Annotated in this window: 53 protein-coding genes, 4 tRNA genes and 2 pseudogenes (2 of these 59 only partly in view); 14 read left to right on the top strand and 45 right to left on the bottom strand. The window is 69.7% G+C overall.

Annotated elements, in window-relative coordinates; translation table 11 throughout:
• From rplA to ACXN5W_RS03155, 11 genes are all read right to left on the bottom strand, one after another.
• A protein-coding gene (rplA, locus tag ACXN5W_RS03205) for a 50S ribosomal protein L1 (RefSeq protein ID WP_473156609.1) crosses the window boundary here: on the bottom strand, positions 1–532 show its 5' portion. The gene continues 179 nt to the left of window position 1, outside the view; only the first 532 of its 711 coding nucleotides appear in the window; the start codon lies at positions 530–532; the stop codon falls past the left edge of the window.
• 68 nt (positions 533–600) lie between these two features.
• On the bottom strand, positions 601–1,032 hold the full coding sequence (gene rplK, locus ACXN5W_RS03200; RefSeq protein ID WP_473156608.1) for a 50S ribosomal protein L11: 432 nt from the start codon (positions 1,030–1,032) through the stop codon (positions 601–603).
• A gap of 173 nt (positions 1,033–1,205) precedes the next feature.
• Positions 1,206–1,934: a transcription termination/antitermination protein NusG gene (gene nusG, locus ACXN5W_RS03195; protein WP_473156607.1), complete on the bottom strand. Its 729-nt coding sequence runs from the start codon at positions 1,932–1,934 to the stop codon at positions 1,206–1,208.
• 38 nt (positions 1,935–1,972) lie between these two features.
• Entirely contained in the window at positions 1,973–2,359 is a 387-nt protein-coding gene (gene secE, locus ACXN5W_RS03190) for a preprotein translocase subunit SecE (protein WP_473156686.1), read from the bottom strand.
• 119 nt (positions 2,360–2,478) lie between these two features.
• Positions 2,479–2,551: transfer RNA gene (locus tag ACXN5W_RS03185), tRNA-Trp, on the bottom strand.
• Positions 2,552–2,691: 140 nt separating this feature from the next.
• On the bottom strand, positions 2,692–3,084 hold the full coding sequence (locus ACXN5W_RS03180; RefSeq protein WP_473156606.1) for a MaoC/PaaZ C-terminal domain-containing protein: 393 nt from the start codon (positions 3,082–3,084) through the stop codon (positions 2,692–2,694).
• 1 nt (position 3,085) lies between these two features.
• Complete coding sequence (locus tag ACXN5W_RS03175) at positions 3,086–3,532, bottom strand: FAS1-like dehydratase domain-containing protein (protein ID WP_473156605.1); 447 nt, start codon at positions 3,530–3,532, stop codon at positions 3,086–3,088.
• Between the two features lie 356 nt (positions 3,533–3,888).
• Positions 3,889–4,056, bottom strand: a complete 168-nt coding sequence (gene rpmG / locus ACXN5W_RS03170; protein WP_095563668.1) for a 50S ribosomal protein L33 — start codon at positions 4,054–4,056, stop codon at positions 3,889–3,891.
• 167 nt (positions 4,057–4,223) lie between these two features.
• Positions 4,224–4,296 (bottom strand) — tRNA-Met (locus ACXN5W_RS03165).
• Positions 4,297–4,322: 26 nt separating this feature from the next.
• A tRNA-Thr gene (locus ACXN5W_RS03160) sits at positions 4,323–4,395 on the bottom strand.
• 147 nt (positions 4,396–4,542) lie between these two features.
• Positions 4,543–7,095, bottom strand: coding sequence for a putative bifunctional diguanylate cyclase/phosphodiesterase (locus ACXN5W_RS03155; RefSeq protein ID WP_473156604.1), 2,553 nt, complete (start codon positions 7,093–7,095; stop codon positions 4,543–4,545).
• Between the two features lie 767 nt (positions 7,096–7,862).
• On the opposite strand from ACXN5W_RS03155, the gene ACXN5W_RS03150 reads away from it, so the two are divergent.
• Positions 7,863–8,123, top strand: coding sequence for a hypothetical protein (locus ACXN5W_RS03150; protein ID WP_473156603.1), 261 nt, complete (start codon positions 7,863–7,865; stop codon positions 8,121–8,123).
• Positions 8,124–8,807: 684 nt separating this feature from the next.
• Here ACXN5W_RS03150 and ACXN5W_RS03145 read toward each other — a convergent pair.
• Together ACXN5W_RS03145 and ACXN5W_RS03140 are read right to left on the bottom strand one after the other, a co-directional pair.
• Positions 8,808–9,758, bottom strand: coding sequence for an NADP-dependent oxidoreductase (locus ACXN5W_RS03145; RefSeq protein WP_473156602.1), 951 nt, complete (start codon positions 9,756–9,758; stop codon positions 8,808–8,810).
• Positions 9,759–10,028: 270 nt separating this feature from the next.
• A complete protein-coding gene (locus tag ACXN5W_RS03140) occupies positions 10,029–10,520 on the bottom strand; it encodes a hypothetical protein (RefSeq protein ID WP_473156601.1) in 492 nt (163 codons plus the stop codon).
• A gap of 150 nt (positions 10,521–10,670) precedes the next feature.
• On the opposite strand from ACXN5W_RS03140, the gene ACXN5W_RS03135 reads away from it, so the two are divergent.
• On the top strand, positions 10,671–10,808 hold the full coding sequence (locus tag ACXN5W_RS03135; RefSeq protein ID WP_473156600.1) for a hypothetical protein: 138 nt from the start codon (positions 10,671–10,673) through the stop codon (positions 10,806–10,808).
• Positions 10,809–11,418: 610 nt separating this feature from the next.
• Here the strand turns inward: ACXN5W_RS03135 and ACXN5W_RS03130 are convergent.
• Genes ACXN5W_RS03130 through ACXN5W_RS03120 form a run of 3 tightly spaced genes read right to left on the bottom strand, consistent with a single transcriptional unit; the run spans position 11,419 to position 14,802 of the window.
• Positions 11,419–12,855, bottom strand: coding sequence for a tyrosine-type recombinase/integrase (locus ACXN5W_RS03130; RefSeq protein ID WP_473156599.1), 1,437 nt, complete (start codon positions 12,853–12,855; stop codon positions 11,419–11,421).
• A complete protein-coding gene (locus tag ACXN5W_RS03125) occupies positions 12,852–13,040 on the bottom strand; it encodes a helix-turn-helix transcriptional regulator (protein ID WP_473156598.1) in 189 nt (62 codons plus the stop codon). Before ACXN5W_RS03125 ends, ACXN5W_RS03130 begins: the two co-directional genes overlap by 4 nt.
• On the bottom strand, positions 13,033–14,802 hold the full coding sequence (locus tag ACXN5W_RS03120; protein WP_473156597.1) for a replication initiator: 1,770 nt from the start codon (positions 14,800–14,802) through the stop codon (positions 13,033–13,035). Before ACXN5W_RS03120 ends, ACXN5W_RS03125 begins: the two co-directional genes overlap by 8 nt.
• 107 nt (positions 14,803–14,909) lie before the next feature.
• On the opposite strand from ACXN5W_RS03120, the gene ACXN5W_RS03115 reads away from it, so the two are divergent.
• Positions 14,910–15,263 carry a hypothetical protein gene (locus tag ACXN5W_RS03115; protein ID WP_473156596.1) on the top strand — a complete coding sequence of 118 codons (354 nt, stop codon included), beginning with the start codon at positions 14,910–14,912 and terminating at the stop codon, positions 15,261–15,263.
• Positions 15,264–15,274: 11 nt separating this feature from the next.
• Here the strand turns inward: ACXN5W_RS03115 and ACXN5W_RS03110 are convergent, their stop codons facing one another.
• The 4 genes from ACXN5W_RS03110 to ACXN5W_RS03095 form a co-directional block, all read right to left on the bottom strand.
• Positions 15,275–15,847 (bottom strand): DUF2637 domain-containing protein, encoded by a 573-nt coding sequence (locus ACXN5W_RS03110; protein WP_473156595.1) that lies wholly within the window; start codon positions 15,845–15,847, stop codon positions 15,275–15,277.
• Positions 15,848–15,850: 3 nt separating this feature from the next.
• Positions 15,851–16,102: a hypothetical protein gene (locus tag ACXN5W_RS03105; protein ID WP_473156594.1), complete on the bottom strand. Its 252-nt coding sequence runs from the start codon at positions 16,100–16,102 to the stop codon at positions 15,851–15,853.
• Positions 16,099–17,733, bottom strand: coding sequence for an FtsK/SpoIIIE domain-containing protein (locus ACXN5W_RS03100; RefSeq protein WP_473156593.1), 1,635 nt, complete (start codon positions 17,731–17,733; stop codon positions 16,099–16,101). Before ACXN5W_RS03100 ends, ACXN5W_RS03105 begins: the two co-directional genes overlap by 4 nt.
• Positions 17,734–18,036: 303 nt before the next feature.
• Positions 18,037–18,441: a transcriptional regulator gene (locus ACXN5W_RS03095; RefSeq protein WP_473156592.1), complete on the bottom strand. Its 405-nt coding sequence runs from the start codon at positions 18,439–18,441 to the stop codon at positions 18,037–18,039.
• A gap of 588 nt (positions 18,442–19,029) precedes the next feature.
• On the opposite strand from ACXN5W_RS03095, the gene ACXN5W_RS03090 reads away from it, so the two are divergent.
• The gene (locus ACXN5W_RS03090; protein WP_473156591.1) at positions 19,030–19,932 is read left to right on the top strand and encodes a TIR domain-containing protein; all 903 of its coding nucleotides are present in this window, start codon (positions 19,030–19,032) and stop codon (positions 19,930–19,932) included.
• A 1,188-nt stretch (positions 19,933–21,120) separates the two neighbouring features.
• On the opposite strand, the gene ACXN5W_RS03085 is transcribed toward ACXN5W_RS03090, so the two are convergent.
• Genes ACXN5W_RS03085 through ACXN5W_RS03065 form a run of 5 tightly spaced genes read right to left on the bottom strand, consistent with a single transcriptional unit; the run spans position 21,121 to position 23,625 of the window.
• Positions 21,121–21,879 carry a glycosyltransferase family 2 protein gene (locus tag ACXN5W_RS03085; RefSeq protein WP_473156590.1) on the bottom strand — a complete coding sequence of 253 codons (759 nt, stop codon included), beginning with the start codon at positions 21,877–21,879 and terminating at the stop codon, positions 21,121–21,123.
• Positions 21,876–22,688, bottom strand: coding sequence for a GntR family transcriptional regulator (locus ACXN5W_RS03080; RefSeq protein WP_473156589.1), 813 nt, complete (start codon positions 22,686–22,688; stop codon positions 21,876–21,878). The genes ACXN5W_RS03085 and ACXN5W_RS03080 overlap by 4 nt, the downstream gene beginning before the upstream one ends.
• 49 nt (positions 22,689–22,737) lie before the next feature.
• Complete coding sequence (locus ACXN5W_RS03075) at positions 22,738–23,064, bottom strand: hypothetical protein (protein ID WP_473156588.1); 327 nt, start codon at positions 23,062–23,064, stop codon at positions 22,738–22,740.
• On the bottom strand, positions 23,051–23,404 hold the full coding sequence (locus ACXN5W_RS03070) for a hypothetical protein (RefSeq protein ID WP_473156587.1): 354 nt from the start codon (positions 23,402–23,404) through the stop codon (positions 23,051–23,053). Before ACXN5W_RS03070 ends, ACXN5W_RS03075 begins: the two co-directional genes overlap by 14 nt.
• On the bottom strand, positions 23,401–23,625 hold the full coding sequence (locus ACXN5W_RS03065) for a hypothetical protein (RefSeq protein ID WP_473156586.1): 225 nt from the start codon (positions 23,623–23,625) through the stop codon (positions 23,401–23,403). Before ACXN5W_RS03065 ends, ACXN5W_RS03070 begins: the two co-directional genes overlap by 4 nt.
• Before the next feature lie 347 nt (positions 23,626–23,972).
• Between ACXN5W_RS03065 and ACXN5W_RS03060 the strand changes: the two genes are divergently transcribed.
• Positions 23,973–24,725 (top strand): GntR family transcriptional regulator, encoded by a 753-nt coding sequence (locus tag ACXN5W_RS03060; protein ID WP_473156585.1) that lies wholly within the window; start codon positions 23,973–23,975, stop codon positions 24,723–24,725.
• Positions 24,726–24,838: 113 nt separating this feature from the next.
• Here the strand turns inward: ACXN5W_RS03060 and ACXN5W_RS03055 are convergent, their stop codons facing one another.
• The 3 genes from ACXN5W_RS03055 to ACXN5W_RS03045 all read right to left on the bottom strand — a co-directional run bounded on the left by ACXN5W_RS03055 (position 24,839) and on the right by ACXN5W_RS03045 (position 28,274).
• Positions 24,839–25,753 (bottom strand): DNA adenine methylase, encoded by a 915-nt coding sequence (locus ACXN5W_RS03055; RefSeq protein ID WP_473156685.1) that lies wholly within the window; start codon positions 25,751–25,753, stop codon positions 24,839–24,841.
• Between the two features lie 2 nt (positions 25,754–25,755).
• Positions 25,756–27,276 carry a hypothetical protein gene (locus ACXN5W_RS03050; RefSeq protein WP_473156584.1) on the bottom strand — a complete coding sequence of 507 codons (1,521 nt, stop codon included), beginning with the start codon at positions 27,274–27,276 and terminating at the stop codon, positions 25,756–25,758.
• A 914-nt stretch (positions 27,277–28,190) separates the two neighbouring features.
• Positions 28,191–28,274, bottom strand: a tRNA-Tyr gene (locus tag ACXN5W_RS03045).
• A gap of 185 nt (positions 28,275–28,459) precedes the next feature.
• Here ACXN5W_RS03045 and ACXN5W_RS03040 point away from each other — a divergent pair.
• The gene (locus ACXN5W_RS03040) at positions 28,460–28,954 is read left to right on the top strand and encodes a YajQ family cyclic di-GMP-binding protein (RefSeq protein ID WP_473156583.1); all 495 of its coding nucleotides are present in this window, start codon (positions 28,460–28,462) and stop codon (positions 28,952–28,954) included.
• 267 nt (positions 28,955–29,221) lie between these two features.
• On the opposite strand, the gene ACXN5W_RS03035 is transcribed toward ACXN5W_RS03040, so the two are convergent.
• The 8 genes and pseudogenes from ACXN5W_RS03035 to ACXN5W_RS03000 form a co-directional block, all read right to left on the bottom strand.
• Entirely contained in the window at positions 29,222–30,493 is a 1,272-nt protein-coding gene (locus ACXN5W_RS03035; RefSeq protein WP_473156582.1) for an MFS transporter, read from the bottom strand.
• Positions 30,494–30,668: 175 nt separating this feature from the next.
• Complete coding sequence (gene htpX / locus ACXN5W_RS03030) at positions 30,669–31,550, bottom strand: zinc metalloprotease HtpX (RefSeq protein WP_473156581.1); 882 nt, start codon at positions 31,548–31,550, stop codon at positions 30,669–30,671.
• A 243-nt stretch (positions 31,551–31,793) separates the two neighbouring features.
• The gene (locus ACXN5W_RS03025; protein WP_473156580.1) at positions 31,794–33,494 is read right to left on the bottom strand and encodes an NADH-quinone oxidoreductase subunit N; all 1,701 of its coding nucleotides are present in this window, start codon (positions 33,492–33,494) and stop codon (positions 31,794–31,796) included.
• Positions 33,491–35,206, bottom strand: a complete 1,716-nt coding sequence (locus ACXN5W_RS03020; RefSeq protein WP_473156579.1) for a complex I subunit 4 family protein — start codon at positions 35,204–35,206, stop codon at positions 33,491–33,493. Before ACXN5W_RS03020 ends, ACXN5W_RS03025 begins: the two co-directional genes overlap by 4 nt.
• Positions 35,207–35,279: 73 nt before the next feature.
• The gene (locus ACXN5W_RS03015; RefSeq protein WP_473156578.1) at positions 35,280–37,361 is read right to left on the bottom strand and encodes an NADH-quinone oxidoreductase subunit 5 family protein; all 2,082 of its coding nucleotides are present in this window, start codon (positions 37,359–37,361) and stop codon (positions 35,280–35,282) included.
• Between the two features lie 194 nt (positions 37,362–37,555).
• Positions 37,556–37,864, bottom strand: a pseudogene (gene nuoK, locus ACXN5W_RS03010) (NADH-quinone oxidoreductase subunit NuoK); the annotation flags it as partial.
• Entirely contained in the window at positions 37,861–38,364 is a 504-nt protein-coding gene (locus ACXN5W_RS03005) for an NADH-quinone oxidoreductase subunit J family protein (protein ID WP_473156577.1), read from the bottom strand. The gene ACXN5W_RS03005 and the pseudogene nuoK, both read right to left, overlap by 4 nt.
• On the bottom strand, positions 38,361–39,053 hold the full coding sequence (locus ACXN5W_RS03000; RefSeq protein WP_473156576.1) for a NuoI/complex I 23 kDa subunit family protein: 693 nt from the start codon (positions 39,051–39,053) through the stop codon (positions 38,361–38,363). Before ACXN5W_RS03000 ends, ACXN5W_RS03005 begins: the two co-directional genes overlap by 4 nt.
• Before the next feature lie 101 nt (positions 39,054–39,154).
• On the opposite strand from ACXN5W_RS03000, the gene ACXN5W_RS02995 reads away from it, so the two are divergent.
• Together ACXN5W_RS02995 and ACXN5W_RS02990 are read left to right on the top strand one after the other, a co-directional pair.
• On the top strand, positions 39,155–39,730 hold the full coding sequence (locus ACXN5W_RS02995; RefSeq protein WP_473156575.1) for a Uma2 family endonuclease: 576 nt from the start codon (positions 39,155–39,157) through the stop codon (positions 39,728–39,730).
• Between the two features lie 50 nt (positions 39,731–39,780).
• Entirely contained in the window at positions 39,781–40,503 is a 723-nt protein-coding gene (locus ACXN5W_RS02990; RefSeq protein ID WP_473156574.1) for a LysE family transporter, read from the top strand.
• 94 nt (positions 40,504–40,597) lie between these two features.
• On the opposite strand, the gene ACXN5W_RS02985 is transcribed toward ACXN5W_RS02990, so the two are convergent.
• From ACXN5W_RS02985 to ACXN5W_RS02975, 3 genes and pseudogenes are all read right to left on the bottom strand, one after another.
• Positions 40,598–41,560 (bottom strand): complex I subunit 1/NuoH family protein, encoded by a 963-nt coding sequence (locus ACXN5W_RS02985; RefSeq protein ID WP_473156573.1) that lies wholly within the window; start codon positions 41,558–41,560, stop codon positions 40,598–40,600.
• A 368-nt stretch (positions 41,561–41,928) separates the two neighbouring features.
• A pseudogene (locus ACXN5W_RS02980) lies at positions 41,929–42,462 on the bottom strand (NADH-quinone oxidoreductase subunit C); the annotation flags it as partial.
• A 544-nt stretch (positions 42,463–43,006) separates the two neighbouring features.
• Positions 43,007–43,693, bottom strand: a complete 687-nt coding sequence (locus ACXN5W_RS02975) for a hypothetical protein (RefSeq protein ID WP_473156572.1) — start codon at positions 43,691–43,693, stop codon at positions 43,007–43,009.
• A 131-nt stretch (positions 43,694–43,824) separates the two neighbouring features.
• Between ACXN5W_RS02975 and ACXN5W_RS02970 the strand changes: the two genes are divergently transcribed.
• Complete coding sequence (locus tag ACXN5W_RS02970; protein ID WP_473156571.1) at positions 43,825–44,871, top strand: glucose 1-dehydrogenase; 1,047 nt, start codon at positions 43,825–43,827, stop codon at positions 44,869–44,871.
• Positions 44,872–44,928: 57 nt separating this feature from the next.
• Here the strand turns inward: ACXN5W_RS02970 and ACXN5W_RS02965 are convergent, their stop codons facing one another.
• A complete protein-coding gene (locus tag ACXN5W_RS02965; protein WP_473156570.1) occupies positions 44,929–46,239 on the bottom strand; it encodes a DUF2252 domain-containing protein in 1,311 nt (436 codons plus the stop codon).
• Positions 46,240–46,378: 139 nt separating this feature from the next.
• Entirely contained in the window at positions 46,379–46,915 is a 537-nt protein-coding gene (locus ACXN5W_RS02960) for an NADH-quinone oxidoreductase subunit B (RefSeq protein WP_473156569.1), read from the bottom strand.
• Between the two features lie 257 nt (positions 46,916–47,172).
• Here ACXN5W_RS02960 and ACXN5W_RS02955 point away from each other — a divergent pair, with 257 nt between their 5' ends.
• The 4 genes from ACXN5W_RS02955 (at position 47,173) to ACXN5W_RS02940 (ending at position 50,536) form a co-directional block, all read left to right on the top strand.
• On the top strand, positions 47,173–47,727 hold the full coding sequence (locus ACXN5W_RS02955; protein WP_473156684.1) for a SigE family RNA polymerase sigma factor: 555 nt from the start codon (positions 47,173–47,175) through the stop codon (positions 47,725–47,727).
• Positions 47,720–48,943: a hypothetical protein gene (locus ACXN5W_RS02950; protein ID WP_473156568.1), complete on the top strand. Its 1,224-nt coding sequence runs from the start codon at positions 47,720–47,722 to the stop codon at positions 48,941–48,943. The genes ACXN5W_RS02955 and ACXN5W_RS02950 overlap by 8 nt, the downstream gene beginning before the upstream one ends.
• 145 nt (positions 48,944–49,088) lie before the next feature.
• The gene (locus ACXN5W_RS02945; protein ID WP_473156683.1) at positions 49,089–49,919 is read left to right on the top strand and encodes a TrmH family RNA methyltransferase; all 831 of its coding nucleotides are present in this window, start codon (positions 49,089–49,091) and stop codon (positions 49,917–49,919) included.
• Between the two features lie 155 nt (positions 49,920–50,074).
• A complete protein-coding gene (locus tag ACXN5W_RS02940; protein ID WP_473156567.1) occupies positions 50,075–50,536 on the top strand; it encodes a DoxX family protein in 462 nt (153 codons plus the stop codon).
• A gap of 108 nt (positions 50,537–50,644) precedes the next feature.
• Here ACXN5W_RS02940 and ACXN5W_RS02935 read toward each other — a convergent pair whose 3' ends face one another.
• Genes ACXN5W_RS02935 through ACXN5W_RS02925 form a run of 3 tightly spaced genes read right to left on the bottom strand, consistent with a single transcriptional unit; the run spans position 50,645 to position 53,990 of the window.
• On the bottom strand, positions 50,645–52,285 hold the full coding sequence (locus ACXN5W_RS02935) for a pyridoxal phosphate-dependent decarboxylase family protein (protein WP_473156566.1): 1,641 nt from the start codon (positions 52,283–52,285) through the stop codon (positions 50,645–50,647).
• Complete coding sequence (locus tag ACXN5W_RS02930) at positions 52,282–53,640, bottom strand: MFS transporter (RefSeq protein ID WP_473156565.1); 1,359 nt, start codon at positions 53,638–53,640, stop codon at positions 52,282–52,284. The genes ACXN5W_RS02935 and ACXN5W_RS02930 overlap by 4 nt, the downstream gene beginning before the upstream one ends.
• An 11-nt stretch (positions 53,641–53,651) precedes the next feature.
• Positions 53,652–53,990, bottom strand: a complete 339-nt coding sequence (locus ACXN5W_RS02925) for an MGMT family protein (RefSeq protein WP_473156564.1) — start codon at positions 53,988–53,990, stop codon at positions 53,652–53,654.
• A 13-nt stretch (positions 53,991–54,003) separates the two neighbouring features.
• On the opposite strand from ACXN5W_RS02925, the gene proB reads away from it, so the two are divergent.
• Entirely contained in the window at positions 54,004–55,161 is a 1,158-nt protein-coding gene (proB, locus tag ACXN5W_RS02920; RefSeq protein ID WP_473156563.1) for a glutamate 5-kinase, read from the top strand.
• Positions 55,162–55,276: 115 nt separating this feature from the next.
• Here proB and ACXN5W_RS02915 read toward each other — a convergent pair whose 3' ends face one another.
• Positions 55,277–56,704, bottom strand: the 3' portion of a protein-coding gene (locus tag ACXN5W_RS02915; RefSeq protein WP_473156562.1) for a Na+/H+ antiporter. It continues 138 nt past the right edge of the window; only the last 1,428 of its 1,566 coding nucleotides appear in the window; its start codon lies beyond the right edge, outside the window; the stop codon is at positions 55,277–55,279.

Below are 56,704 nucleotides of genomic sequence, written 5' to 3'. Positions count from 1 at the left end.
ACGCCTTGCCGATGATCAGGTGCAGGTTGGAGTGCTTGTCCACCCGGAAGGTGATCTTGCCACCCTTGATGTCCTGGACCGCCTTGGTGACGTCCATGGTCACCGTGCCGGTCTTCGGGTTCGGCATCAGGCCGCGCGGGCCCAGGATCCGCGCGATCCGACCGATCTTGGCCATCTGGTCCGGGGTGGCGATGGCGGCGTCGAAGTCCAGCCAGCCCTCCTGGATCCGCGCGACCAGTTCGTCAGTACCCACCTCGTCGGCACCGGCGGCCACGGCCTCCTCGGCCTTGGCGCCGGCCGCGAAGACGATGACGCGGGCGGTCTTGCCAGTGCCGTGCGGCAGGTTGACCGTGCCGCGGACCATCTGGTCCGCCTTGCGGGGGTCGACGCCGAGGCGCATGGCGACCTCGACCGTGGCGTCGAACTTGGTGCCGCTGGTGTCCTTGGCCAGTTTCACGGCCTCGGCCGGCGTGTAGAGGCGGTCCTTGTCGATCGCCTCGGCCGCCTTGCGGTAGCTCTTGCTGCGCTGCATTTCGAATTACTCCTGTGGTGTCTGTCGGGTCACGCCTCGGCGTGCCCTCCCACGTACCGGGGGAAAGTTCAGTCCTTGACCGTGATGCCCATCGACCGGGCGGTGCCGGCGATGATCTTCTCGGCCTGGTCCAGGTCGTTGGCGTTCAGGTCGGCCATCTTCTTCTCAGCGATCTCGCGCAGCTGCGCGCGGGTCACGGCGCCGACCTTGTCCGCCTGCGGCACGCCCGAGCCCTTGGCCACACCGGCGGCCTTGATCAGCAGGCGGGCGGCCGGCGGGGTCTTCAGGATGAACGTGAAGGTCCGGTCCTCGTACACGCTGATCTCGGCGGGGACGATGTCGCCCCGCTGCGACTCGGTCTGCGAGTTGTACGACTTGCAGAACTCCATGATGTTCACGCCGTGCTGGCCCAGCGCCGGGCCGACCGGCGGCGCCGGGGTGGCCTGGCCCGCCGGCAGCTGCAGCGTGAACGTCTTGACGAGCTTCTTCTTGGGAGGCATGTCTCTTCCTGGGGCTTGATCCGGTGAATATGCACCTGGCGCCAGCGGCGGGCACGGTCAAGCGCGTCGCGGGCGACGTTCTAGAGTAGCGCAGCCCGACGGCAGCCGATTCGCCGAGGGTCGCCAACCGCCTTCGCCGGGCGGGCGCGGTCACGCGCCCGGCCGGCGAAACGTCAGATCTTGGCGACCTGGTTGAAGTTCAGCTCGACCGGCGTCTCCCGGCCGAAGATCGACACCAGCACCTTGAGCTTCTGCTGGTCGGCGTTGATCTCGGAGATCGTGGCCGGCAGCGACGCGAACGCGCCGTCGGTGACGGTGACCGAGTCGCCGACCTCGAAGTCGAGGACCTTGATCTCGGGCTTGGCCTTCTTCTGCTCGGCCGTCTGCACCGCCGGCACCAGCCACTTGAGCACCTCGTCCAGCGACAGCGGCGCCGGCCGGTCGGCCCGGTCGGTGGCACCCACGAAGCCGGTGACACCGGGCGTGTTCCGCACGCAGGAGTAGGACTCCGGCGTCAGGTCCATCCGGACCAGGATGTAGCCCGGGAAGACCTTGTTCTGCACCTGGAGGCGCTTGCCGTTCTTGACCTCGACCTCTTCGCGGGTCGGCACCTCGACCTGGAAGATGAACTCCTCCATGTCGAGGCTCGTGATCCGGGTTTCGAGGTTGGTCTTCACCTTGTTCTCGTAGCCGGCGTACGAGTGCACGACGTACCAGTCACCGGGGGCGTACCGCAGCTTCTGCCGCAGCTCGGCGACCGGGTCGAAGTCCTCGTCGGGCTCCGGCTCGAGGCCGGTCTCGACGTCCGGTTCGCTGGCGGCCCCGACCGACTCGTCACCGGCCGCCGTCGCCACCGGGGACTGCTCGTCGGCCGGCTGGGCGGTCTCGTCGTATTCAGGCACGCTCGCTCACTTCCGTAACTATCAGCTGGATCGGCTCGTCAGTTGCCGAAGACCCACAGCACACCCTTGCCGAAGGCGAAGTCCAGGCCAGCCACGATCGTAAGGATCACGGTGACGAAGACGACCACCACGGCGGTGTAGGTCAACAACTCGTTGCGGGTCGGCCAGATGACCTTACGAAGCTCTGCGACGACCTCACGGAAGAACCGCGCGAAGCGACCGAAGATTCCTCCCCGGCCGGTCTCCGTCTTGGCCTTCGGCCGGCTGTCGGCCGAACCGGCCCGCTTTCGCGCCCGGGTGGCCGTGCCACCCCGCGAAACCGGCTCTTCCTCGTCGGCTTCCTCGACGTCCTCAACGACGTCGTCGGTCACCTGGTCGTCAAGCTCGTCCGCGGCGTCCTCGCCACGCCGATTGCTGTCGGCCACTTCGCCCTCCGTCGCGGGGTGAGAAATTCGAACGTCGGTGACGCACACTGTTGTAGGCACGCCGTCCCGACAACAGCCGGCGGAACTCCGACCCCTGCGGAACGGTCAGGCCCAAGGCGCAGGGGTGACAGGACTTGAACCTGCAGCCTGCGGTTTTGGAGACCGCTGCTCTGCCAATTGAGCTACACCCCTTTGCGGGTAGGTGTCCCCACCCGAGGCGCACGGGCCTGAGCGGGGGGCACTTGCCCCACGGCGGATCAGTGTACGGGTAGCGGCACCAGTTTCCCAACCGGTACCTCGCCCGACATCGCCGTGTCTTCCACATCGACCCGTCAACCGGGGGTACGGATGCTCGCCCGTGCCTGGGCCAGCACCTTCTCCCCCCGGCAGGTCGCCGTGAGATCGAGCACCGTCAAGCCCTCCGGTGTGACCTGACGCACATTCGCCCGTACCTCGATCTCGGCGCCCTCGTCGTCGTCGGGCACGACCACCGGCCGGGTGAACCGCACGCCGTACTCGACCACCGCGTCCGCCGCGCCCGCCCACTCGGCGACCGCCCGCCCGACCAGCGCCATCGTGAACATGCCGTGCGCGATCACGCCGGGCAGCCCGACCTTGGTGGCGACCCGGTCACTCCAGTGGATCGGGTTGAAGTCGCCCGAGGCGCCCGCGTAGCGGATCAGATCCGCCCGGGTCACCCGGTACGTCCGGACCGGCAGGTCCATCTCAGCCCTCCCCACGCACGACAAGCTTGGACCAGGTGGTGACGACCGGCTCGCCGGCCACCGTGCTGATCTCGGTCCGGGTGGTCAGGAAGTCATGCCCCCCGCGACTGACGATCTCCTCGACGGTGCTCACCGCGACCAGCTCGTCCCCGGCGACCACGGGACGGGTGTAGGAGAACCGCTGGTCACCGTGTACCACCCGGCTGTAGTCCACGCCGACCGCCGGATCCTCGACGACCTGCTGACTGGAGGCCATCGCGAGCACGAACGGGAAGGTCGGCGGCGCGAGCAGGTCGGGATGACCCAACGCCCGGGCGGCCTCGGGATCGTGGTGGGCCGGGTCGGTCGCGCCGATCGCCCGCGCGAACTCCCGGATCTTCTCCCGTCCCACCTGATACGGCGGGCTCGGCGGATAGCTTCGGCCGACAAAGGAAGGGTCCAACGGCATGACCGCGAACCTACACGTGGTCCGCCGGTCCGTGGCGATGGCTCGACCGCTGGTTTGGGATCCGTCCCGACCCGCCCACTCTGGGCGGTCAAGCTTGATCCCGACGTGGGCGAGTCGGGACGGATCCCAAACCCGACCCACCCACTCTGGGCGGTCAAGCTTGATCCCGACGTGGGCGAGTCGGGACGGATCCCAAACCCGACCCGCCCACTCTGGGCGGTCAAGCTTGATCCCGACGTGGGCGGGTCGGGACGGATCCGGAACCCGGCCCGCGCCGAACGCGAAACGCCGCCCCGGCGGGTTGCCCGGGGCGGCGTTCTCGGTTGCTGCGGGTCGGCCTCGGGGCCGACGGAACGTCAGCGGGTTTCGCGGTGCAGGGTGTGCTTGCCGTCCCGGGGGCAGAACTTCTTCAGCTCGATGCGGTCCGGGTCGTTCCGGCGGTTCTTGCGCGTGATGTAGTTGCGCTCCTTGCACTCCACGCACGCCAAAGTGATCTTTGGACGGATGTCGGTCGCCTTGGCCACGGCGGGGCGCCTTCCTCGCTAACGGTTTGATGCTACGGCGTATCAGCGTAGACGTTTCCCACGCGAACACGCAAAGCGGGCGCCTGTGGCGCCCGTCGCACCGGGCCCGCTCGGGCCTTGACAGCCCGAATGGGTGGATTCGCCGGGATCTGCCCGACGCCCGAGAGTAGCGGTGGCCGGACTTGAACCGGCGACACAGCGATTATGAGCCGCTTGCTCTGCCAACTGAGCTACACCGCCGTGGACGGGTCCAGCTGAACCCTCTGAGCCCCCTTACGGAATCGAACCGTAGACCTTCTCCTTACCATGGAGACGCTCTGCCGACTGAGCTAAGGGGGCCTGCGCGATCTCCCCGGAGACGCGCAGGGGTAAGAGTACACGGCGTCGCGCCGGAGGTGAAATCGGATCCCCCGGCACGCCCGGACACCCGGGACGGCGGCTCCGGAAGGCCCCGCCGGGGGCCGGACGGCGCATCCGGCGGACGCCTCAGGGGACCACCCGCAGCCGCCGGACGTCGGCGGGAGCCAGCGGTTCCGAGTCCGACTGGGCGTCCACCCAGGCGGCGAGCCGCTCGTACGGCAGGGGCCGGCTGAACAGGAACCCCTGCCCGATCTGGCAGCCGATGTCCTGCAGCAGCTCCAGGGTGAGCTCACTCTCCACGCCCTCGGCCACCACGGCCAGGCCGAACTGCTGGGACAGCGTCACCACCGCGTTCACGATGGCCAGGTCCACCGGATCGGTCGCCATCCCCTGCACGAACGACCGGTCGACCTTCACCTCGTGGACGGGCAGCCTTCGCAGGTACGACAGCGAGGCGTACCCGGTGCCGAAGTCGTCCACCGACAGCCGTACGCCGATTTCGCGCAGTCGGCGCAGGATGGGCACCGGCCGTTCGGTCCCGTCCAGGACCCCGGACTCCCGGATCTCCAGGGTGAGCCGCTCGGGCGGCACGCCGTACTCGGTGAGCAGCCCGTCGACCAGGGTCGGGAACTGCGGATCGGCCAGCGTACGGGCGGACAGGTTGACCGCGACGTTGAGCGGACGCGCGGTGTTCGGCCAGTCGCGGCTGCGGCGCAGTCCTTCCCGGAGCACCACCTCGGTGAGCCGGCCGAGCTGCCCGGTGTGTTCGGCGACCGCGACGAAGTCCTCCGGCGCCACCACACCGTGGGCCGGGTGTTCCCACCGGGCCAGGCACTCGACGCCGACCAGTTGCCGGTCGTGCAGCATCACCTTGGGCTGGAAGTAGACCTCCAGCTCGTCGTTGCTCAGGGCCCGGCGCAGATCGGTGGCCAGGCTCAACCGGTGCATCGACCGGGATTCCAGTACCGGGCTGAACAGCTGGATCCCGTCGGGGACCGCCTTCGCGGCGGTGGCCGCGAGGTCGACCCGCTGGAGCAGGACGGTCGGGTCGGTGCCGTGGTCCGGATGGACCGCCACCCCGACCACGGTGTCCACGTCCAGGGTCAGCTCGCCGAAGACCATCCGGTCCCGGATCTGGTCCCGCAGCGCCGCCGCCAGCTTGAGCGCCGCGCCGGTGTTGTCCAGGCGCAGCATCACCAGGAACTCGTCGCCGCCGATCCGGCCGACCAGCGCCGAGGCCGGCGCCGAGGCGCGGAGCCGGTCGGCGACCTCGGCCAGCACCTTGTCACCCGCGGCGTGGCCGAGGGTCTCGTTGACCCGGCGCAGCTCGTCCACATCGAACAGCAGGACGGCGACGACCTCGCCGGGCGCCCGGACCTGGACCGCCTCCCCGAGCGCCGCGGTCATCCGCCGGCGATTCGGCAGCTTGGTCAAACCATCGTGGTACGCGTCGAAGCGCAGCCGGTCGACCAGCCGGGAGTTCTCCAGAGCCACCGCGGTGTGCGCGGCGACGGTTTCGAAGATCGGCACGTCACCGGGGCGGAAGTGTCCGATCTCGCTGAGCCGGTTCACCACCTCCAGGGTCCCGATCACGGCGGACCCCGAACGCAGCGGTACGACGATGGCGTCCTTGACCCCGGTGCCGCGCAGGGCCTTGCGGGGTTCGCCCTCACCGGTCAGTCGACTACCGATGGCGACGGTGCGGTGATCCCTGACGGCCGCCTCCCGCAGCGCCGTCGGCACCGGTGCGACGTCCAGCAGACCGGAGTCGTCCACCCGGGCGGACAGCAGCACCTCGGGGTGCCGGCCCTGGGCGGGCAGCCAGAGCGTGGCGTACTCCGCCTGCATCAGTGCCCGGACCCGACCGAGCATGGCGTCGACAAGCGTTCCGTCCTGTCCCCGCTCGGTCATCACCCGGGTCAACTCGTACATGTCCTCGAGCGTCCGGTGCTGACGCAGCGACAGCGCGTACGACCGGTAGACCAGCACCAGCGCGGCCCCGAGGGCGGCCAGTGGCAGCAGCGACCACCAGGTGGTGTTCAGGGCGAGCAGGATGACCAGCCCGACGGCGGTGCTGACGCCGACCGTGAGCGATGCGAGCGGCGCCGTCTGGAGCACCTCCCGGCCGGCCTGCCAGCCCTGGATCAGGGTGATCACACCGCCGACCGCGAGGAGGCCGACCAGGGTGTGTACGCCGACAGCGATGAGCAGGACGGCCCAGGTCATCGGACCGACCCCGGAGCGGGCCGGCAACGCGACCAGCACCAGACAGGCCAGTGAGGTCGCGGCGGCGTAGTTCGCGACGTTGAACCAGAGCTTCGCCTGACCGACCCGGCGACGGAGCTGGACGATCAGGGCCGCGAGAGTGACAGTCATCACAGTCAGCAGCGGTGGCAGGTAGTGCAGGGCGAGCACGATCGGTATCTCGGTGATCGAGACCGTGAGCGCCTGACGGCGGATGACCAGGCTCAGGGCCGGAATGCCGGCCAGCACCAGAGCGGAGAAGAGCCCGAGGAACAGAGACCACCGCGGGATCGCCGCCGCGTGCGCCCACCAGCGTGGCTCCTGGGTGTGCAGCACACCCAGGAGCACGCAGGACAGCGTCGCCAGGACCGCGAGCGGCCCGGTGATCAGCCAGGCGTGCTCGGGCCTTCGCCGCGACGACCTGTGAGCACGCATCAAACTCCCGCCTGCCGGAGGCGCCGCCGTCCGCCGGCTCGCAGATCAGGCTATTAGGGGATGAGAAGGGATCCGAAGCTTGCGCCCCATTCGATGCCAAGTTGAGGTGCGTCCGCAACAGCAGTGGCCACGACGACCATCACCATGAGTGCCATGGTGATGCCGAAGAGCCGGCTAAGCCGTCGAATAAACATCGATGGCTCCTATCAAAGAGTTGAGCGAGGGGAACGGTGGAGGTTCCATGATGGTGCCACAGCGGAAACGGGCCGCAAAGCCGGAGCGGGCCGAGGTCGCAGTCCCGGAGCCCAGATCCGGCCGTTTGGCAGGTAGGACATCCCCCAGGCGGCCCCATTACCTTTAATTTCGCCTTAGATCACAGTTGGGGCAGGCAGTAAGATCACATCTAAGTCCCAAGAGCCGCACATAGCTTCACTATGGATTAATCTCTCTATTCTCTCTAATAACGCCCTATCTACATAAAGTGCAATTCGGACTCACCGTGGACCAGCGAAGTGTCCGCCAGGCGGGGTTGGCACACCGCCGGACGGACCGCACGATGAGGCCGTCCGGTGGAGCCGGGTCGGTCCGACCGGACACCCGGACAACCCGCCGTGCGATCCGACCCACACCGCGCCGCCCCTGGCCGCCCGACCCGGCCGCTCCGGCACGACGGCACGGACCCGATGCCGTCCAGTTGATAGGACGCTGCCGCGCGTGGTCGTGGCGTCGGCCAGCATCCGCAACGATCACCCGTCATGATGGCGCCCATGGTGGATGCGGATCCCGCGACGCGCGCCGATCTCGAAGCACTGCTTCCCCGAGAGGGCTTCCGGCCCGACTGCTACCGCCTCTACGGCGGCCAGGGAGTCGGCAACTGCTACGTGATCGACCATGCCCCGGCCGGCTGGGAGGTCTACTACACCGAGTCCGGGGACAAGGCCAACCTGCGGGTCTTCCCGACCGAGGCCGGAGCCTGCACCGAATTCCTCGCCCGGCTCAGACGCGACCCGAACACCCGGCACGGCTGAACCGGACGACCCGATCCGCCGACCGGGCCATCCCGGCCCCGGACCCGGCCACCGTCGTCCCCACCCGGGAGCAGGGGCCGTCCCGGCACGAAGGAAGGCCGCGTCGTCGTACCCGGTGAGTCGAGCCGCCGTGCTGGAAGCTGGGCTCCGTTCCGCGCGGAGGCTGGGTCCCGCCACCGTGGATCGGCCCGGGAGACGGACAGTTCGCCCGGTTGGTGCGGCTCAGCCGGTGCGCCGGACGGTGGCCGCCCGTCGCCGTACGGATGCCCTTGGCCAGAAATTGGCATACGCAGTTATTCGCGCAGCGTGCCGGTCACGCCCCGGTTCTGCGGAGAGTACGGACCGCAATACGGTCCGGATCCGGCCGATCGATACCGGACTCGGGCGCTGAACGCCGCGATGAATCCCATCCCGGCGGGATATCAACAGCCTGCCACCGTTCGAATACGTTGCCGGGCTCCGACCCACGAACCGTGTCCGTGGCGACCGTCTCACCCACAGCGAAGTACCCCACCTGATCGCTCGGGATAACGATCCGGCGGGCCAGAGCGACAGGTGGTGAATCCGATTTCACCGCAGCATGTCCGCCACGCCGGTCTGTGGATCCACCGTGACCGGCAGCTTCCAGAGGCGGACCGGGACGCTCATCCGGAGGCCCGCCGTGCGGGCCCGGACGAACCGGTACTAGTCAGCCACGTGGATGACGACCTTGCCGCGCCGCTTGGCCGTGTCGAGCACCTCGTAGCCCGAGCGTGTCTCGCGCAGCGGCAGCACACGGTCAAGCACCGGCCTCAACCGGCCGTTGTCGACGAACTCGGCGATGGACCGCAGCGCACTCCGGTCGGGCTCGACGATGAAGTACGTCCCACGAACGCCATGCCGGGCCGCTTCCTGCTCATCCGGAGGCGTGGAGAGGCTGACCAGAACCCCGCCCGGGTTCAGGACCGACCAGGATCGGGACTGCGTGACTCCGCCGACAAGATCAACGACCACGTCCACCTCCCGAACGTGATCCTCGAAGCGGTCGTGCGCGTAGTCGATGACCCGCTCGGCACCCAGACCCCTGACGAAGTCCAGGTCGGCCGCCCCGGCCGTGGCGCTCACCCGGGCACCCAGGACGGCCGCGAGTTGCACCACGAAGATCCCCACGCCGCCGGCGCCACCGTGCACCAGCACGTGCTGACCAGCCCGCAGGTCAGCATGGTCCACCAGGGCCTGCCAGGCGCTCAGCGCGGCCAGCGGGAGCGACGCGGCATGATCATGATCAACGGTGCCGGGTTTGGCCGCCAGGACATCCGCCGGCACCACGACGTACTCGGCCGCCGCGCCGTCCAGGGTGAACGGGATCAGGCCATAGACCGCCTCCCCGCCGGTGGGGCCCTCCACCCCCGCCCCGGACGCCACGACGACTCCGGAGAACTCGTGCGACGGGATGATCGGAGTGCGCTCGGGTCCGGTCCCATCGATGCTGTCCGTCCAGGTTGCCGGCCAGGTGAGCTCATGGGGCGTTATGGAAGCGGCCTTCACGGCCACCAACGCCTCACCCGGCCCCGGCTCGGGTCGCGGCGCCTCCTCGTACACGAGTTGCTCCGGCCCGCCCCTGGCGTGGGCCCGTACGGCATGCATCATGCGCATCCGACTGCCGCTCCTTCCCGACCGCGTCCAACCACCCCGCCGGCCGCCCCCGGGTTGAGCCGCGACCGCCCTCCGCATTATCCGGCGATTCGGCAGCCGCCGACCGGACTTCCGGCACCCATCCCCCGCTTCGGCGCGGAACCGTGCCGGCTCGGGGCCCGCCAGGAGATGGCGGTCGGTCACGGCCACCTCGGATGCCACGGCGGCGCTAAGCGCTGTCGCCGGTGGAACCCGCCCACTCCCAGGCTGGGTGCCCCCGCACATATCTGGTCAGCCACTACGAGCGGTCGGGTCTGGAAGACCGGGCCTCGTTGCGTCCTCGTGCATGGCCGAGGACAGGTCCCCCAACGCCTGGTGGACGGCCCATACGTCTCGCAGACCGCAGCCGTAGCCGCTGATCGCTGAGATCACTGCCGTCGCCTGAGTCCCGATCTCGCTTCCGCCGAGGATGACCACCTCGTCGTAACACTTGCTCAGCTCGTCCATCGCCGCGGCGAACGGCGTTCCCACCTCATAGCGCCCCGTGTACGTGACCCCATCCGGCGGCGGCGGAAGAGACTTTTCATCCATCGGCGCAGCGGCCCCGGACGCAAGCAGAGACATCGCATCCTGGAAGGCGGCTCGCGCCAGGTGCAGGAACCTGACGGAGACCAGCCGCTTCTCAGCCGCCAAGGCCACCGTCACACTGATCGTTCCCTGCGTCCGCACTGCTTCAAGCTGATGCCGGCGGCTGGAGTGCGCGGTCCAGACCGTTCCGGCCACTCCAACGACACCCACCGCAGCGGTTGCGATCGGCCCCAACCATTCCAGCGCATCCAGCCATCCTCACCAGGGATGCAAGACGCGGGCTGTCCGTGACTGGTCACGGTCCCGGTGACCGGTACGTCCCGACGACCGGCCAGCCGATCCCGCATGCCGAAGTGGGCCGGGCGCAGCGGGTACGTCCCGATTCGGGTGCTCCACGCCGCGGTCTACTACGGCTTCTCCCGCGCGCTGAACGCCACCTTCACCGCCCGCGAGGTCTTCGCCACGCGTGACGAACCGGCGTAACCCGACTGCCGCATCTCTTCCACTGGGCCCAGCAATCTGTCGGCTCCGCCTGAGCAGTCCGAAATTGAGCTGATCTCAGCGACACGTCTGTGCCACAGCCAGCGAGATCGAGCGGGCTTGAGCAGAACTGATGGGACTCATCGAAGAGGCCCCTGACCGGCGTTAACGCTGGTCAGGGGCCTCTTTACGCACCTGGTGGCGGGTAGAGGATTCGAACCTCTGAAGCTTTCGCGACGGATTTACAGGGCGTCAGCGATCATGCCCGGCTCAGCGCCGCTGACCTGCCGTTTCTCTACACCGCGTTGACACTGAGCGGCCAACCGCCCACCATCTGCCCACGCCCGCAACCTTCCAATACAGACCTTACCTTCGCGGGTTTTTTTTGAGCAGTGATGACATGGACACCACCGCTCCGAGCTGCGAGCGCACCGAGAAAGGCCGAAGCACCTAGCATCCAAACGTGCGGGTCTCTGCCAGAGGCGTTGGGGACTGCGAGCCCAGCCGTCACCGCAGCCGCCCCCGTCAGTAGGGCCGACGTCAGCCAGAAGGCGGCTCGACGAGACTTCAGCACGTCCGCCAGTTTGGCATGCCAGAGCCAGTTCATCCCCTATCATCCGAGCGCGTCGCCGATCTTGTCGTTGTTGGTGGCTTCTCCCCCGTCGATGCAGTTGGCGTACACCCGGAGCAGCACCGCGACGCCGTGGCCCAGGCGCCGGGCGACCTCGGTCGGCGGCACCCCAGCGTTCAGCCACAGCGACGCCGCCGCGTGCCGCAGGTCATACGGCCGGCGGACCAGCGGCGAGACGACCTGCGATTCGGTCAACGCCCGCTGCCGGGCGAGCTTCCACCACCGGTCGTACACCGACTCGGACAGCGGTCCGCCGTGCAGGCCGCGGAAGAACCGGCCATCCGGCGCCAGCCCATGGTGCTCGACGTGCGCGGCCAGCAGTTCGACGAGCCGGGGCGGGATCGGGACGGTCCGGGTTTCCTGCCGCGCCCGGTGCTTGAGCCCGCGCCGCTCGTGCGAGCCGCCATCGTCGGTCCAGTGCGACCCGGCGCGCGGCGCGGTCCCGGCGAGCACCAGCCGACCCCAGCGGTGTTCGATCTTCTCGTGCCCGCAGGACCGGGACGGGCGTACCGCCGCCAGGTCGTCGAAGTCGGCGCCGCAGTCCAGGCACCGGCCGGGTAGGTCGCAGTCCTCCCGGCGTAGGTCGGCAGCCTCGGCGGGTCGCATGCCCGCGTAGTACAGGCAGCCGAAGAAGGCGGTGACCTTGTCGGCCCGGTTGCCGAGAGATTTCACCGCCTCCAACAGCGCGGCGACCTGGGCGGGATGCGCTACCACCCGCCGGTCGATGGACTGAGCAACCTCGGGCGCCGTCCACTGCACCCGGTCGACCGGGTTGGCGGTCAACAGACCCAGCTCGACGGCGTACCCGAGGACGTTGTAGAAGGTGGCCCGCTTCCGTTGGATGGTGGAGGCCGCCGCGGGCTTGCCGTCGAGGCGTACGCACAGGCTGTCGAGCACCCGGCGGACCATGGCCGGCGAGTCCAGCTCGACGACCGGCAGCGACTCCTTCTCCAGCCAGGCCAGCGCCGCCGCGTGTTCGGCCGGGATCTCCGCCGACCAGCGGCGCGGGTTGAGGCCGTATATATACAGCGCCTCCCGCAGCAGGTCGGTCGCCGGCCGGCCGCGCCGGGTCGGTCGGGTGAGGGTCACGGTGATCGAGGTCAGCGCCTCCACGATCGAGCGCCGGGTCTTGGCCGCCGCCCGGGGCCACTTCGTCTGGACGTACGCGCGGCTGTGCGCGTACCAGGTGGTCGGGTTGGTGGCGCGGACCTGGCTCGCCGGTCGGCCACTGGCCTGGTCGAAGGGCTCCCCCGCGTTGGCCGCCTGGACCAGGTCGGCCCGGAACGAGTGCGCCAGGGCCTTGGTCCGGAACATCTCCTCGTACCGGCGGCCGGCGACCGCCCAGCGGACCCGCCAGGGCCGGGCCTTCCGGTCAGCGCGCTTCCCTACGTCCCAGATCTGGACCTCGTAGCTCCTCATGCGGCGTCCCGTTCCAGGTCGCCCAGCCACCGGGCCAACGCGGACCGGCGGACCCGCAGTTGCCCGTTGGGCAGCTTGATCGCCCGGGGCGCCTTGCCGGTCTGCCGCCACAGGTACCAGGTGGAGCGGGGTACCCGGAGTTCGGCCAACACCTCGTCAACGGTCAGAAGATCATCGCTAGCCATCGTGCCTCCCCGTGGCGGTTAGCGGATCGGTTGCCGAAAGATCTCGGGATTCGTGCGCCGCCCGGTCCTTGGCGGCGAGGAGCTCGGAGCGCCACCGGGCTCGTTCGCTGATCGAGCGCAGCAGCCGGTGCGCGAGCGGCGGTACGTCCTCGTCGTCGGGTCGGGCGAGTTCCCAGGCGTGGGTGACCCGGCCGGCGGTGTCGCCCTGGGCGTCGACGGGTTCGGTGGTGGCCGCGTCGATGGTGACGCCGAGTAGAGCGCGGACCCAGGCGCGGGCGTCGTGTTTGTGGTCGGCGAGGGTCTTACCGGACCAGTCGCGGGAGATGAGGATGCGCCGGCCGCCGATACCGAGGGTGTCGCGTTGGTGGACCTTCCCCTTGCAGCGGCCGGGCTTGAGCTTGGCGTGCGCCCTCTTCGGCTGGACACCGTAGAGCAGCCAGTTGGCGCACCGGTCCGTGCAGGGCGTGACCCGGAGCTGCTGCCAGAGCCGGTCGAGGTGGGCGCGTTGCCGGTCGCTGGTCGGCTTGTGGCAGTCGCTGGCCTGCTTGGTGATGTATTTGGTGATGTAGCGGACGGTCCGGGCCGCGTCCTCGGTGCCGGGCATGACGCCGCGGGCGTCGACCTGGGCGCCGAAGCGCACGACGTGGACGGGTTCGGCGTCGTCGTCCTGGTCGATGGCGTCGAGGGCTTCGGTCCAGGTCGGCAGTGCCCGCCGGGTGTCGGGATCGACCCAGGCCGCAGCGTCGGCGTCCCAGACGGGCAGCCGATCGAGGGGGTACGCCTGGACGTCGGTGGCTGGCCACCACACCTGGTGGTACGTGGCGGCGGCGACGGTACGGAGGATGTCGCGTGGGATGGTGCCCCGGATGGCGAAGTGCGCGTGTGGGGCGAGTCGGCGTTGTGGCTCGACGCAGCCGGCGTACTGGACGTTCCATCCTTCGCACCGTCTGAGGTTCTGCCAGAACCGGTCGAGCAGTCGGGGGAAGTGGACGGCGTCCCAGGCGGCGCGGCGGTAGTCGTACCGGTCGGGGTTGACCGGGGTGCCGTCGGGGCGCACCGGGCCGTAGGAGTCGAGGGTGAGGGTCAGCCACATCGATGGCCGGTAGGTGTGGCCGTCGGGTGCGGTGTAGGTGCGCCCGACGGTGCGCGGGTCGACCTTGCGGCGCGGCAGGTCGGGAGCATCCTGCCGGCGCCGGGTCGACCGCTTGCGGCGCCGGCCGGTGTCCTCGTCGTCCTGGTCCTCATCGCCGTTGGTGTGTGGCGGAGCCACCCGGCCGCGGAGTCCTTCGGCGGCGATCATTTCCTCGACTTCGCGGATGGCTTCGTCGAGGTCGGCGACCTGGTCCCACTGGCTGGCGCGGACCGCCTCGTCGCGGCCGAACTCGAAGTGCGCCCGCAGCAGGATCAACGCCTTCTGGTCGTCGGTGGCCGGCTCGGGCGCGGGTACGGGTTCGTCGGTGCGGTGCCAGCCGTCGCGGATCTGCACCTGCCGCAGCCTGCGGTTCCGCTTGGCGCACGGCGGACACTTGTCCTCCCGAGTGGCGCCGCAGGGCAGATCGATCACCTCGGTCTGCCCGGTATGCAGGTCGGTACGGCGCATGGCCAGCGGTCGGACGCAGACGCCGTACTCGGTGGCGATGTCCTTGAGCACGTCGACCGAGCGGGGCAGCGCCATCCGAGCCGCCCGGGAACCCGGCCGAGGCACATCCGCAGCTGGGGTCGGGGCGGTCGGTTCGAGGCCGGGCAGGGTCGGCGCAGTCATCGGGCCACCTCCCGGACCGACCGATGGCCGCCGGATAACTCGTGGAGAAGCCAACCGGGTCGCCGGTACCGTCCGGGATCAACCCTTCCGGACTTGGCGAGGTCACCATGAGCAGCGACGGCGGTACGACGGTTCTGTGGCGCCCGACCGGGCCGCAGGAGCTGGATTTCGTCCGCGAGTCGGGGTGGCGCAAGTGGCCGCCGCGCCTGCCGGACCAGCCGATCTTCTATCCGGTCCTCAACGAGGACTACGCGATCAAGATCGCCCGGGACTGGAACGTTCCCGCGTCCGGTGTTGGCTACGTGACCCGCTTCCGGGTCGAGTCGGAGTTCCTGAGCCGGTACCCGGTCCAGCAGGTCGGCGGCAGCACCATCCTGGAGTTGTGGGTGCCGGCCGAGGAACTGGACGAGTTCAACGCGCACATCGTCGGCCTGATCGAGGTGGTACACGAGTTCCGGTAGCGGCCGGAGCCTCATCGAGCACCCCCGACGGGTCGGACAACGCCGAGAGGAGGTAGCACGGTGGACGATCCGGCCCGCACCGGTACGGGTACGGCTGGAGGTGCCGGCCGGATGTCGATTACCGGTTCGCCCGGCATCGGGTCGGGGTCGACCACGACGGGCGACGGCGCGGTACCCGTCGTGGTCGGCGCTGTGTCGGTCAGAGCTGAGCCAGGTCGGTTTCCGGAGAGCACGACCTTGACTAGAGCGAGGAACGCCAGGGACGGTACGGCCGCGACGGTCCAGCCCCACACTGAGTGTTCCGCCTCGGCGACCTGGGCTGCCAGGGAGAGTAGGGCGAAGGCGGCGAGCAGGGTGGCGACGAGTCGGACCGGGCGGTCGGTGCGGCGTCGGGCGCGGATTTCCAGGCCGAGGTAGATGGCCATGAGTTCGACGGCGACGGCGTTGGCCCAGCCGATCCAGTCGGGTTGGCCGTGGGCGACGGTCAGGTCGTGGACGTGGGTGAATGCGGCGGCGCCGGCCATCCCTGCGATGGCGAGCAGGATGAGCACCCGGGCGGCGGTCTCGGCTCGATTGTGGGTCATCGGTCACCTCCGGTCGGGGCGGATGGTGGTGCGGACGTGGTCGGGTGGGTCGCCGAGGGAGGCGACGGCTTCGGACAGGCAGCGCCACAGCGCCCACGCCTCATCCGGGGTGAGATACATGCGACGCCGGCCGGCACCGACGGCGAGGTAGACCGGGAACGGGTCGGGCCGGTCGGGGTCGACCCGGACAGAGATGGCGGTGTCGGCGCCTGTGAGTCCTGGGACGCGCAGCCGGTAGAACCGGCGGCCGGTCACGGCCGTTCTCCCCGCTCACGGTCGACCCCGTCCCGGTGAGGCTTGTCCCGGTCGGGTCTGTCGCGGTCGAGGAGGTTCAGCAGCGAGTCCGGCAGCAGTGGCCCGAGCGCCGGGCGTGGCTTCGGCATCCGTGCCGGTTCGGTGGCGGTTTCCCGGCCGACCTGGGCGAGGATGTCGGCGGCATTGCCCGGGGCCGGGTACCGCCGGGCCATGTCTCGGATGTCGTCGTCGGTGATGTAGGAGAACCGGACCCGTAGCGGGTCGGGGGTGCCGTCGAGGATGACGTAGCCGACGCCTTTGGCCCAGCGCGGCATCTGGTCGGCGAGGGCACCGCGGTTGCGGGCGCCGTCGCCGAGGATCATGTCCACCTGTGCTGACTCGGTGAGGCCGAGTGCGATGCGGGTCGGGAACAGGTCCCGGAACGGCAGCACTTCCTTGCGCGGGTCCTGCAACGCGGCCACCACCAGGACGCCGACCCCGGCACCCTGCGACAGCAGCACCCCCAGCGATCCGGCGATCCGCTTCCGCAGTTCGACGTCTTGCAGGTACGCCGTCAACGCCGCCATCTCGTCAATGACCACCACAATTAGTGGGTCATCCTCGGTCGGCGTATGGACCCGCACGGCCCCGGCGAGTCGGGTTTGGCGTTCCCGCAGCACGGTCACGGCCTCGTCGAGCAGGTCGGCCATGGCCTCGAACGACTTGCAGGCGAACCGGGCGAACATCGGCCGGCCGAGGGCGAACTCCATCCCGCCCTTGGGATCGATCACCCACAACCGGACCAGCCCCGAGGCCACCCCGGCGCCGAGCGCCCGGACCAGCGACCACAGCACCGAGCCCTTACCGCGCCGCGTGGCACCGCCCACCAGGACGTGTGTGGCGAGCAGGAACAGCGACCAGGTACGCAGGTCTTCCCGCCGAGCCAGCGGCAACGCGGTGAAGTCCGGCACCGCCGGCACCGGGAACGGCGGCACCGTGGTCCGCAACGCATCCGTCCGCACCAACGCCAGGTAGACCACCGTCGGCCGGTCCCGGTACCGCCACCGATCCACCATGCCCAGCAGCAGCGGCCAATAGCCGGTACGGATCGGCGGATCAGCCGGACGCTCGGAGTAGACCCGGGCGTGCCGCCGGCCGAAGGCGTACGCCAGGTTCGCGGTGGCCCTCTGGAACTGCTCTGGCGTCTGGCCCCGGACCATGCGGATGGTCAGCACGTCGAGCGCCTGGTCTGACCGGACCCGCAGGAGTTCCGGCAGGATCTTGCGATGCTCGTAGGTGTCGGCCAGCCCGCACAGGGTCATCGCCTCGCGCCAGACCCGCCGGTACACGAACATCCGCCGCAACGACCCCAGCACCGGCCCGGCCAGCCAGGTCCACCACGACGACTCATCCCGCCACCGCCACAGCGCCGACCCCGCCGCCAGTAGGACCACGGGCACCACGACGCCGGACCAGCCGTACGCGGCGTAAAGCCAGGTGGCGAGCGCCGCCGTGCCGGTGACGACGGGATGCCGAACGCACCAGCGGACCGCCCGCCAGGACCAGCGCAGCAGCAGACCGGCCACCACCAGCCAGACCGGCAACTCGAACCGCTTGGGCCGGATCACCAGCAGATCCCCGGCGGTGGTCATCACGACCTCACCGCGAGGCCGCCGGATCACCTGGCACCCCGCAGGGACACGAACCGACCCGACGAGTCCCGAACCGGCGGCAGCGGAAGCAGGAGCTGCCCGGCACAACAGCCGCAACGGCCATCACCGTCGCCGCCCGCCGGGTCGAAGCGGACCCGACACGTCACGCACCGGGGCCGGGTGCGGGCAGCCGGACGCTTACGCTTGGACATGTCACTACCTCTCTCCTTGCGAGTAGGGGGAAGACAGAGGGCGGGGCTGCCGTCCGCCAAGACCTGACAGCCCCGCCCGCACCTGATGCGGCTACGCCGCTGGCTTCTGCTTGCTCGTGTTCACGCCCGCCGGGGCGCGCATCCCGGTCGCCCGCAGCGAGTACGCCATCCGACCGTTGTTCGCCACATACGGCGTGACGGTCATCCCGTCGAACTCCACCGCCTCGAACGGCGTGCCCGTCGGCGGCACCGGCTGGTAGTCGGCCGAGATCTTGACCGTGGTCTCCCGGGACCGCTTGCCCAGCTCGGGATCCAGGTCCATGACCCGGACCTGCCACACCCGCTGGCCAGTCACCTTGTCCTTGGCCGGCGAACGCCGACCGGTCTTCTCGTCGTAGTCCTCCACCTCGCCCAGCGAGTCCGGGACCAACGCGCACCCTGCCGGGAACACGTCCTCACACCGGACCGAGAACCTCGTCCCACCCCTCAGAGCCATCGCGCAACCTCCAGCTTGTAGACCTGTCTGCCAAGTTGTACTGAGCACGGTAAACCCAACTTGGCAGACAAGTCAACGGAGTCAGCGCACGAGCTTCACATCGGTCGCAGACAGCCGCTTGCTGTCGGAAGCGGGAAACCGCTTAGCATCTGGTAGGCAGCGCCACCATGGAGTCGTAACCCTGAACCGAAGGTACTGGGTGCGGGACGCCGGCAGACAGGTACTTGCGATCAGCTATAAGCAATTCCCGGATTCGGCCGATTAGGCTCTATTCCGGTGATGAGTCCCGGGCTCGCTGGCAGCGCAGACTCAGCTGATCCAGTCGGATATCGGACTGGACGAGCTGAGCCGCCCCGCCTCGCTCGTCGTCCGAGTGAGGAGCGGCACGTGAGTCAGCAGATTGGGACCCTTCTGGGCGGTCTACTCGTTGCTACAACAGCAATCGGTGCCAGAGCTCTGATTCGTTGCACGATCCAAATCGCCGCTTTTAGCCGTTCCATTTTTGGGCGGAGTGTCGCAGACTGTACCCAACATCGCCAAGCCATGCCCGTCCGCACTACGACTTGTACGACTCGCGAAGGAGACGGAATGCCATACCATGTTCAGCTTTCCATGCGCGGCAGTACGGCTCCTATCATTTATCTTGATCTGACGGAAGAAACCGTCTGGCGGAGTGTGGTGGAACCGTACCAGCGGAGCTCAGAAATTTATCTCAATGGCTCTACAGCTAGGACCGGCGAAATAGCGCGAGTGAAGATAACTTTTACTGATATAGCTTCGGACGAAATTTTGGCCGCAATCGATTCGCAAGGCGGCATGTTAATCCAGGATTGGCCGGGGCGTGCCCGGCGCGTTGTAGACGCAGGACGAGAGGTAACCAACCGGTTTGTCTCCGGCCCGCCCGGCTCTGACCGCCTTTCGCACGGGGATGCGAGCCACTATGCCGATACTAGCAAAGTGTTCTTAGTAAGGGGCGTTTGGAAAGAGGCAGCAGATGCTATGTCGGATTTCCTGCGATCCCTCAGGCTGCACGTGATCGAATGGGACGATGCCGTACTTATGACCAAGAAGGGAAGCCAGTACCCCGCAGAGATCCTCGATGCAGGATTTAGTATGTGCCATGTCATCGTTGTCTTCATGACCCCTGACGACCTAGTCGCACTCCATCCAGTCCTCGATACACGATCGGCACGCCGTCAGTTGAAAGGGCAGCCACGGCCAAATGTAATTTTTGAAGCCGGAATGGCGTGGCAACGAGACAGAGACAGAACTCTCATCATCGAATATGGAGACCTTGAAATAATGAGCAACTTAAAAGGAGTCGACCGAGTCAATTTTGATGGAAGCTCTAGAGCTCGAAAAGCTATCTCTTCTCGACTAAAGGTGATGGGATCGGCCGTATATGACGACGGCCAACAATGGCTAGATGCCGGAAACTTTCCTTCACTTGAGCGAGTATCGGCGCAGGATTTCAGCTTGGCCCAGAAGTAACTTTTCACCGTGATGAGCGACCCGAAGGACGCGGACAGAACGCGTACTGCAGTCGGGGTCGCTGAAGTCCTACTTGGGTGGGTCGAGCGATGGGAAAGGCGGATGCAGGTCCGGCCCGATGATGAAGTACCTAACAGGTCTCGGCGCATGCTGGTGACGGACCTTGCAAGGGCGTCCGAACTCCTAGGAGAGGCTCATGACATTCAGGAGTTCATTGTTGAAATCTCCGCCCTTCATCGCCCATTGTTAATCGTCGACGCAACCGAGCAAGTAGAATCGGTTAGGCGACATTTATGCGTCGCCTACAACATAGACAGCAGGACTCTTAGGCCACGGAAAGGACTGGCGCCGTCGAGGCGGCCGACGAGATCCGACCCAGGTATAACTGCTCGTCTGCCAAGCAATACTGATGACTCGAATCGATCATAACCCTACTCAAGACACCTCACCAGCAGAATCTAGGGGCGAATAAGAGCCAAGAGCCGCTCTTGCTCGCGCCTCAAGTATGCGAACGAATCACGAATGTAATCTACGTACTCTTGGCCTGGATGCGGTATGAGCGCCCCTCCGGCGTTAGCCTCGAGAGCTCCCGCTCCCGCTAAAATTACTTCGTACACTGACACATGTGCACAAAATTCCAAGAGAGGCGATGGTACGTCACCTTCTATTAGTAGATCAGCGTTCCCTACTATGACGTCTCTCATCTTGATGTTCGCTGGCATCAGCGCGTGCTGCATCCAGGGAGCCCACCTTTCCGAGCCGGTCAAAGATTGCGCGGCGTCGGCTGACCTTTGGGTTCTAGGCGGCAATCCTGAGTCACGTAGAGCCCGCCAAAGACGTTCGTTCGTGTTGACCAGCGCAAACAGCGGACCATAGAGTTCGCGAAGCTGACGATTTACTCTTTCAAGGAGCACTCGACGGATCTCGAACTGTTGCTGATTCCGCCTATTAAGCAGGAATCCGAGAACCGCCACAACCACACTTGCACTTGCGGTAATTACCGCCGCGGTCATCGGCCGACCCCCACTGCCTTGAGCGCAGAGGCCACACGATACGGCACTGCGCATCGCCTTTGTCAAAACGGTGCGTTGATGCAGACCTATAGCTATAAATCGGATACTACAACACGCATCAGAGACAAATCAAGGTATCGTGTCGATGGCCAGAGAATTAATCTCCCTTGAGACATCAACCGCAAAAATTCTCAGGAAAGAGCAATTCCAGCCACTTTGCCCGCTCTTCGATGATCTTTATGCGGGCACCATGTTCGGCGGGTTCGCGATGGGTCACTTGACCGGTCATCTGTCCGGGCCATTTGCGGTCGAGGAGGCCGGGTTCGGGGGTGAACCAGCCGTCGGTGATGACGCTGGCGGCCAGGAGCAGACCCGTGTCCTCCGAGGCTGGCAGGGCCATCCAGCCGCCCAGGGCTAGGAGCAGGCTCCGACGCATGCACAACGTGGCCGGGTGGACGGGTGCTCTGTAGTCGTGGGCTTTCCAAAAGGTGAGGACTTCGCCGCGGGTGATGCGCCCGGCGGGTGGGTCCATGTCGAAGCCAACGGTCTGGCCATCGGGCATGAGGTCCAGGACGCGGGATGTTGCCCATCCGACGTCGGGGTGTTCCTCCAAGGCCGCGATGTCCCGGGCAAGCGCATCGGGGGTGAGTTGGTCGTCAGCGTCCAGAACCTTTACGTACTCACCTTCGGCCCGCGCCAGCGCGAGAGTGCGGGCGACACCCGGGCCGCCGGGTCGACCGCTGCCTGCGCTGATCCGAGGGTCGGTGTCCGGGAGCTGGTCGACGAGGAGGTTGTTTTGGCCGTCTTCCTGGACGAGCCATTGCCAGTCCCACCCGTCGGGTAGTTCCTGCGCGGTCAGCGACTGGTATGCCTGGGCGAGGTAGCCGACGCTCGGTTTGTGGACGGGGGTGATGACCGAGACGAGTCGGGTCACGCCTTCCACCGCTTCAACACAGTGGTGTAGACCAGTTCGGTCCGGTCGCCGGGTAGGACGATGTCGGCGACCTCGACGACCTGGCCGTTGATGTCGGTGGAGATCTTGCGGACGGTCAGGACGGAGACGCCGGCTTCGATGTCGAGGAGTTCGGCTTCGTCTGGTGAGGGTGGTCGGGCGCGGATCTCGTCGGTGATCTGATCGACTTCGACACCGATGGTGTGCAGTTGGTGCATGGTGCCGCCGGGCCAGGGTTCATTCTCCTGATCCAGCAGGTCCGGGTTCTTCGCCACCAGGTCGTACGGCAGGTATGAGTAGGAGATGGACAGTGGGGCGCTTTCGTGGCGGGAGCTGGTCCAGTACACCCGCCGCAACAACCGCGTGCCGATCGGCAGGTTGAACACGCTCGCCATGTCCTCGTCGGCGTCCACGCTGGTGTATTCGGCGTGGAACTTGAGGTCATCGACGGTCAGGCCGGTGTCGTGTTCCGTGCCCCCGGAGCGGCGGCGTTCGACCTCGCTGGCCAGGGCGCGGTCTTTCTCCCACTGGTACCGCTCGGTGTTGCGACGCCGCACCCGCTGCCGGGGCGCGCGGACATAGGTGCCCCGGCCCTGCTCGGCGCGCACGAGGCCCCACTCGCGCAACTGGCGGATGGCGTTCCGGACCGAGGTGCGGGACAGGCCGGAGGTGTCGGCCAGCTCGGTTTCGCTGGGCATGGCCGAACCTTGCGGGAGTTCCCCGGACACGATGCGGGCGCGTAGCTCCTCGGCCAGTTGCAGGTAACGCGGTCGCCAGTCCCGGGGGATCACGCCGGTAACGCTACCGCCTAGACGTTGATACGTCTGCCGGGTGGTCCGGTCAGGCACCGTCGGACCGGGCCGTAGCCCGTCGGGCGGTACGGGTCTCCCGCAGGATCTCGTGCCCGCGTGCCAGGTCGAGCAGGAACCGGCCCGTCTGCTCGACTGTCAGGATGATGCTCTGCGTCGGCCCGTACCGGGTGGTGTCGACCCGCAGCATCGGTTCCCGACGGCGGAACCGGTCCAAGACAATGTTCAGGCTGATCCACCCCCCGCCCTCGCAGCCAATGGTGGTCAGGACGGTGCGGTGCATCGGATCGTCCGGGCCGCAGCCCTCGCACCAGGGCGGGCACTGTCCCCCGGCCGGCTGCTGGTCACTGCTGGTCATCTGCGGCCTCCTGCGCGGGTGGGGTGTAGCCGGCGTCGGCGCACAGCCGGTCCAGGCCACGGGCGAGCCGCCAGGCGTCGGACAGCCGCAACTCGGCCGCGCCAGCGATCCGATTCGCCCCGGCAGCGTGCAGACCGACCAGGGGTGGTTGACCGTGCGAGCCGACCAGGTGGACCACCACCAGGCCCGCACCCCGTACCGCGCCCAGGCGCATGGCGGTGCCGACGTGCCGGCGGGGCATGTGGGACATGATCGGCGGTACGAGGTAGCCGCAGCGCCGCCGGTCACACCACACCGGATGATCCGTGGCCCGCCCGGGTGGTTGCGGTCGGCGGGTCACCGGGTCCACCGCCCGCCGTTGCCCCGGTGCGCTTGGGCGAGGGTGAGCAGGGGCGCGTACCGCAGGTTCGGCAGCTTCACCGTCGGCCCGTCAGCCCAGCGCGGCCGGCCGGCGGGGGTGGGTTTTCCGGTCGCGGCGTGCCGGCCGGGGGTGCGGGTGGTGCGGCGCTTCCAGGGCCACCAGGACCGGAGTTCGTTGTGTCGGCGGTGGGAACGGATCATCGTCTTTACCTCGGCGACGGGTGAGGGGAACCGGTGGCCGACCGCCTGGGAGTACGCGAGCCGGCCACCGGTCCCTCGACGGCACGACGCCACACCGGTTGCGGGCAGTACGGGGCGGCGCCGTGCCGGGTCTGTGGGGCAGGTTGAGTCAGCGCCGCCGGCCGCTGCCGAAGGCGCGAAGGAACCGTTTGTGTGCGGCCGGGGCGGGTCTGGTGCCAACCCCTTGTCATCAGCCGTCCCCGACCGCCTTCAAAACGTACCTACAACTAGACGACTTGTCTATACATCTAGCGAGACGTGTGGCACGACGTGTGCCGGACCGGTTGAGAACCCGGCAGACAGGTACCGTGACCGATGTGCCAACCCCGCACAAGCAACCCCGCTACCGCGCCATCGCCGACGAACTCCGCCACCGCATCACCAGCGGAGCCATCCCGGCCGGCGCGCTCATCCCCTCCGAACCCGCCCTCATGCGCGAATACGGCGTAGCCCGCGGCACCATCCGCCAGGCTATCGCCCATCTACGCAACGACGGGTCAGTGGTCACCGAACATGGGCGCGGCACCTACGCCCGCCCCGCCACGACACGGCGAATCCTCCGGCCACACCGGTACGGCGCCACGGTCGCGCAGCCAGACCCCGACGGCTGGGAGGAAAAGGTCAGCACCGAGCAGCGCAGGGTACCCGCCACAGCAGAGATTGCCGCGCTGTTCAACGTCCCCGCCGGAACCATGCTTCTAGAGCACCGGGCGGTCGTCAGCGTCCACGGCGTCCCAGAGCACATGCTCACCTCGTATTACCTACTCAGCGACGTGGCCGGCGCATCGCTCTCCGCTTTGCATCGAGCGCCAGCCATCTCAGCGCACCTTGCCCTGCTCGACCAGCTCGGCCACACCGTGACCAATAGCGTTGAGGCTGTACGGTCGCGAATGCCCACAAACGACGAAGCGCGGACCCTCAGCCTTCCCGGCGGTATACCTGTCATCTGCGTCCGCCGCCGCACGTACGCTGACTCGCGGGTCGTGGAAGTCGCCCTAGACGTCGTACTGCCCGCGGACCGCACCGAATGGGAGTACGAAGCCTCGTTTCAAGGCCACTAGCGCGTAGCTACTGTGCCTACTCAAGGCGGCCTGACCCTCGGACCCGATGCAGTAGTGAACATTGGGCAATACAGCAACGTGAGGCATTGACGTGACGCTCGACGCGCCATCGGCTAGAACAAGGTAGCCGTCGCCTTGGCTGCATCGATAGCAGAAGACGCGATGCCGGCGGGCGATGAGACATCGGGCACAACGAGGTCCTCAGAGAAGAACATAGCCTCTGTGCCGTTGGGTGACTTTGAAGCACTGTAGCCAAGAATATACCGCAAGCTTTCACAGCCCGAATACATTGAAAGGATCTCCGGATTCGCATCATAAGATACGACCCACGGGCCCTTCATACTGCGGACTGTCCTACTAACCGTGAGGTGATCATCATGGCCGTAGAAATTGTCATACAGTCGCGATCCCTTTAGGTAGTACGGGGGGTCCAGGTAGTGGAGTGCCGTTCCGGCGCGACTAGTGCTGCCCTTCAGCAAAGCGACCGCATCCTGGTTGGTCACGGTCAATCGCGACGCGAAGCGCGCAACTTTCAGGATGCGAGAGCACAGGGATGCCTTATTGAATCGCGCGTCGATCTTCCAGTCCCCGCGCTGGTCGTTGCCTCCGATCACTCCTCCACGGGAGATAATGCCCGATCTGTTAGTTCGATTAAGAAAAAATGTGGCAAAGGCGAGATCCTCCGGTGTGGCATCCATATCGGCATAGACACGCTTTTGCCGTCGCCATTCCTCTAGGTTCAGGTTGACGGCTCTAATCCTTCGACACAAGGCATCCGGGTCATTGACCACCATGCGCCAGAATTGATATACGCCCTGGTTTAGGTCATTAATTTGTGCGTTGCTGACATAATCCTCGTACAGCAACGTCAGGGCAACACTGGCACCGCCAGCATACGGCTCGACATAATCAATCCCCGTAAGGTCGTTCTGCAGGATCAAGAGCTTGAGGAAGTTCGCCACCTTCCCCTTCCCACCTGGATAACGGAGGGGGGATGGGTATCGGGCTGCTGAGCCAACAGTCTCCATCTTCACTTGGCCCAAAGCGCAGTCATAAACGGCTCAATTTCGTCCCACGCGGTACGGATCTCGCTCGGAACCGGGTACGCCTTCGGGTTATGTACGTACTGATGTAGCGTGACAATGGAAGAGTTAAACATGCCATCGCTATTGGCGAACTTTTCTACGGCCCTTTCGAGCTGAGTCTCTATCTTCCCGTCTCGCTTCAAGTGGCTTGCTACGTCAACGAGCTTCTTTTTTAACTTGGCATTACGCCTATCCGCTTCGGCGATGAGGTTATGCTTCTCAATATAAGCGTCCGCACTCAGTTCGACGAAGACGCGGAATAGGACTGCGCAAGCATTGGAGAACTGGTCAACATCGAGCCTACAGAGTTCATGATACATGAGGTTGATTCGACGGTCGGTGATGTACAGGACGCAGCTTCTGGGAATGGTAGTAGCCCGTTTCTTGAGCGGCCTAACCCGACTCGGCCGCGGACTCGCAGTCCCTGCCAGTTGAGCTTGCTGCGATAGAGCGCCATCAGGCGTGGCTGAATTTCCTTGTCCATAGCCAGCGCTGGCGGAGCTTCCCACGCCAGACGACTGTGCGCCCACCTGTTGCCTCGGGCTCGGACCGGCACCTTCCTGCGGAGTACGCTGCATCGGCGCTGGCGAGGGTGTGGCTGCTTCGTGCGCGGACAGGGACACGAGCAACTGTCTTGCAGGCATCCTGGTTGCCAAGTCCGGCAATTCCTCGGGAGTAAGGGAAGCGAGGTATCTCAAGCGATCGTCTTCGTAGTAGACGTCTGTGACCTTGACGTCACCGGAGCGGAGATCGGCCACCAATTTGCCAAGACCCTTGAGCACCTCAGCGACCGGGAAGTTTGAGTACACCTTTCCGCCATCGATCTCGATGCCGAGCTGCTCACGAACTGCTGGCGTCGCTACGACACGTTCGAGGGTCGTGAAGATGCGCTTATCTCCCGGCTTGGCCGGATAGAATTGACTAACGAAGTCGATGATTTGGCCGGCAGGCTTGCGCTCATCCGGTTGACCATGACGAGTGCGGTATCTGTCTTGCTCGTTGGTATCCCACTCGACTAGCCCAACCCCACCATTAGCGCCTGTGTGTCGCAATTCGATCCAGTGCCGCGCATCCCCTTCGGCCTCGAAGATGGCGCATTGCACGGATGAAATGGGGTCCGCGCGGAACATCTCTGAGAGGTCAACCAAGCGCTTTCGACGAACGGGACTAAAGACCCCATCAATTATGGCGGGCGTATCTAGAACTTTCAGAGCGAGCAACCTGCGGTTGCCCTCGATCACTCTGAGCTTTGAACGAGGAGCCCCATCGGGAGTGACCGCTAGCAGTGCCGTTGGATCAAGCCCGTTTCTTACGATGTCATCGGCGATCTCTAGGAGCTGCGTGCCAAGCAGTTTAGCGAGTGCAAGCTGGGTCGCCTGTTGAGTTGCCTGCTCCTCGCCTAGCCGTGCGTTGGATTGGTCGAGGAGGAGTCGCGACACCGACACCAGCTGAAGCTTGTGCGCCACCGCTTCCACCCTTCGCACGACCGATGTACCGTACGTGACTCTATCGTGCTTGACGTCCGGTATCGAGCGTCCGATTCTTGGCCATGGCGCACTCTACTGGCAAATCCCGAGGTCGACCCACCCCTGCCGGCCGCACGCATCGCTGCATGTCGGGCCGCAGAGCTAGGTTGTCACGGAGCCAGCAGCGAGCGACCAGGCTCCCCGACGAGAGCTAACAGGTCGCCCCGTTCAATCAACAGCAACGGTTACAGCAACCGAGCGGGTAAGCCCGTTAGCGGAACCGTGCGGACAGTCGCTCGTGGTCACGGACGCGCACGGTCGAAGCCGGACGACCTGCACAGAGCTGTAAACAAGCCCTCAATGACGAACCGCCACCCTTGGTCGTCGGTTGCCGATTTGTTCTGTTCTGGATCAAGAGCGCCGCACACGGCGCGGCGCGCGGGCGGAGGACCGCCCGGCGGTGAGCCGCCCCGGACGCCTACGGCGCCGGGGCGGGAAGCCACCGAAATCCGCCGGGCAGCCGCCCGCGCACCACGCCCAGGACCAGGCCGCCACGAACGCCAGGGCCGAAGCCGAGCAACCGCAGTCACGAACGCGAAGACGGGGGCCGACTGCGAGGGCAGCCGCGGTGACACAGGCTGCCGCGCCAGTCCACACCCCGGACTGGCTTGCCCTCGGCCCACCGTCCCGGCAAAGGACGCCCCAGACGCCACCAGAACCGCCGAACGACCATGGGTCACGGGACACCCCGACCGGCCACACAGCCCGGAGACAAGTCCAGAGACCGGCTAGATCAACCTGCCCACTATCTGCCCACAACCAGCCGTAGACGGTCGGACACAGCCGGACCCAGCGAGATCAACGACAACGGCCCCCGATCAGCATTCCTGCTGTTCAGGGGCCGTTGTCGCACCTGGTGGCGGGTAGAGGATTCGAACCTCTGTAGCTTTCGCGACGGATTTACAGTCCGCTCCCATTGGCCGCTCGGGCAACCCGCCAGGGCGTGCCACCACGCTGTGCGCGGCGGCGGAAGCAAGGATAGCGGTTGTCCCCCGTCCCGGCGCAACCGGGTACCGTCGGCACGATGTGCCGCCTTCGGGTGGCACCGGGAACCGGGACCACCGAGGGTGGAACCGGGTCATCCAGGACACCGCAGAGACCGTCAGACCTCAGGAGCATGATCATGGCAGCGAACCCGTCGTTCGACATCGTGAGCAAGGTCGACCGGCAGGAGATGGACAACGCCCTGCGCCAGGCGGAGAAGGAGTTGGGTTCGCGCTTCGACTTCCGCGGTACCGGCGCCGAGATCTCCTGGGCCGGGGATGAGGCGATCACACTCCAGGCGGAGACAGAGGAACGGGCCAAGGCCGCGCTGGACGTCTTCAAGGAGAAGGTCGTCAAGCGGAACATCTCGCTGAAGTCTCTCGACTGCGGGGAGCCGCGCCAGTCCGGCAAGGTGTACCGGATCGACTGCAAGGTCATCCAGGGGATCGAGTCGGACAAGGCCAAGGCGATCAGCAAGAAGATCCGGGACGAGGGTCCGAAGGGCGTACAGGCGCAGATTCAGGGCGACCAGTTGCGGGTGACCGGCAAGAAGAAGGATGACCTCCAGGCCGTGATCGCGCTGCTGAAGGGCGCCGACTTCGGCGTGGCCCTCCAGTTCACCAACTACCGCTAGGCAGCGATCCGGCGGAGCTGGCCCAGCACCGTCGGCCGCCATCGCGCCGGCCCGCCCGGCCTGCGCGATGGCGTTCATTGGTACGTCAGCGACCTCATTCAGGCCGGATGAGGTCGCTGACGTAGCAGTGATCATGGGGTGGCGAGGGGGATCGGCAGGTGCGGGCCGTCAGGTCGGCTGTGTCCGATCAAGCGCCTCTGGTCGGGCCCGTCCGGACCTGGGTCCGTCCAGACCCGGGGGGCCGGGCGGACCCGGGGCCGCGTTCGGTCAGGCGCGGTCGGTGGCCAGCGGGCGCTCTGGGCGTACCAGTGGGGTGTTCTCGGCGCGGGCGATCGGGCCCGCCGGCCGCGACGCCACCCCGGCCGCGACGGCGACGGCGGTCGCGGCGACCAGGAAGGCCCACGGGACGCCGCCGGGCCGGTCGACGATGACCCCGGCGATCGCGCCGCCGGCCGCGCTACAGGCGACGGCCACGGTCACCACCCAGGTGTACGCCTCGTTCAGCATGCCGGGCGGGGCGATCCGGCCGACCAGGTTGGTCTCCAGGATGAGCGCGGGCGCGATGGCCGCACCGCCGAACACCAGCGCGACGCCCAACGCGAGCGGCCCAGGCATGAAGGCGAAGACCACGAAGGTGGCCGCTACCGCGCCGAGCAGCCAGCCGAACAGCCGGGCCATGCTCCGCGCCGGGCGGCGGGTGCCGAACCACAGCCCGCTGAGCGCGCTGCCGACGCCCCACACCCCGAGCAGCAACCCGGCCAGGCTCTCCCCGTTCCCGCCCGAGTGCGCGTCTGCGAAGGCCGGCACGGTGACCCCGGCGGCGCCGAACGCGATTCCGAGCCCGGCCACGCAGATCAGCAGCGCGGGGAACCCTGGGATCCGCAGCGGGCCGAGGCCCCTGGTCCGGGCGTCGGTGGGATGCGGTCGCCAGCCGCGCATGGCCCGGCCGAGGGCGACCGCGACCGTGCCGACCAGGGTCACCGCGGCGGCGCCGAGCAGCGCCGCGGCGGCGTCCGCGACCAGTACGAAGCCGGCGACCAGCAGCGGGCCGAGCACGAAGACGAGTTCGAACAGCGAGGTCTCGGCGGCGAGGGCGGCGTTGCGGAGCGCGGCCCGGCCGGTCCGGGGCTCGGTGAGCCCGTTCCAGGCTCCCCGGATGGCCGCGGTCAACGGCGGATAGGTGGCGCCGGCCAGTCCCGCGGCGGCATAGATCACGGGTACGGCGTCCGCGCCGCCCCGGCTGGCCAGCAGCAGACCCACCAGGGCCAGCGGATGGGCGACCGCCGTGACCAGCAGTACCGGGGTCGCCCCGGACCGGTCGGCGATCCGGCCGGCGATCGGGCTGAGCGCCGCCCCGGCCAGGGCGTAGGTGCCGCCCGCGACCGCGGCGACCGAGTAGCGGCCGGTGACGTGCTCGACGACCAGCAGCAGCGCCAGCGGGGTCATCCCGATGCCGAGCCGGCCGATGATGCCGGTGACCAGCAGCATGGGTGCGCCGGGGATCCGCCACACCTCGAGGTACGGGCGGAACGCGGCCACGAGGGGACCTCCCGGGTAAGGATCGGACAATCTTCCGACCCTAACGCCGTCGTCGCGCCGGGGTCAGCCGGATTTCACCTGCGCCGACGGTGCGCCCGATCACAGCCGCCCCGGTCTGCCGGGTCCCGACCGGCGCCGAAACCGTGCGATCCGGGGCCGACGCCGCAGCTTGGCCTCAGCGCAGGTACTGGATCGGGCCGGAGTTGGAAGCCAGTTCCTCCAGCCGACGGACCCGCTCCTCCATCGGCGGGTGGGTGGAGAACAGCGCCGCCAGACCGCCACCCCGGAACGGGTTGTCGATCATCAGGTGCGCGGTGCTGGTGAGCTGGCGGTCGGCCGGCAGCGGCAGTTGCTGCGTACCCATGTGGATCTTCCGGAGCGCGCTGGCCAGGGCCAGCGGGTCGCGGGTGAGGCTCGCGCCGGAGGCGTCCGCCTGGTATTCCCGGCTGCGGCTGATCGCCAGCTGGATGACCATCGCGGCGATCGGGCCGAGGATCAGCATGGCCAGCAGCACCGCCGGGTTCGGCGAGTCGTCGTCGTCCCCGCCGCCGAGCGGGATGAACCACATCAGCTGCGCCAGCGCGGTGATGATCCCGGCCAGCCCGCCGGCCACGCTGGAGATCAGGATGTCCCGGTTGTACACGTGTGACAGCTCGTGACCGATGACGCCACGCAACTCGCGGTAGTCGAGGATCTGGGTGATGCCCTGCGTCACGCAGACAGCCGCGTTCGCCGGGTTCCGACCGGTGGCGAAGGCGTTCGGTTGCATCGTCGGGCTCACGTACAGCCTGGGTATCGGCTGGTTCGCCGCCGTCGCCAGCTCGCGGACCATCTGGTACAGGGCCGGGAACTCGGCCTCGCTGACCGGCTGCGCACCCATGGACCGCAGCGCCAGTTTGTCCGAGAAGAAGTAGCTCACGCCGTTCATCACCAGCGAGATGAGCACGGCGATGACCAGGCCGGCGCTTCCGCCGAACCAGTAGCCGACGCCGAGGATCAGGGCGGTGAGCAGGCCGAGCAAAGCGGCCGTCTTCAGACCGTTTCGGTGGCTGTGCACGATCACTCCTTCGGTGCGCGGATCCAAGCCGACCCGCTGACCGGTACAACGCTCCCGGTACCCCGTCATCATCCGCATATAGCTGGGAACTGCCTGAGTACCCACCCACCACTCCGCCCGACCCACGGGCTGATGATCCACCCAATGTCGGCGAAGTTGGGGGGTTCGGATCCCTGGGAAAGCCCTGTTCCGCCGACACTGGGTGGATCATGGCGTCGGGGACGGCGGCGGGACGGCGGCAGCTCAGCGGGCGGCGACGGCCAGGACCAGTTGCGGGGCGAACCCCATGATCACGGCGATCGCGGTGGCGACGGCCAGGGCCAGGAGGACGGCCCGGGATGGCCGCGCCAGCTCGGGGACGCTGGCTGGCGATTCCAACCCGGCCCCGGTCGCCGGGGCCGCCACCGCCGACGCCGACCCGGGAACGGCCGGGGCGGATGGCTCCGGGGGTGTGGCGCTGGTCGGCGCGTACAGGGTGGCGGCGACCCGCAGATAGAAGGCCAACCCGACAACGGCGTTCAACGCCACCGCCACGGCCAGCCAGCCCGCTCCCCCGGCCAGCAGCGACCGGACCACGACGACCTTGGCGAACAGTCCGGCCAACCCGGGTGGCAGACCGGCCAGGCCCACCAGCGCCAGCACGAACGCCGCGCCGACCAGCGGATGCCGGCGGGCCACCCCGCGGTAGTCGGCGATCGGCCCGCCGTCGGCACCGGCCGGGCGCAACGCCACCACCGCGGCGAACACGGCGAACTCCAGCAGCACGTAGAAGACCGCGTACCCGAGCACCGCCGCGGCCAGCGCGCGGACCGCGCCGGGGTCCCGTTGCCCGGCGAGCGCGCCCAGCGGTGCCAGCAGATATCCGGCCTGGGAGACCGACGACCAGGCCAGCAGCCGGACCATCCGGGTCTGCCGCAACGCGACCAGATTGCCGACGGTCATGGTCAGCACCGCCAGCACGGCCAGCACCGGGCCGGTGCTGCCCGGTGGCAGGGCCGACAGGGCCACCCCGTCCGGTAGGCCGACATCGTGCGGCAGGGCGGGTACGACACCGGAGGGCAACCCGGACCCGGTCCCGCCGACGGACAGCGCGGGCCCGGTCCGGTCGGCGCTCGCCACGACCACCAACCGGGCCGCCGGCCAGGTGGTCGCGGCGACGGCCAGCAGCGCCACCACCCCGCCCAGCTTGGACGCCGTCGACAGGTAGCCGGCGATGGGCAGTGGCGCGCCGTCGTACGTGGTGGGCGCCCAGGCGTGGAACGGCACGGCGGCCACCTTGAAGGCCAGACCGAGCACCACCAGCGCGACGGCCGTGGCGGCCAGCGGCAGCCGGGCCGCCGGCTCGGCGTCGCTGAGCGCGGGACCGAGCCGGCTCAGGTGCAGTTGGCCGGTGGCCGCGTACAGCAGCGCGGCGCCGAGCAGCGTGACGGCGGTGGCGACGACGCTGACCACGAAGAAGGTGACGGCCGCCGTGGCGCCGGCCAGACTGGTCCGGCGGGACGCGACAAGCACGTACAGCGGAAGCGTCAGCGTCTCCACCGCCACGATCAGAGTGATCAGGTCACCGGCCGCGCCCAGCACCACACCACCGGTCAGCGAGCAGGCGAGCAGGAAGCAGTACTCCCCCGGCGGCACCAGGGCCGCACGCAGCAGCGGCACCGACAGGGCGAGCACGCCGAGGGTCAGCAGCCCGAACAGCGCGGCCACCAGCGCGGACCGGCCGGTGAACAGGTATGAGCAGCCGTCGGTCACGCAGAACGTCCGCCGGTCGGCACCCCGGCCGACCACCGCGGCCGTCCCGGCGGTGGCCGCCGCGCCGACCATCGCCACCGCCAGCGTCGTACCCCAGCGGGCCACCGCCAGATCGGCCAGCAGCACGAGTACGGCGGTGCCGGCCGCGACGTACGCGGGTAGCAGCGCCAGGTGGTCGACGGTCTGGCTCACGGCGAGACCGCCTCGACGAGGGCCTGGACGGGATCGCCGGCGACCCCCAGCACCAGGGCCGGGACCAGCCCGACGGCCAGGGCGAGCAGCACCAGCGGCACCCAGGCCAGCCACTCCACGGCCGCGACGTGCGGCGTCAGCCCCACCACTCGCGGGGTGGCCGGACCGTGGCTGACCCGGCGCAGCAGTCGCAGGAAGTACGCGGCGGTCAGCGCGCCACCGACCGCCGCCAACGCGGCGAGGGTGAGCCAGAACGGACCGCCGCGACGCACCGCCGCGAACACCGCGAACGCCTCCCCCCAGAAGCCGGCCAGGCCGGGCAGGCCGAGCGAGGCCACGGCGGCGAAACCGAGCAGGCCGGCCAGCCGGGGCGCGCTCTCCCGCAGGCCACCCAACTCGACCAGGCTTCCCGTGTGTACGCGGTCCTTCACCGCACCGGCCAGGAAGAACAACAGCCCGGTGATGATGCCGTGCGCGATGTTGCCGATCAACGCCGCCTGGATCCCGGTGGCCGTGCCGGTGGCGATGCCGAGCAGCACGAAACCCATGTGCCCGACGCTGGAGTACGCGATCAGCCGCTTCAAATCGTCCTGGGCCAGGCAGACCAGGGAACCGACCAGGATCGCTGCCACCGCGAGAACGGCCAGCACCGGTCCGGCCCAGCGGGCGCCCTGCGGGGTCACCCCCACGCCGATCCGGATCAGCCCGTACGTACCCATCTTGAGCAGCACCCCGGCGAGGATGACGCTGCCGACGGTGGGTGCCTGGGTGTGCGCGTCGGGCAGCCAGCTGTGCAACGGCCACAGCGGACTCTTCACCGCGAAGGCCAGCCCGAACAGGGTGAACGCGACCAGCTGGACGGTCCGGGACAGCCCGGTCCCGCCGGCCAGCGCCGCGATGTCGGCGGTGCCGGCTGCGGTCACCACGGTGAACACGCCGACCAGCAGCAACACCGAACCGAACAGGGTGTAGAGGGCGAACTTGCGGGCCGCCGCCCGCGCCGCCGCACTCGGAACCGCCCGCACCGGGCCGCCCGGGAGAGTCGACGCCGCGCCGCCCGGGAGAGTCGACGCCGCGCCGCCCGGGAGAGTCCGGTGGGTTGCCGCCGGGTCGCCGCCGTCCACGTACCGGCCCGGCATGCCCTCGCCGTCGCCACCCCAGCCGGCGATGACCGCGGCCATGGGCAGCAGCACGACCTCGAAGAACACGAAGAACAGCACGAGGTCCAGGGCGAGGAAGGTGCCCAGGATGCCGGTCTCGATGACCAGCAGCAGCGCCACCAGCGTCCGGCCGGACCGGCCGCCGGGCGCCTTCACCATGGTGTACGCGCAGCACAGCAGGGTGAGCAGGGCGGTCAGCACGACCAGCGGGTACGAGATCCCGTCCACGCCCAGGTGGAACCGCAGGTCCAGGGCCGGCACCCAGGGCAGGTCGAGCTGGTGCCACGGCAGCACGGCCGGTGGCCCGGTGCCGTAGCTGAACCAGCCGACCGGACCGTGCCTGCCGAGCAGCAGGGTGAGCACGAAGGTGAGGGCGGCGAACCCCGTACCCACCGCCCGGCCAGCCCGGTCGGTGCGGCCGGCCCGGTCGGTGCGGCCGGCCCGGTCGGTGCGGCCGGTCCGGTCGGTGCGGGCGGGCACCGCGAACACCGCGGCGGCGCCGAGCGCCGGGACGGCGAGCACGGCCACCAGACCGACCTGACCGGCCGTCACGACGACCTGCCGAAGGCTGTTAAGAGGGGGCCCGTCCTATACCGAAAGCGATAAGAAGGTGCCCTTCCTTTCGTCATGACACACCGCCGAGGGCGGCGGCCAGGGCGCCGATCAGCAGGGCGCCGGCCAGGACGGCGGCGACGGCGCGGGGCAGGCCGGCCCGGTGCAGCGCGCCGATCCGGCCGCCGAGCCGGTACGCGCCCCGGCCGGTCCCCTCGACCGCCCCGTCCACCACCGCCTCGTCACCGCGTCGCACCAGCCGGGCCAGCCCCTGGACCGGACGTACCACGAGGGCGTGCTGTACGTCGTCGAGCCGGAAGCCGCCGGCGAACAGCGGACGCAGCGGACCCAGCGCGTGGGCCGGATCGCCGGTCGGATCCCGCCACCAGGCGAAGCCGGCGAGGGCCACCCCGGCCAGCAGCAGCGCCAGCGGCAGCAGCAGCCCCGGACCGACGTGGACCAGTTCGGCCCGGTCGACCGGGGTGGCGGGAGCGGCCGGCCCGGTGCCGGCGGTGCTCGACGATCCGGCGAGCCAGTCCACGAACGGGCCGGCGAAGCCGGCCAGCCCGAGCAGCGCGGCGGGGATCGCGAGCAGCAGGATCGGCCACCGCATCGCGGCCGGCGGGTCGTGCGGGCTCGCGGCCGGCACAGGCACGGCCGGCGGCTCCGGGGGCGGCACGGTGTGCGGCCCTGCGGCCGGCGGAGATACCGCCAACGGGCTCGCGGCCGGCGGCGGGACCGCCGGGGTGCGGGGCTCGCCCGCGAAGGTCAGCAGCAGCAGCCGGGTCGCGTACCAGGCGGTGATCCCGACGCCGAGCAGGCCGGTCAGCCAGACCAGCCAGCCGACCCAGACACCGGCCGGGCCGGTGCCGTGCAGGGCCGCGCCCTGGGCCACCACCAGGATGCCGTCCTTGCTCCAGAAGCCCGACAGCGGCGGCAGCCCGGCCAGCGCGCCGAGCCCGATGACCATGCTCCAGAAGGTGACCGGCATGCTCCGGCGCAGCCCACCCATGGCCGGCAGCAGGGTGGTGCCCACGGCGTGGATCACCGCACCGGCGGCGAGGAACAGCAACGCCTTGAACGCGGCGTGGGTGAGCAGGTGGAACAGCGCCGCGCCGGGTGAGCCGACCGCCAGCGAGCCGGCCATATATCCGATCTGGGAGACCGTGGACCAGGCGAGGATCCGTTTGAGGTCGTCCTGCGCGGTGGCGGCCAGCGCGCCGAGCAGCATCGTCACCGCCGCCATCACCCCCAGCACGGCCAGCGTGGCCGGGGCGGCCTCGAACAGCGGATAGAGCCGGGTCACCACGTAGATGCCGGCGGCCACCATGGTGGCCGCGTGGATCAGCGCGGAGATCGGGGTGGGGCCGGCCATCGCGTCCGGCAGCCAGGTGTGCAGCGGGAACTGCGCGCTCTTGCCGGCCACGCCGGCCAGCAGCAGCAGGCCGGCCACCGTGAGCGTGCCGGCGGAGTAGTCGTGTGCCAGCACGTCGGCGATCCGGAAACTGCCGGCACCCACCCCCAGCAGCGCGATGCCGAGCAGGAAACCCACATCGCCCACCCGGGTGACCAGGAACGCCTTCACGGCCGCCGCCGGGGCCTCCGGCAGTCGCCGGTCGTGGGCGATCAGCAGGTACGAGCAGAGGCCCATCACCTCCCAGCCGACCAGCAGCATGACCAGGTCACCGGCCACCACCACCAGCAGCATGGCCGCGGTGAACAGGCTGATCTGCGCGGCGTACGGGGCGTACCGGTGGTCGACGTCGCGACCCAGGTACGCCACCGAGTACACCTGGACGGCCAGTGCGACGGCCGACACCGCCACCGCGACCAGCGCAGCCGCCGGATCCAGTCGGACGCCGAGGCTCACCGTGAGGCCGCCCAGATCGATCCACCGGGTGGCCGCGTCCACCCCGTCGCCGATCGTCGCCAGCAACGCGACCGAGGCGACCAGCGCCAGGCTCGCGCCGGCGACACCGAGGGTCACCGGCAGCGCCCGGGACCGGGCCACCAGGACGGGCCCGGTGGATCCCTGGCCGGCCTCGGCGGGACCGGGGGGCAGGCCCCGGGGCGACGTCGGCAGCAGCAACCCGGTCAGGGCCATCCCGAAGGGTACGGCCGGCAGCAGCGCGCCGAGCAGCACGGACCGGCTCACGGTCCTACCCCCGGTTCCGGGTCACCCGGGATGCCCGGATGGGTGACGATGCCGGCGGGCTCGTCCGGCTGAGCGGTACCCACGCGGTCCCCCGGGTCGGCGGTACCCACGCGGTCCTCCCAGCCGGCGGCGGCCACGCGGTCCTCCCAGCCGGCGGCGCCGAACTCGGCGGACGGCAGCGGGATCACCTGTTGCGGCGGCGCGTCCAGGCGTAGCGAGTCCACCGACACGTCGGCACGCAGCCGGTAGAGCTGGAGCACGACGGCCAGCCCCACCCCCACCTCGGCGGCGGCCAGCACGATCACGAACAGGGTGAAGACCTGCCCGCCGGCCGGCAACGCGCCCCGCACCGAGGCGTCGGCGGTGACCAGGATCAGGTTGACCGCGTTGAGCATCAGCTCGACCGCCATCAGCAGCAGTACCGCGTTGCGCCGGCGCAGCACACCGTACGCGCCGAGCCCGAACAGCGCGGCGGCGGTGACGTACGGGATGACCGGCCTCACCGACGACGGCCAATCTCGGGCCGGGACACCACGATGGCGCCGACCAGGGCGGCCAGCAGCAGGATGGACAGCACCTCGAACGGCAGTACCCAGCCGCCGAATATCTCCGTGCCGAGCCGCTCGGCGGTGCCCGGCGCCGGCAGCCGCACGCTGGACCAGCGGTAGGCGTCGATCAGCAGCACCGCGAGGCCCAGCCCGGCACCGCCGCCGACCAGGCCGGCGGCCCAGCCGGGCCGGTCATGCTCGGCGGACGCGCCGATCGGGGCCCGGGTCAGCATCGCCGCGAACAGCAGCAGCACCACGATCGCGCCGACGTAGATGAGGATCTGCACCCAGGCCACCAGCTCGGCGCCGAGCACCAGGAACAGCCCGGCCACCGCGCCGAGGCAGACCACCAGGTAGAGACCGGCCCGGACCAGGTGCCGGGTGGTCACCACCAGGGCACCCGCGCCGACCGCGACCAGCCCGAGGGCCAGCAGCAACACGTCCGCCCCGGTCATCCGGTGCCGTCCCGACCGGGTTCGCCCGCTGCCGGCGGCGTGCCCGGGGACAACGGGCCGGACCCACCCGCCGGGGGCACCGAGCCAGGACCAGCGGACGGGGGCGGCGGGCCGGGGGCGGCGGCCGGGCGGCCGGGGCGTACCCCCGGGGTGGTCGGACCGGCGGGCCGGCCCGGGATCGCGGCCTTGCGCGCGGCGGTGCTCTCCTCCTTGGCCGGCTCGCCGTTGCGGTCGTGCGCCGGGGGCGGCGGCACGGTCGCCATCCACTCACCCAGGTGGTCCTTGTCGTGCAGCAGGTTCCGGATGTCGTACTCGGCGTACTCGAACTCGGGCGACCAGTAGAGCGCGTCGAACGGGCAGACCTCGACGCAGATCCCGCAGTACATGCAGAGCGAGAAGTCGATGTCGAACTGGTCCAGCACGTTGCGCTGCCGGGCCCGGGCGGCGCCGGGGACCTCGACCTCCTCCTTGTGCGAGTCGATGTAGATGCACCAGTCCGGGCACTCCCGGGCGCAGAGCATGCAGACCGTGCAGTTCTCCGCGAGTAGCGCGATCACACCCCGGGACCGTGGGGGCAACTCGGGCGACACGTCCGGGTACTGCTGGGTGTGGGTCGGGTGGACCATCGTCTTCAGCGTGACGGCCAGCCCCCGCGCGAGTCCCTCTCCCGGCACACCCATGCCGTTCATCCTGCCCCCTCCGCCCGGCGTGCGCGACCACCCCCCGCCGGTCACCGGCGGTACGCTTTCGACCGGGGAGAACGAGCACACCGGGAGGGACCGACCGACCCATGACCGCCGCGCTACAGGAGGACTTCCCCACGGACGCCGGGTGGACCACCGATGACCTGGACGCGCTGCCCGAGGACGGCCGCCGCCGGGAACTACTCGATGGAGTGCTGCTCGTGTCACCCTCCCCCACCCGCATCCACCAGACCATCGCCGGTCGCCTCATGGTGGCCCTCGAGGAGGACTGCCCCGACGACTACGACGTGACCCAGGCCGTCGAGGTACGGATCAACCGCACCCGCTCGTTCATCCCGGACGTGCTGGTCACCACCTCGACCGCCGCACAGCGCGAGCCGTCGCGGTACGAGCCGCACGAGGTGGTGCTGGCCGTCGAGATCGTCTCCCCGACCACCCGCTCGATCGACCGGGTGCTGAAGCCCGGGCTCTACGCCCAGGCGGGTATCCCGTTCTACTGGCGGGTGGAGATCGAGGACGAGGGGATCGTCAACCACACCAACAAGCTGGACCCGGTGAACGAGGTGTACGTCCAGACCGGGCGGTGGACCAAGTACGTCGACACCGGCGAACCGTTCCCGGTGAACCTGCCGATCGCCCGCCTCACGCCACGGCACTGGTAAGCGGCACGGGTAACCAGTCCGGTCCCGGACCCGCCGTTTAGGCTTGGTGGATGTTCGCCCTGCTCCCGCTGTTCGGACTGTGGCTCCTGGCGCTGGTCAGCCCCGGCCCCGACTTTCTGGTCGTCGTGCGGCACGCCACCAGCCGATCCCGCCGGCACGGCATGCTGGTCGGCTTCGGCGTCGCCTCCGCGATCACCGTCTGGGCCGCCGCGAGCATGCTCGGACTGTCCGTCCTGCTCGCCCGGATGAGCTGGCTGTACGACCTCATCCGGCTGGCCGGCGCGGCGTACCTGATCTATCTGGGCCTCCGTACCCTGTGGTCGGCGCGGGGCCGCGACGCCGCCGGCGGCCGGCCGGGACGGCGGGCCGGGGGCCGACTGATCGAACGTCGGCGGGACGGGCGGGCGCCCACCCGCCACGGCGAACCCGGCCCGGCGGTGACGGCGGATCCGACATCCCTGCCGGAGGCCCTGCCGGCCGGCCTCGGTCGGGCCTGGCGGGTCGGCTTCCTCACCAACATCGGCAACCCGAAGGCGGCGGCCTTCTTCGGCAGCCTGCTCGGCGCCCTGCTGCCGGCCGGCACCGGCGTGCCGGCCCGGATCGCGGTGGTGGCCGTCCTCGTGGCGATGGCCGCCGGCTGGTACGCGCTGGTGGCCTCGCTGTTCGGGCTGCCCGTGGTGGCCCGGCTCTACCAGCGGGGCCGCCGTTGGGTGGACCGGATCACGGCGGCGGTGCTCATCGCGCTCGGCGGCCGGCTCGCGCTCGACCGCTGAACAACCACGACCGAGGGCCAACTGACTCGACCGCCGAACTTCCTCGATCGCCGGCCAAGTCTCTCGACCGCCGGACATCTGAGCGGAGGTGCGGTCACAACGCCACCCGGACCGCGACGGTCAACACCAGCTGACCGAGCGCCAGCGGTACGAGCACCAGCCAGCACAGCCGCTGCAACTGGTCCTCCCGCAGCCGGGGATAGGTGACCCGGAACCAGATGATCACGAACGCCACCGCGAACACCTTGAGCAGCGTCCACAACCAGCCGAGATAGTCCGCACCGAACGGGCCACGCCAGCCGCCGAGGAACAGCACGGTGGTCAACGCCGCGATCACCACGATCCCGACGTACTCGGCGAGCAGGAAGAAGGCGAACCGCAGGCCGGTGTACTCGGTCAGGTAGCCGAACACCAGCTCCGAGTCGGCGATCGGCATGTCGAAGGGCGGCCGGCGGATCTCGGCGAGCCCGGCCACGAAGAACACCGCCATGGCCGGCGCCTGCCACAGCAGCCACCAGGGTCGCCACGCCTCGACGATGCCGGACAGGCTCAGCGTGCCGGCCGCCATCGCGACACTTGCCGCGGCGAGCACCAGCGGCAGTTCGTACCCGAGCAGTTGGGCGGCCCCGCGTAGCCCACCGAGCAGGCTGTACTTGTTGGCCGACGCCCACGCCGACATCAGCACGGCGACCACACCGACGCCGACCACGGCGAGCACGAAGAACAACCCCACGTCCAGCGGCTGGGCGACCAGACCGTGCGGTCCGAGCGGAATGACCAGCAGAACCAGCAGGTACGGCAGCAGCGCGATCACCGGCGCGAGCCGGAAGACGGGCCGGTCAGCCCCGCGCGGCGTGACGTCCTCCTTCTGCACGAACTTCACGCCGTCGGCGATGAGCTGCGCCCAGCCGTGGAAACCGCCGGCGTACATCGGTCCGAGCCGGCCCTGCATGTGCGCCATCACCTTGTGCTCGGCCTGTCCCACCACCAACGGCAGGGTGAGGAAGGCCACCAGCACGCAGGCCACCCGAAGAACCAGTTCCACCCAGGTCGGCATCAGGACCGCTCCGCGTCGTCGGCCGCCGGCGGCTCCGCCGAAAGGAAGGGCCCCTTCTTATCGGATTCGGTATAGGAGGGGTCCCTTCCTAACCCTCCCGCGCTGCCCGCCGGACCCGTGCGGGGCGCCGCCGGGTCCCCAGGTGCGCCGGGTGCGCCGGGTGCGCCGGGTGCGCCGGCTGGATTGACCGGCTCGGTTCCCGCCCGGTCGGCGCGTGCCGGACGGTCGCTGCGTTCCAGACGGTCGCTGGGCTGCGGACGGTCGGCGCGTGCAGGCTGGTCGGCGCGTGCCGGACGGTCACGGGGTTCCGGGCGGTTCGACTCGCCGCGTGCGGGCCGGGCCGGGCCGGGGCGTCGGGCCGGAGCCGCGGGCGCGAACGCCGCGAGTCCCCACTCGCCCGGGGCCGGTACGCCGGGCGGGCGCATCGGTTGGCGCCGGGCCACCCCGGCCTCGGATTCGCCCGGCTCCTTGGCGCCCGGCCAGGGCTTCGCCACCCGGGACGCCAGCACGAAGTCCTTGCGCAGCGGATGGCCCTCGAACTCCGGTGGCAGCAGGAGCGGAGCCGGGGTGGATCGCCCGGTGAAACCGATCCCGAACATCTCGTACGTCTCGCGCTCGTGCCAGTCCGCGCCCGGGTAGACGTCCCGCACCGACGGCGCCTCGGCGTCCTCCCGCGGAACCCGGGTACGGACCAGCAGCCCGTGCCGGTGCCGGGTGGACCACAGGTGCACCACGAGATCGAAGCCCTCCGCCAGTTCGTCCACCGCGGAGAGCCAGTCGAAGAAGTCGAATCCCAGTTCCGGGTCGTCCCGGGCGGTCAGCAACGCTTCCCGCCACCGGTCCACCGGCACGTCGACGATGGACCGTGCGTAGGCCTGGCCACCCGACGTACCAGCCCGGACGGCACCGAACGCGGACCCGGCGGACCCGGCGGACGCGGACCCGGCGGACGCGGACCCGGCGGACGCGGACCCGGCGACGGACGAGGCGGGTCCGGCGGACCCAGGCCCGGCGGACGCGGACCCGGCGACGGTCGAGGCGGGCCCGGCGGACCCGGCGGACCCGGCGGGCCCGGCGGACGCGGCGGACGCGGCGGACGCGGCGGACGTGGACGCTGTCGCGAATGAGGTTCCGGCCGCAGGTGCGGACCCGGCGGGCGCGGGTCCGGCGCCGGGCGCGGCCGAAGCGGCGGCCCTCACGGCGGACGGTGCGGGTCCGTTCTCGTCCGGTGCGGGTCCGGCGGCGGACGGTAACGGCTCGGTTTCGTCCGACGCCGGGCCGGTGGGGCCGGCAAGCAGCGCGGTGAGCCGTGCGCCGATCTCCTCCGGAGTCATGTGGCCGATCCTATGGCCCAACCGCGCCGTCGGGCGGATCGTGGATTGCCGGTGCCCCTGGGAGGGCACTGGAAATCCACGATCCACCGCCCGGTGTGGTCCGCACAGGTCGTCAGCCGACGGTCACGGGTTCGGCGAAGGCGGGGGCGTCCGGGGCGGGCAGGAAGGGCGCGAACAACTCCGCCACCGCCGTCGCGATCTCGACGGCGGACCGGCTTCCGTCGATCTCGATGACGGGTACGCCCAACGCCCGCGCCGAGCGGACGGCGTCCTCGGCCAGCAGGCGGTCCCGGGCCAGCCGGTTGCGCTGGGCCCGATCCGGATCGCTGGTGGTGGCCGCCAGTGCCCTGGCCCGGGGCAGCTCACGGGTCTGCCGTAGCCGGAACTGCGGGGTGGGCACCATGATCACCATCTGGGTGGCGGGGGCGACCGCCGGCACTACGAGTTCCGGCCGCAGCCCCCAGCCCTCGGCGAGGATCGGCCGGCCGGAGACGAGGGCGCGCAACTCGTCCAGCACCCATTCGAAGCCGTCGACGAAGTCGGTCAACACCTCGGCCGCCATGTGTTCCGGGGTGTTCCGGACGAACATCTCCTCGACGTCCCTGCTGAACGTCGTGCCGGCCCGCGCCGCGCGGGCGATCCGCCGATCCTCCCGACCGCGCGTGTCGGCGTAGTCGTAGTGGTACGCGGTCAGGCCGTACCGCTGGGCCAGCAGGTTGGACACGGTCGACTTGCCGGCCCACTGGCCGCCACCGATCCACAGGGTGTTACCGAGGGTGCCGAAGGGGTCCCAGGTCATGGTCCGAGGGTGCGCCCGCCGATCAACAAGATCAAGTCTTGTTCTTTCCCGTCGGTGCTGGTTAATTGGACATTAGGCGAGGAAATCGTGGCGGTGGGCGTGAAACCCGGACGCCCGGGAAAGATGATGTCGTGCGCGCCATCACGATCACTCCGGGTACCGCCGGATCGCTGCGGCTGGATGAGAACTTCCCCGAGCCGTCGCCACGCGAGGGCGCCGTGCTCGTCGAGGCGCTCGCCGTCGGCATCTGTGGGACCGACCACGAGATCATCGACGGACAGTACGGCGAGGCACCGGCCGGCGGCGCCGCGCTCGTCCTCGGGCACGAGTCGCTGGGCCGGGTCCTTGAGGACTCCACCGGCACCCACCGGCCCGGGGACCTGGTGGCCGGGATCGTCCGGCACGCCGACCCCGTACCGTGCCCCAACTGCGCCGTGGGCGAATGGGACATGTGCCGCAACGGGCAGTACACCGAGCATGGCATCAAGGGCCGGCCCGGGTTCGCTCGCGACCGGTGGCGGATCGAACCGGCGTACGCGGTGGCGCTGGATCCGTCCCTGGCCCGGGTTGGTGTGCTGCTCGAACCGGCCAGCGTGGTGGCCAAGGCGTGGGATCACATCGAACGGATCGGCCGGCGCGCGACCTGGGAGCCGCGCACGGTCCTGGTCACCGGGGCCGGCCCGATCGGCCTGCTGGCCGCGTTGCTCGCCGCCCAGCGCGGCTTCGACGTACACGTGCTGGACCGGGCCACGGAAGGACCGAAACCGGGCCTGGTGGGCGCGCTCGGTGCGTCGTACCACGCGGGATCCCTGGCCGACCTCGACTTCGATCCGGACATCGTGGTCGAGTGCACCGGTGCCCCGCCGGTGGTGCTGGACGCCATGTGCCGGGCCGGCAACAACGGCATCGTGTGCCTGACCGGCGTCTCCAGCGGCGGTCGCCTCATCGACTTCGACGCGGGCGCGCTGAACCGGGCGCTCGTGCTGGAGAACAACGTGGTGTTCGGCTCGGTGAACGCCAACCGCCGGCACTGGCAGCTCGCAGCCGAGGCGCTGGCCAAGGCCGACCCCGGTTGGCTCTCCTCGCTGATCACCCGCCGGGTGCCGGTCGAGGAGTACGCCTCGGCGTACACGCACGCCGCCCGCGACATCAAGGTCGTCCTCGAATTCGCGACCTGATGAAAGGAAGGGCCCCCTGTTATCGCTTTCGGTAGCGGAAGGGGCCCCTTTTAACGGTCACAGGCCGGGGAAGCGGCCGTTGCGGAACAGGTCGACGAAGAGCCGGTGATCGTGCCGGGCGCGGGCGCCGTACCCGTGTGCGAACTCCACCAGGTGCTCGACGAAGCCCGCCGGATCGGCGTCGACCGCCGCGACGATCGCCTCCTCGGTCGAATAGTCGACCAGGTCGTGGCTGGACTCGTCGTCGGCGACCGAGTGCATCCGGGCCACCGCCCGGCCCAGGTCCACGATCACCCCGGCCAGCTCGTCCGGCTCGTTGACGTCGGCCCAGTCCAGGTCGGCGGCGTACGGCGAGACCTCCGCCACCAGCTGCCCGACGCCGTCCAGCTCGGTGTAACCCACCCACGGATCGGCGTACGCTTGCAACGCGCGCTGCGATTCGGCCGTACGGTGCCCCTGGTGCCGGAAGTAGTCGCGGACCCGGCTGTCGTCCACGTGCCGGGCCACCGCGGGCACCTGGGCCTGCTTCAGGTAGACGACCACGTCGTTCTCCAGCGCCTGGGTGTGCCCCTCCAGCAGCAGGTTGTACGACGGCAGTCCGGCCGAGCCGATGCCCACGCCCTTGCGCAGCACCACATCCTTGATCCGGGTCGCCACCGGCCGCTGCGCGGAGGTCGCCTTGGGCAGCGTTTCGAGGTACCGGTGGAAGGCCGCCTCGACCCGCGCCCGCGTCTCGCCGGTCACCTCGTACACCCCGTCCCGGACGGCGAACCGGCGCTCAAAGTCGTCGATGGTGGTCTGTGCGGTGAGCAGGTCGACCCGGGTGTTCAACCGGGCCCGCTGGAGCACCAACCGGAGCACGCCGGTGGCGTTGTCCAGGGTGATCGAGCCGATCGCGTCGTCCCCGCCGGCCGCGATGGCCCGCAGCTCGGTCAGGTACGCCGTGGCGAAGCGGTCGACCAGCATGGTGATCACTTCGTCCGACAGCGCCTTGGCGTACGCGATCAGGGCCACGCTGGCGGCGAACCGCTTCAGGTCCCAGGTGAACGGCCCGACGTACGCCTCGTCGAAGTCGTTCACGTTGAACACGAGCTGCCCGGAGGCGTTCATGTAGGTGCCGAAGTTCTCGGCGTGCAGGTCCCCGTGGATCCACACCCGGCCGGTCCGCTCGTCCAGGAACCGGTCGTCGGCGAAGTCATCGGCCAGGTCGGCGTAGAAGAGGGCCGCGCTGCCCCGGTAGAACGCGAACGGTGAGGCGGCCATCTTCCGGAACTTGCGCCGGAAGGCCGCCGGGTCGAGGGCCATCAGCTCGCCGAACTCGGTGATCAGGATCTCCGCCATCCGGGTGCCACGCTGCTCGTCGGTCATGTCCGGGCACGGTAGCTGGGCCACGCCACCGGCCGGTTATGGGTACGACGTCGAGCGCCCAACGGATCGCCGTCGTTAACAGGGGGCCCCTGCTATACGAAAAGCGATAACAAGGTGCCCTTCCTTTCCGGGTGGTCTTTCAGTCGGGTGGGCGGACCAGGGGGGCGGTCAGGCGGTCGACGGGGCTGGCCAGCGGATCGGGCCGGGACACGCCACCGAGCCCCGAGCGCTCGGCCGCGATCCGGTCCTGCAATCGCAGGATGCCGTGCAGCAGCGCCTCCGGCCGGGGCGGGCAACCCGGGACGTACACGTCGACCGGGATGATCTGGTCGACGCCCTTGGTCACCGAGTACGAGTCCCAGTACGGGCCACCGCAGTTCGAGCAGGCGCCGAACGAGATGACGTACTTCGGCTCCGGCATCTGGTCGTACAGCCGCTTGATCGCCGGGGCCATCTTGTCGGTGACCGTGCCCGAGACCACCATGAGGTCGGCCTGCCGGGGCCCGTGCGCGAACGGGATGACGCCGAGCCGGATGAAGTCGTGCCGGCCCATGCTGGTGGCGATGAACTCGATGGCGCAGCAGGCGAGTCCGAAGTTGAACACCCAGAGCGAGTACCGCCGGCCCCAGTTGAGCACGAACCGGATCGGCTCGCCGAGCACTTCCGGCAACTGCACGGCCGCCCCCTCCCGATGTCCTGAACCCGACCCTAACCCACGGCCGTAGCGCTCGGATCCACGCAACTGGATCCGGTGGCGGAGCGTGTTAAGGGTGTCCGGACGTTGGTCCGGAGTAACGGGGAGGCAGCGTGCGAGTGACAGACAGAGATCGGGGCGGTTCCCCACCGTCCCGGACGGACGGCGTCGACCAGATCGCGTCCGGCCGGGACACCGGCCCTGGACGGCTGATCCGCCAGCGTCGCCCGGTGGAACCGATGGCGGCGCCGGGACAACCCGACCTGCCACCCGCGGTCCGTCCCCGGCGGCGTACGGATCAGGCCCGGGACACGTCGTTCGACGAGTTCTACCACGCGCACTTCCGGTCCCTGGCCGTGCAGTTGTGCGCGTACACCGGCGATCTGGCGCTCGCCCAGGACCTCGCGCAGGAGGCGTTCTGCCGGGCGTTCGCGCGCTGGTCGACGGTGGTGGGGTTCGACGACCCGGTGGCCTGGGTACGCCGCGTCGCCTGGAATCTCGCGACCAGCCGGTGGCGGCGGTTGCGCACCGCACAGAATTACCTGCGCCGGCAGCGCGAGGAGCACGTGGCCGGCCCAACTCCGGACCGGGTGGCGCTCACCGCCGCCCTCGCCACGCTGCCGACCAACCAGCGCCGGGCCGTCGTGCTGCACCACCTCGCGGACCTGCCGGTGTCCGACATCGCCCGTCAGGAGGGGGTGGCTGAGGGGACCGTGAAGTCCTGGCTGCACCGGGGCCGGGCGGCCCTCGCCGCCGCGCTGAAGGACCACACCGAGGAGCACCACGATGACTGAGCCGACCGCACCGATCGACACCGAGTTCGAGGCGTTCCGGGCGTCGGTGCTGCCCCAGCTGACACCCGCCGGTCCGGACGCGGTCCGCCACACGGTACGCCGGCGGCGGCGTATCGCCGTGGTGGCCGCGGTGGTGACGGCGGTGACCCTGGTGGTGGCTCCGGTGGCCGGCTACGCCGCGTTCGACCACCGACCACCGACGCCCCGGCCGGCCGCGACGAGCGCCCTGCCGGTCAGCCCGACGCCCACTCCGGCGAGTTCACCCACCGGCAGTCCGATCCCGTCCCAGAGCGCCAGCTCGGCGGCCCCACCGGACGGCCGGATCAGCCGGGGTGAGCTGCTGCGCACCCGGCTCGATCTGCCGTTGTGGGCACCCCAGGCGCCGCGCAGGATGTGCCAGACCAAGGGGGTACGTCTGGTGGAGCACCCGGAGATCGGCCAGATCGCGCTGATGAACCGGCTGTACACCGACATCGACGACGACGGCGCGGCCGAGACGGTGGTGCTGCTCGGCTGCAAGATCGGTGAGGCCGACTACCAACAGGTGGTCGCCCTCGACCGGGACTCCGACGACCACCTCGTGGTGCTCGGCCAGGTGGTCCGCAACGAGACTCTGGATCGGGCTGACCACGACATCGCCTGGATCCTCGCGATCGCGAGCAACGGTCCGGGTTCGCTCCGGGTACAGGTCGCCGACCTCCAGCCGTGCTGTGCGATTCCCGAGTTCTGGGCCCGCAGGCAGTGGCGGACCTACGGCTGGACCGGGCGTGGCTTCCAGCAGACCGCCGGACCCGCCGGTTGGGGGACGGACACCCGGCTCACCGATCTCCGGGTCACCGCCGGGGACGCCGTCTTCGACCCGGCCGAGCCGGACGGCAGTCGCCACGGCACGGTGACGGTCACCGTGACCAACACCGGTCCGCTGCCCGCCAGATACGTGGGGCTGTTGATTCCGGAGGCGTTGGGTGCGCCCGACGACGGTGACTGGTCGATGTGCCAGTCGGCGGACAACTATCCGATCCGGACCTGTCTGCTGCCCGCCGTGGCGGCGGGCCGGAAGCAGACCCTCACCCTGGGCTTCCGCTGGGATCCTTCCCTCGGTCAGCTGCCATCGTCAGCGACCGTGCGGGTCGATCGGTACGACGGTCCCGAGGCGCCCTGGCCGGACCTGGCTCCGGCGGACAACAGGACGGACCTCGACCTCCGGCTCAACTGACCGCCGCCAATCCCCGACCGCCGGTCACCCGGCTCAGGAGACGATGGTCACCATTTCTGTAACCGTTCGGCAACTAATCTGCCACCTGTCGCCCCTATTATGTCTTCGAGAAGATCTTGTGAAGCGGAGGGACAGCCCCGGCACCGTGTCGAAAACCCTGCGGGTCACCGCCCGCAATGCCAGTTTTCAGCAGTGGCAGGCCCTGCTCGGCAACCGCACCAAGCGACAGCGGACCGGGGAGTTCCTGGTCCAGGGTGTACGGCCGATCAGCCTGGCGGTGCGACACGGCTGGCCGGTTTCGGCGCTGATCCACGCCGAGCACCGCCCGCTGTCCCAGTGGGCCCGGGATCTCGTCGAGCGGGTGCCGGCCACCCGGGTGGCGATGGCGCCCGACCTGCTCGCCGAGTTGGGTGGCAAGTCCGACGAGGTGCCGGAGTTGGTGGCCGTGGTCGGCCAGCCCGCCGACCGGCTCGACCGGATCGCGGTCGGACCCGACGCCCTCGTGGTGGTCTTCGACCGGCCCACGACGCCGGGCAACATCGGCACGGTGATCCGGTCCGCGGACGCGTTCGGCGCCGCCGGGGTGGTGATCACCGGACACGCCGCCGATCCGTACGACCCGAAGGCGGTCCGGGCCAGCACCGGATCGCTGTTCGCGATGCCGACGGTCCGGGTTGACAGTCACCGCGAGGTGGTCGACTGGGTGGCCGGGCTGCGCGGCGCGGGCCTACCGATGCGGATCGTGGGCACCGACGAGCGGGGCGACGTCGACATCGCGGATGAGGACCTGACCGGTCCGGTGGCGGTGCTGATCGGCAACGAGACACACGGGTTGAGCGCCGGATGGCGGCAGGAGTGCGACCGCATGGTGCGTATCCCGATCACCGGGGCGGCCAGTTCGCTCAACGCGGCGACCGCCGCCACCGTGGCCCTGTACGAGGCCACATCCCAGCGGCGGCGCGCCAACCGCGCCTGAAACAGGACGCCGACCTACGCGCTCACTTAGTCCCATACCTTGGGATTACCTGTGCAAAATATTAACGAACGTGAATGAATAATGCTATCGTCTCCTAATCCCGGGCGCTCATTACTGAATGCCTGAACCCTCCAGTATTCGTGAGGTCGATATCTATGTCCCCTCAACTGACCGGCGCCGCGCAGTCTCTGTATCGCGCCGTGATCGGGCTGCTGTTCATGTGCCACGGAATCGCCAGCGTCTTCGGCGTACTCGGTGGCAACCAGGGCAAAGGCAACTCCATTCCCGTCGGCGCCTGGCCGGGTTGGTGGGCCGCGTTGATCCAACTCGTCTGTGGCGCCCTGGTGCTGGTCGGTCTGGTCACCCGACCCGCCGCGCTGCTGGCCTCCGGATCGATGGCCTACGCGTACTTCACGGTCCACCAGGAGCACGCGCTGCTGCCGATCCGCAACGGCGGTGAGTCGGCCGTGCTGTTCTGCTGGTCGTTCCTGCTCATCGCGATCCTCGGCGCGGGTCCGTACTCGCTCGACAAGCTCATCTCCCGGATGACGTCCCGGCGGCAGAGCACCGGAGAACCGCTCGGCGACGGTCAGCGCGAGCCGGCCGTGGCTGGCTGATCCACCGGCCCTTCCTGGGTGCGCGTCGGGGTCCACCCGTACTCGGGCGAGTTCCCCCGGCGCGCGCCCTGCCGGCCCGGGCGCTCAGCGCCGGGAATGGCGACGCGCCTACCAGGACGGGCGCTGCAACAGGCTGACGAATTCCACCAGTAGTCGTTCCCGCAATACCACGGGAACCGCGTCCAGCAGGGCGTTGACGGTGGCCATTCCGGCCCGCGTCCCGACCGTAGCGTTGGTGGGGGCGGCCGGGGCGCTGGTCGGGCCACCAACGGGACCGGCCGGACCCGCCGGGGCGAAGTCGCCACCGGCGGGACCGGCCGCGACCGGACCGCCGGACTCGTCGCCGGTCGGGATGATGGCACCGGGCAGTTGCGCCTCGACCGGATTCCCGGGCGGCCCGGATGGCGCTACCAGGCCCAGGCCGGCCGCGAGACCGGCGACCAGTTCCGGAGTGAGGTCGTCCGGCCGAAGCGATCCGGCCAGCTCCACCAGTTCGCCGGGCAGCCGCACCGGACCGGCGGCGCGGGCCGCGGCCACCGCCGCCCGCAGCGCCGGACGGAACCCGGCCGCCCCCGGCGCGGCCCCGGCGGTCACGCTGAGGTGGATGGTGGGCGGCAGCTCGCCGTACCGGTGCTGCGGCTGGGTGTGCCAACCGCGCGCGGCCAGCTCGTCGGCGAGGACGAACACGTCCACCGCCGGGTCGTCCGAGGTGAGGCAGACCACCGTGGCCACCGGCTCGACCAGCAGGCGCACCCCGGGTACGTCCCGCACCGCGTCCGCCAGTTCCCGGACCGCCTCCAGGGTGCGCTCCACCAGCACGAGGTAGCCGGCGTCGCCCAGATGTCGCAGCGTGGCCAGCGCGGCGGCGATCGGCCCGCCGGACCGGGTCGAGGAGATCACCGGGTTGACCATCGGGTAGCCGGGCCAGTCGGCGTACCCGAAATACTGCGGCGCGCGCAACGCCGCGTCCCGGTGCAGCAGCACCGACACGCCCTTCGGGCAGTAGGCGTACTTGTGCAGGTCGACCGAGACCGAGGTGACACCCGGCACCGCGAAGTCGAAGGCCGGTACGGGCATCCCGAGCCGGCGCAGCCAGGGCAACGTCCAGCCACCGAAGCAGGCGTCCACGTGACACCGCACCCCCGCCTCGGCCGCCGCCGCGGCGATCGGCGTAACCGGGTCGACCACGCCGTGCGCGTACGACGGCGCGGAGCAGACCACCAGCACGGTCTCCGGTCGGATCGCCCGCGCCATGTCCTCGGGCGCCGGCACCAGGGTGGTCGGCGACACGGGTACGGCGTCCAGGATCAGCCCGAGGTACTGCGCCGCCTTGGCGAAGGCGGCGTGCGCGGTGACCGGGGCGACGATCCGGGGCGCGACGATGTCGGGCCGGGCGTCCCGGGCCGCCTTGACGGCCAGGATGATCGACTCCGTTCCGCCGCTGGTGACGCTGCCCACCACGGCCGGCGCCGTCGTGCCGGGACCGGCGCCCAGCACCCGGGCCGCCGCACCGACCAGGGCGTTCTCCATCGCCAGCAGCGACGGGAAGGCGGTCGGGTCGAGCCCGTTGACGTGCGCGCACCGGGCGTACGCGGCGGCGGCCAACTCGTCCAGCCCCGGCACCGCCGACTCGAAGACGTACGCGAAGAGCCGGCCCCCGGTGGTCGGCAGGTCTGCGGCCCGCAGCCCGTCGATCTCCGCGAGCACCCGCTCGGCGGGTACCCCTCGCTGCGGCAACGCCTCGATCATCCCTGAGCCCCTCGTCGCGTCGGTGTCCCTGGTTCGCGGTAGCCACGCATCAGCACGAGTGCGCCGCCGACCAGCGCGGCCGGCAGCACGGTGAACCCGAGCAGCACGCCGAGCCGGGCCGAGTCGGGCTGCGCCACCCCGCCGGTCCGGGACGATACGTACCCGGAGACCTGGAGCACCAGCCCGAAGATGCCCGGACCGAGGGCCAGACCCAGGGTCTCGCCCGCGGTCCACAGGCCGGTGAACACGCCGGCCTGGCGGCGCCCGGTGCGCTCGGTGTCGTACCCGATGCAGTCCGGCAGCATGGCCAGCGCGAACACCTGCTCGCCGGCGTACCCGGAACCGATGAGCGCGACCAGCGCGTAGCAGGCGGCGGGCGGCAGCGCCGGTGCGGCGACCAGGCCGAGCGCCCCGGCGGCGAACAGCAACGACGCCAGGGTGAAGGCCCGTGGCTTGCCCAGCCGCCGACCGACCCGGCTCCACGCCGGCATCACCAGCAGCGCCGGGCCGACGAAGCAGGCGAACAGCAGGGTGGGGGCGGTCTTCGGCTCCCGCAGCACCTGCGCCGCGAAGTACGTCACCCCGGCCAGCACGGTGGCGATACCGGCCGCCTGGATGACGAAACAGAGCAGCAGCGCCCGGAACGGCCGGTTGGCCCGGGCCACCGCGAGTTGGGCGCGCAGGCTCGGTTCGCTCCGCTGCGCCGTCCCGGCCGGCGCGGCGGCGGTGCCGAGGAACGTGCCGAGCGTGCCCGCGATGATCAGCGCCGCGACGCACACGCCCAGCCAGCGATGCCCGGGAATGCCACCGCCGGTCGCGGTGACCACCAGCGGGGCGAGCGCGCCGCAGGCCAGGATGGTCAGCGCCAGCACCGCGATCCGCCAGGTCATCAGCCGGGTCCGCTCGGCGTAGTCGGTGGTCAGTTCCGCCGGCATGGCCACGTACGGCACCTGGAAGAACGCGAACGCGGTGGCCGCCACCAGGAACGCCACCGCCACATAGCCGGCCGCCGCCGGGCCGGCGGCCACGGGCCCGGCGAACATCGCCACGAACAGCACGGCCAGGGCCAGCCCGCCGGCCAGCAGGTACGGGCGACGGGCACCCCAGCGCGACCGGGTGCGGTCGGAGATCCGGCCGGCGACCGGGTTGACCAGGACATCCCAGCCCTTCGGCAGCAACACCAGCAGCGCGGCCAGCCCGGCCGCGACGTCCAGGGTGTCAGTCAGGTACGGCAGCAGCAACAGTCCCGGCACGGTGCCGAAGGCTCCGGTCACCAGCGAGCCGGTCGCGTAGCCGAAGGTCACCCGGCGGGACAGCCGGCCGTCGGTGGAGGCCGGGCCCGGGGGTGCGATCATGAAAGCGAATGTTAATCGCGTTTTCCTGGTCGGGGATCATCCGAAGATCCAGGCGTCCAGGCGGCGCGGGACATGTCGACCCGGTCCCCGCGCAGCGGTGTCCGCTCGGCGACCAGCCGCTCCCGGGCCCGCCGTTCGTGCCCGGGTGGCAGCCGGCCGGCCGAGTTGACCACCCGGTGCCAGGGCACCCCACCACCGTGCCGGGCCATGATCGTGCCGACCAGCCGGGCGGACTCCCGACCTGACCGCTCGGCCAGGTGATCGGCGATGGCCCCGTACGACATCACCCGGCCCGGCGGGATGCGCTCGACGAGACCGAGCACCTCCTCGACGTACTCCTCCGGCGTCACGTTGAGCCACGATATGGGAACCAAGCGGGTCACGGCGGACCGGGCGTACCAGAATGGGCGGGTGCGCGACGTGGTGATCAACTCTCGCCGGATCGTGGTCAAGGTGGGCTCGTCCTCGTTGACCGCCGCCACCGGCGGCCTCGACGCCGCCCTGGTGGACGGGCTGGTGGCCGCGCTGGCCGACGCCAGGGCCCGGGGCTGCGAGATCGTGCTCGTCTCGTCCGGAGCCATCGCCGCCGGACTGGCCCCGCTGGGCATGCCCCGGCGACCACGCGACCTGGCCAGCCAGCAGGCGGCGGCCAGCGTCGGGCAGGGCCTGCTGATCGGCCGGTACGCGGAAACCTTCGCCCGGTACGGGCACCCGGTCGGCCAGGTGCTGCTGACCGTCGACGACGTGACCCGGCGGGTGCACTACCGCAACGCCTACCGCACTCTGCGCAAGCTGCTCGACCTGGGCGTGGTGCCGATCGTCAACGAGAACGACACGGTGGCCACCGACGAGATCCGGTTCGGCGACAACGACCGGCTGGCCGCGCTGGTGGCCGCGCTCGTCCAGGCCGACCTGCTGGTGCTGCTGTCCGACGTGGACGCCCTCTACACCGGTGATCCGGCACTGCCGGAGACCACCCGGGTGGCCGAGGTCGCCGCCGGCACCGAGCTGGCCGGGGTACGGCTGGGCCGCGCCGGACGGGCCGGCGTGGGCACCGGTGGCATGGTCACCAAGGTCGAGGCGGCCCGGATCGCCACCGGCTTCGGCATCCCGGTGGTGCTCACCGCCGCCGGGCTGGCCGGTGCCGCCCTGACCGGCCAACCCGTCGGGACACTGTTCCACCCCGCCGGCCGGCGGCCCGCGGCGCGGCTGTTCTGGCTGGCCCACGCCACCTCACCCCGTGGCCGGTTGCACCTGGACGCCGGCGCCGTGCAGGCCGTGGTGGGCCGCCGGAAGTCGCTGCTGCCGGCCGGGATCACCGCGGTCGACGGCGCGTTCACCGCCGGAGACCCGGTGGACCTGGTGGACACCTCCGGGGCACCGGTGGCCCGGGGGCTGGTCAACTACGACGCGGTGGAACTGCCCGGACTACTCGGCCGGTCCACCCCGGAACTCGCCGCCGCCCTCGGTCCGGCGTACGAGCGGGAAGTCGTCCACCGCGACGACCTCGTCCTGCTCTGAAAGGAAGGGCACCTTGTTATCGCTTTCGGTATAGGAAGGGCCCCCTCTTTACGGTCGGCCTCGGCTGACCGGCAATTCAGCAACGAGCCGGCGAGCCGAATCGGGCCGGTGGCGGTCAGTCCTCGGCCCGGGGTCCGAGCAGGCGGATCTCCTCGATGTCGAGCGCGGCCTGGATCTCCCGCAGCACCACGTCGTCGATCTCCTTGGTGTCGCGCAGCCGGGTCACCTCCCGGCGCTTGCGTTCGAGCGCGCCCAGCCGGAGCCGCCGATCCGCCTCCCGGGCCTTGGCGTCGGCTCCGGCCATCGAGTCGGCGCGGATCCCGCCCAGATGCTGCTCGTACTCTCGGCGTACCCGCTCCGCGATCTCCTCGGACGCGCCCGTCTCGGCCGCCACCTCGGAGATCGAGGCCAGACCGACCTCCGCCGCGCGGACCTGCGCCCGCCGTACCTCCTCGGCGCGGCTGCGGTCCCGGCCCAGGCCGGCCCAGCCGGTGACGAGCGGCAGCGTGGTGCCCTGGATCAGCATGGTCGACAGGATGACCACCGCCGTCGTGAAGATGATCAGGTCGCGGTCCCGTACCGGGGCACCGTTGGCCATGGTTGTCGGCACCGCGAGCGCCGCGGCCAGCGACACCGCCCCGCGGAAGGCCACCCAGCCGGCCGCCGTACGGGCCCGCCAGTTCGGCCGGGGCGCGCCCCGGCCCATCAGCCCGATCGGGTACGCCGAGAGGTGCACCCAGACCAGCCTGGTCGCCATCACGACGCCGGCGATCGCCAGCGCCATGACCAGCGTCCGGCCGAGCGACTCGCCGGGCACCCCCCGGGCCACCCGGGGGATCTGGAGGCCCAGCAACACGAACAGGCCACCGTTGATCAGGAATGTGGACAGTTCCCAGAAGTCCAGGATCAGCAGCCGGGAGGGAGCGCGGACCAACCACGGGCTCGTGTACGCCACCACCAGGCCGGCCACCACCACGGCCAGCACGCCGCTGGCGTGTACCAGCTCGGCGAGCAGGAACGCGGTGAACGGCGTGAGCACGCTCAGCGCCCCCTCCCGGAGGGGATCGTTCAACCGTCGCCGGATCAGCACCGAGATCCCGGCCACGACCAGCCCAGCGGTGACTCCACCGGCGACGGACCCGACGAAGGCGCCGAGGTACCCCAGCAGTCCGGGATGCGACCCACGGGCGATCAGACCCAGCGAGACGGAGAAGAGCGCCAACGCCGTACCGTCGTTGATCAGGCTCTCCGCGCGCAGGATGGTGAGGAACCGGCGTGGCAGCCGCTTCGCCAGACCGGCCACGGCCGCCGCGTCCGTCGGCGCCAGCACCGCGCCGAGTACGGCCGCCGCGGCGGGTGCGACCCCGAGCGCCCGCGCGGTGAAGGTCACGGTGAGGGTCGTCAGGATCACCAGCGCGACGGCGAGCCCAGCGATGATCAACAGGTTGGCCCGGATCTCCCGCAGGCTGACGTACAGGGCCTCCCGGTACAGGATGGCCGGCAGGAAGAGCAGCAGCACCACGTCCGGTTCGAGGACCACGTG

The organism is Plantactinospora sp. A48 (assembly GCF_055793945.1).
The sequence above is the reverse complement of the archived record's forward strand: the minus strand, read 5'-3'. Positions and strand labels throughout refer to the sequence as shown.

Coding starts and splice junctions, on each gene's coding strand:
- rplK (WP_473156608.1), bottom strand. CDS start 1,032: ATGCCTCCCAAGAAGAAGCTCGTCAAGACGTTCACGCTGCAGCTGCCG.
- ACXN5W_RS03180 (WP_473156606.1), bottom strand. CDS start 3,084: ATGGACCTGCCGGTCCGGACGTACCGGGTGACCCGGGCGGATCTGATC.
- ACXN5W_RS03175 (WP_473156605.1), bottom strand. CDS start 3,532: ATGCCGTTGGACCCTTCCTTTGTCGGCCGAAGCTATCCGCCGAGCCCG.
- ACXN5W_RS03155 (WP_473156604.1), bottom strand. CDS start 7,095: ATGCGTGCTCACAGGTCGTCGCGGCGAAGGCCCGAGCACGCCTGGCTG.
- ACXN5W_RS03150 (WP_473156603.1), top strand. CDS start 7,863: ATGGTGGATGCGGATCCCGCGACGCGCGCCGATCTCGAAGCACTGCTT.
- ACXN5W_RS03145 (WP_473156602.1), bottom strand. CDS start 9,758: ATGCGCATGATGCATGCCGTACGGGCCCACGCCAGGGGCGGGCCGGAG.
- ACXN5W_RS03135 (WP_473156600.1), top strand. CDS start 10,671: ATGCCGAAGTGGGCCGGGCGCAGCGGGTACGTCCCGATTCGGGTGCTC.
- ACXN5W_RS03130 (WP_473156599.1), bottom strand. CDS start 12,855: ATGAGGAGCTACGAGGTCCAGATCTGGGACGTAGGGAAGCGCGCTGAC.
- ACXN5W_RS03125 (WP_473156598.1), bottom strand. CDS start 13,040: ATGGCTAGCGATGATCTTCTGACCGTTGACGAGGTGTTGGCCGAACTC.
- ACXN5W_RS03120 (WP_473156597.1), bottom strand. CDS start 14,802: ATGACTGCGCCGACCCTGCCCGGCCTCGAACCGACCGCCCCGACCCCA.
- ACXN5W_RS03115 (WP_473156596.1), top strand. CDS start 14,910: ATGAGCAGCGACGGCGGTACGACGGTTCTGTGGCGCCCGACCGGGCCG.
- ACXN5W_RS03110 (WP_473156595.1), bottom strand. CDS start 15,847: ATGACCCACAATCGAGCCGAGACCGCCGCCCGGGTGCTCATCCTGCTC.
- ACXN5W_RS03100 (WP_473156593.1), bottom strand. CDS start 17,733: ATGACCACCGCCGGGGATCTGCTGGTGATCCGGCCCAAGCGGTTCGAG.
- ACXN5W_RS03095 (WP_473156592.1), bottom strand. CDS start 18,441: ATGGCTCTGAGGGGTGGGACGAGGTTCTCGGTCCGGTGTGAGGACGTG.
- ACXN5W_RS03090 (WP_473156591.1), top strand. CDS start 19,030: ATGCCATACCATGTTCAGCTTTCCATGCGCGGCAGTACGGCTCCTATC.
- ACXN5W_RS03075 (WP_473156588.1), bottom strand. CDS start 23,064: ATGACCAGCAGTGACCAGCAGCCGGCCGGGGGACAGTGCCCGCCCTGG.
- ACXN5W_RS03065 (WP_473156586.1), bottom strand. CDS start 23,625: ATGATCCGTTCCCACCGCCGACACAACGAACTCCGGTCCTGGTGGCCC.
- ACXN5W_RS03055 (WP_473156685.1), bottom strand. CDS start 25,753: ATGGAGACTGTTGGCTCAGCAGCCCGATACCCATCCCCCCTCCGTTAT.
- ACXN5W_RS03040 (WP_473156583.1), top strand. CDS start 28,460: ATGGCAGCGAACCCGTCGTTCGACATCGTGAGCAAGGTCGACCGGCAG.
- ACXN5W_RS03005 (WP_473156577.1), bottom strand. CDS start 38,364: ATGACCGGGGCGGACGTGTTGCTGCTGGCCCTCGGGCTGGTCGCGGTC.
- ACXN5W_RS03000 (WP_473156576.1), bottom strand. CDS start 39,053: ATGAACGGCATGGGTGTGCCGGGAGAGGGACTCGCGCGGGGGCTGGCC.
- ACXN5W_RS02995 (WP_473156575.1), top strand. CDS start 39,155: ATGACCGCCGCGCTACAGGAGGACTTCCCCACGGACGCCGGGTGGACC.
- ACXN5W_RS02990 (WP_473156574.1), top strand. CDS start 39,781: ATGTTCGCCCTGCTCCCGCTGTTCGGACTGTGGCTCCTGGCGCTGGTC.
- ACXN5W_RS02985 (WP_473156573.1), bottom strand. CDS start 41,560: ATGCCGACCTGGGTGGAACTGGTTCTTCGGGTGGCCTGCGTGCTGGTG.
- ACXN5W_RS02975 (WP_473156572.1), bottom strand. CDS start 43,693: ATGACCTGGGACCCCTTCGGCACCCTCGGTAACACCCTGTGGATCGGT.
- ACXN5W_RS02965 (WP_473156570.1), bottom strand. CDS start 46,239: ATGACCGACGAGCAGCGTGGCACCCGGATGGCGGAGATCCTGATCACC.
- ACXN5W_RS02955 (WP_473156684.1), top strand. CDS start 47,173: ATGGCGGCGCCGGGACAACCCGACCTGCCACCCGCGGTCCGTCCCCGG.
- ACXN5W_RS02950 (WP_473156568.1), top strand. CDS start 47,720: ATGACTGAGCCGACCGCACCGATCGACACCGAGTTCGAGGCGTTCCGG.
- ACXN5W_RS02940 (WP_473156567.1), top strand. CDS start 50,075: ATGTCCCCTCAACTGACCGGCGCCGCGCAGTCTCTGTATCGCGCCGTG.
- ACXN5W_RS02935 (WP_473156566.1), bottom strand. CDS start 52,285: ATGATCGAGGCGTTGCCGCAGCGAGGGGTACCCGCCGAGCGGGTGCTC.
- ACXN5W_RS02930 (WP_473156565.1), bottom strand. CDS start 53,640: ATGATCGCACCCCCGGGCCCGGCCTCCACCGACGGCCGGCTGTCCCGC.
- proB (WP_473156563.1), top strand. CDS start 54,004: ATGGGAACCAAGCGGGTCACGGCGGACCGGGCGTACCAGAATGGGCGG.